The 57,054-nt window shown below is 42.3% G+C and carries 60 protein-coding genes (2 of these 60 only partly in view); 20 read left to right on the top strand and 40 right to left on the bottom strand.

What is annotated here, in order from left to right:
- Positions 1-294, bottom strand: partial view of a tRNA (adenosine(37)-N6)-threonylcarbamoyltransferase complex ATPase subunit type 1 TsaE gene (gene tsaE / locus J4N22_RS02755; RefSeq protein WP_207492184.1) — the 5' portion only. It extends 123 nt beyond the left edge of the window; 294 of the gene's 417 nt are visible here — the first part of the coding sequence; it begins with the start codon at positions 292-294; its stop codon lies beyond the left edge, outside the window.
- 125 nt (positions 295-419) lie between these two features.
- On the opposite strand from tsaE, the gene J4N22_RS02750 reads away from it, so the two are divergent.
- From J4N22_RS02750 to J4N22_RS02735, 4 genes are read left to right on the top strand one after another with little or no spacing between them, the layout of a single operon-like run.
- Entirely contained in the window at positions 420-2,540 is a 2,121-nt protein-coding gene (locus tag J4N22_RS02750; protein ID WP_207492183.1) for a heavy metal translocating P-type ATPase, read from the top strand.
- Between the two features lie 49 nt (positions 2,541-2,589).
- A complete protein-coding gene (locus J4N22_RS02745; protein ID WP_207492182.1) occupies positions 2,590-2,757 on the top strand; it encodes a hypothetical protein in 168 nt (55 codons plus the stop codon).
- The gene (locus tag J4N22_RS02740) at positions 2,748-3,119 is read left to right on the top strand and encodes a type II toxin-antitoxin system VapC family toxin (protein WP_207492181.1); all 372 of its coding nucleotides are present in this window, start codon (positions 2,748-2,750) and stop codon (positions 3,117-3,119) included. The genes J4N22_RS02745 and J4N22_RS02740 overlap by 10 nt, the downstream gene beginning before the upstream one ends.
- Entirely contained in the window at positions 3,120-5,024 is a 1,905-nt protein-coding gene (locus J4N22_RS02735; RefSeq protein WP_207492180.1) for a RecQ family ATP-dependent DNA helicase, read from the top strand. It begins immediately after the preceding gene.
- 28 nt (positions 5,025-5,052) lie between these two features.
- Here the strand turns inward: J4N22_RS02735 and J4N22_RS02730 are convergent, their stop codons facing one another.
- Positions 5,053-6,615: a helicase HerA-like domain-containing protein gene (locus J4N22_RS02730; protein WP_207492179.1), complete on the bottom strand. Its 1,563-nt coding sequence runs from the start codon at positions 6,613-6,615 to the stop codon at positions 5,053-5,055.
- Between the two features lie 125 nt (positions 6,616-6,740).
- On the opposite strand from J4N22_RS02730, the gene J4N22_RS02725 reads away from it, so the two are divergent.
- The gene (locus J4N22_RS02725; RefSeq protein ID WP_207492178.1) at positions 6,741-7,145 is read left to right on the top strand and encodes a DUF3592 domain-containing protein; all 405 of its coding nucleotides are present in this window, start codon (positions 6,741-6,743) and stop codon (positions 7,143-7,145) included.
- Between the two features lie 223 nt (positions 7,146-7,368).
- On the opposite strand, the gene J4N22_RS02720 is transcribed toward J4N22_RS02725, so the two are convergent.
- Positions 7,369-7,740 carry a co-chaperone GroES gene (locus J4N22_RS02720; RefSeq protein ID WP_207492177.1) on the bottom strand — a complete coding sequence of 124 codons (372 nt, stop codon included), beginning with the start codon at positions 7,738-7,740 and terminating at the stop codon, positions 7,369-7,371.
- Positions 7,741-7,946: 206 nt separating this feature from the next.
- Between J4N22_RS02720 and J4N22_RS02715 the strand changes: the two genes are divergently transcribed.
- Together J4N22_RS02715 and J4N22_RS02710 are read left to right on the top strand one after the other, a co-directional pair.
- A complete protein-coding gene (locus J4N22_RS02715; RefSeq protein ID WP_207492176.1) occupies positions 7,947-8,642 on the top strand; it encodes a response regulator transcription factor in 696 nt (231 codons plus the stop codon).
- 96 nt (positions 8,643-8,738) lie between these two features.
- On the top strand, positions 8,739-9,002 hold the full coding sequence (locus tag J4N22_RS02710) for a hypothetical protein (RefSeq protein ID WP_207492175.1): 264 nt from the start codon (positions 8,739-8,741) through the stop codon (positions 9,000-9,002).
- Positions 9,003-9,004: 2 nt separating this feature from the next.
- On the opposite strand, the gene ruvB is transcribed toward J4N22_RS02710, so the two are convergent.
- The 4 genes from ruvB to J4N22_RS20140 all read right to left on the bottom strand — a co-directional run bounded on the left by ruvB (position 9,005) and on the right by J4N22_RS20140 (position 16,477).
- Positions 9,005-10,030: a Holliday junction branch migration DNA helicase RuvB gene (gene ruvB, locus J4N22_RS02705; protein ID WP_207492174.1), complete on the bottom strand. Its 1,026-nt coding sequence runs from the start codon at positions 10,028-10,030 to the stop codon at positions 9,005-9,007.
- Between the two features lie 59 nt (positions 10,031-10,089).
- Positions 10,090-10,785 carry a peptidoglycan DD-metalloendopeptidase family protein gene (locus tag J4N22_RS02700; RefSeq protein WP_207492173.1) on the bottom strand — a complete coding sequence of 232 codons (696 nt, stop codon included), beginning with the start codon at positions 10,783-10,785 and terminating at the stop codon, positions 10,090-10,092.
- A gap of 11 nt (positions 10,786-10,796) precedes the next feature.
- The gene (locus tag J4N22_RS02695) at positions 10,797-12,983 is read right to left on the bottom strand and encodes a S9 family peptidase (RefSeq protein ID WP_207492172.1); all 2,187 of its coding nucleotides are present in this window, start codon (positions 12,981-12,983) and stop codon (positions 10,797-10,799) included.
- A gap of 119 nt (positions 12,984-13,102) precedes the next feature.
- Complete coding sequence (locus J4N22_RS20140) at positions 13,103-16,477, bottom strand: leucine--tRNA ligase (protein WP_207492171.1); 3,375 nt, start codon at positions 16,475-16,477, stop codon at positions 13,103-13,105.
- 338 nt (positions 16,478-16,815) lie between these two features.
- On the opposite strand from J4N22_RS20140, the gene J4N22_RS02685 reads away from it, so the two are divergent.
- The 6 genes from J4N22_RS02685 to J4N22_RS02660 all read left to right on the top strand — a co-directional run bounded on the left by J4N22_RS02685 (position 16,816) and on the right by J4N22_RS02660 (position 21,816).
- A complete protein-coding gene (locus J4N22_RS02685; protein WP_207492170.1) occupies positions 16,816-17,694 on the top strand; it encodes a cell division protein FtsX in 879 nt (292 codons plus the stop codon).
- A 139-nt stretch (positions 17,695-17,833) separates the two neighbouring features.
- A complete protein-coding gene (locus tag J4N22_RS02680; protein ID WP_207492169.1) occupies positions 17,834-18,127 on the top strand; it encodes a DUF3098 domain-containing protein in 294 nt (97 codons plus the stop codon).
- A 69-nt stretch (positions 18,128-18,196) separates the two neighbouring features.
- A complete protein-coding gene (locus tag J4N22_RS02675) occupies positions 18,197-18,997 on the top strand; it encodes an undecaprenyl-diphosphate phosphatase (RefSeq protein ID WP_207492168.1) in 801 nt (266 codons plus the stop codon).
- Between the two features lie 98 nt (positions 18,998-19,095).
- A complete protein-coding gene (locus J4N22_RS02670; protein ID WP_207492167.1) occupies positions 19,096-19,554 on the top strand; it encodes a hypothetical protein in 459 nt (152 codons plus the stop codon).
- A gap of 94 nt (positions 19,555-19,648) precedes the next feature.
- A complete protein-coding gene (locus J4N22_RS02665; RefSeq protein WP_207492166.1) occupies positions 19,649-20,977 on the top strand; it encodes an MFS transporter in 1,329 nt (442 codons plus the stop codon).
- On the top strand, positions 20,974-21,816 hold the full coding sequence (locus J4N22_RS02660; RefSeq protein ID WP_207492165.1) for an MBL fold metallo-hydrolase: 843 nt from the start codon (positions 20,974-20,976) through the stop codon (positions 21,814-21,816). The genes J4N22_RS02665 and J4N22_RS02660 overlap by 4 nt, the downstream gene beginning before the upstream one ends.
- A gap of 31 nt (positions 21,817-21,847) precedes the next feature.
- Here J4N22_RS02660 and J4N22_RS02655 read toward each other — a convergent pair whose 3' ends face one another.
- Together J4N22_RS02655 and J4N22_RS02650 are read right to left on the bottom strand one after the other, a co-directional pair.
- Positions 21,848-22,639 carry a DUF3108 domain-containing protein gene (locus J4N22_RS02655; RefSeq protein ID WP_207492164.1) on the bottom strand — a complete coding sequence of 264 codons (792 nt, stop codon included), beginning with the start codon at positions 22,637-22,639 and terminating at the stop codon, positions 21,848-21,850.
- A gap of 1 nt (position 22,640) precedes the next feature.
- Positions 22,641-23,549: a lysylphosphatidylglycerol synthase domain-containing protein gene (locus tag J4N22_RS02650; RefSeq protein WP_207492163.1), complete on the bottom strand. Its 909-nt coding sequence runs from the start codon at positions 23,547-23,549 to the stop codon at positions 22,641-22,643.
- Between the two features lie 282 nt (positions 23,550-23,831).
- Here J4N22_RS02650 and ruvC point away from each other — a divergent pair, with 282 nt between their 5' ends.
- Positions 23,832-24,398: a crossover junction endodeoxyribonuclease RuvC gene (ruvC, locus tag J4N22_RS02645; RefSeq protein WP_207492162.1), complete on the top strand. Its 567-nt coding sequence runs from the start codon at positions 23,832-23,834 to the stop codon at positions 24,396-24,398.
- Between the two features lie 125 nt (positions 24,399-24,523).
- On the opposite strand, the gene J4N22_RS02640 is transcribed toward ruvC, so the two are convergent.
- The 3 genes from J4N22_RS02640 to greA form a co-directional block, all read right to left on the bottom strand.
- Entirely contained in the window at positions 24,524-24,757 is a 234-nt protein-coding gene (locus tag J4N22_RS02640) for a hypothetical protein (protein WP_207492161.1), read from the bottom strand.
- A 77-nt stretch (positions 24,758-24,834) separates the two neighbouring features.
- Positions 24,835-25,230 carry an HIT family protein gene (locus tag J4N22_RS02635; RefSeq protein ID WP_207492160.1) on the bottom strand — a complete coding sequence of 132 codons (396 nt, stop codon included), beginning with the start codon at positions 25,228-25,230 and terminating at the stop codon, positions 24,835-24,837.
- Between the two features lie 93 nt (positions 25,231-25,323).
- Positions 25,324-25,797: a transcription elongation factor GreA gene (gene greA, locus J4N22_RS02630; protein ID WP_207492159.1), complete on the bottom strand. Its 474-nt coding sequence runs from the start codon at positions 25,795-25,797 to the stop codon at positions 25,324-25,326.
- A 265-nt stretch (positions 25,798-26,062) separates the two neighbouring features.
- On the opposite strand from greA, the gene J4N22_RS02625 reads away from it, so the two are divergent.
- Entirely contained in the window at positions 26,063-26,581 is a 519-nt protein-coding gene (locus tag J4N22_RS02625; RefSeq protein ID WP_207492158.1) for a hypothetical protein, read from the top strand.
- Here J4N22_RS02625 and J4N22_RS02620 read toward each other — a convergent pair whose 3' ends face one another.
- Entirely contained in the window at positions 26,582-27,508 is a 927-nt protein-coding gene (locus J4N22_RS02620) for an NAD(P)-dependent oxidoreductase (protein ID WP_207492157.1), read from the bottom strand.
- 3 nt (positions 27,509-27,511) lie between these two features.
- Positions 27,512-28,270 (bottom strand): 16S rRNA (adenine(1518)-N(6)/adenine(1519)-N(6))-dimethyltransferase RsmA, encoded by a 759-nt coding sequence (rsmA, locus tag J4N22_RS02615; RefSeq protein WP_207492156.1) that lies wholly within the window; start codon positions 28,268-28,270, stop codon positions 27,512-27,514.
- Positions 28,271-28,475: 205 nt separating this feature from the next.
- Here rsmA and pdxA point away from each other — a divergent pair, with 205 nt between their 5' ends.
- Positions 28,476-29,564, top strand: a complete 1,089-nt coding sequence (gene pdxA / locus J4N22_RS02610; RefSeq protein ID WP_207492155.1) for a 4-hydroxythreonine-4-phosphate dehydrogenase PdxA — start codon at positions 28,476-28,478, stop codon at positions 29,562-29,564.
- Between the two features lie 106 nt (positions 29,565-29,670).
- Complete coding sequence (locus tag J4N22_RS02605; RefSeq protein WP_207492154.1) at positions 29,671-30,537, top strand: aldose 1-epimerase family protein; 867 nt, start codon at positions 29,671-29,673, stop codon at positions 30,535-30,537.
- 19 nt (positions 30,538-30,556) lie between these two features.
- Here J4N22_RS02605 and J4N22_RS02600 read toward each other — a convergent pair whose 3' ends face one another.
- The 23 genes from J4N22_RS02600 to J4N22_RS02490 all read right to left on the bottom strand — a co-directional run bounded on the left by J4N22_RS02600 (position 30,557) and on the right by J4N22_RS02490 (position 51,619).
- Positions 30,557-31,243 (bottom strand): LolA family protein, encoded by a 687-nt coding sequence (locus tag J4N22_RS02600; protein WP_207492153.1) that lies wholly within the window; start codon positions 31,241-31,243, stop codon positions 30,557-30,559.
- 83 nt (positions 31,244-31,326) lie between these two features.
- A complete protein-coding gene (locus J4N22_RS02595) occupies positions 31,327-32,202 on the bottom strand; it encodes an ABC transporter permease (protein ID WP_207492152.1) in 876 nt (291 codons plus the stop codon).
- A complete protein-coding gene (locus J4N22_RS02590; protein ID WP_207492151.1) occupies positions 32,180-33,115 on the bottom strand; it encodes an ABC transporter ATP-binding protein in 936 nt (311 codons plus the stop codon). The genes J4N22_RS02595 and J4N22_RS02590 overlap by 23 nt, the downstream gene beginning before the upstream one ends.
- Positions 33,116-33,227: 112 nt before the next feature.
- A complete protein-coding gene (locus tag J4N22_RS02585; RefSeq protein ID WP_207492150.1) occupies positions 33,228-33,554 on the bottom strand; it encodes a helix-turn-helix domain-containing protein in 327 nt (108 codons plus the stop codon).
- A gap of 5 nt (positions 33,555-33,559) precedes the next feature.
- Complete coding sequence (locus tag J4N22_RS02580) at positions 33,560-33,901, bottom strand: type II toxin-antitoxin system RelE/ParE family toxin (protein WP_207492149.1); 342 nt, start codon at positions 33,899-33,901, stop codon at positions 33,560-33,562.
- 251 nt (positions 33,902-34,152) lie between these two features.
- Positions 34,153-34,443 (bottom strand): transcriptional regulator, encoded by a 291-nt coding sequence (locus J4N22_RS02575; RefSeq protein ID WP_207492148.1) that lies wholly within the window; start codon positions 34,441-34,443, stop codon positions 34,153-34,155.
- Positions 34,436-35,107 carry a hypothetical protein gene (locus J4N22_RS02570; protein ID WP_207492147.1) on the bottom strand — a complete coding sequence of 224 codons (672 nt, stop codon included), beginning with the start codon at positions 35,105-35,107 and terminating at the stop codon, positions 34,436-34,438. The genes J4N22_RS02575 and J4N22_RS02570 overlap by 8 nt, the downstream gene beginning before the upstream one ends.
- Positions 35,104-35,706 carry a hypothetical protein gene (locus tag J4N22_RS02565; protein ID WP_207492146.1) on the bottom strand — a complete coding sequence of 201 codons (603 nt, stop codon included), beginning with the start codon at positions 35,704-35,706 and terminating at the stop codon, positions 35,104-35,106. Before J4N22_RS02565 ends, J4N22_RS02570 begins: the two co-directional genes overlap by 4 nt.
- Positions 35,707-35,769: 63 nt before the next feature.
- Positions 35,770-36,402 carry a hypothetical protein gene (locus tag J4N22_RS02560; RefSeq protein ID WP_207492145.1) on the bottom strand — a complete coding sequence of 211 codons (633 nt, stop codon included), beginning with the start codon at positions 36,400-36,402 and terminating at the stop codon, positions 35,770-35,772.
- Between the two features lie 92 nt (positions 36,403-36,494).
- On the bottom strand, positions 36,495-36,806 hold the full coding sequence (locus J4N22_RS02555) for a 2TM domain-containing protein (protein WP_207492144.1): 312 nt from the start codon (positions 36,804-36,806) through the stop codon (positions 36,495-36,497).
- Between the two features lie 302 nt (positions 36,807-37,108).
- A complete protein-coding gene (locus J4N22_RS02550) occupies positions 37,109-39,331 on the bottom strand; it encodes a TonB-dependent receptor (protein WP_207492143.1) in 2,223 nt (740 codons plus the stop codon).
- A gap of 165 nt (positions 39,332-39,496) precedes the next feature.
- On the bottom strand, positions 39,497-40,348 hold the full coding sequence (locus tag J4N22_RS02545) for an endonuclease/exonuclease/phosphatase family protein (protein WP_207492142.1): 852 nt from the start codon (positions 40,346-40,348) through the stop codon (positions 39,497-39,499).
- Positions 40,349-40,473: 125 nt separating this feature from the next.
- Positions 40,474-40,914 (bottom strand): DUF2059 domain-containing protein, encoded by a 441-nt coding sequence (locus tag J4N22_RS02540; RefSeq protein ID WP_207492141.1) that lies wholly within the window; start codon positions 40,912-40,914, stop codon positions 40,474-40,476.
- 115 nt (positions 40,915-41,029) lie between these two features.
- Positions 41,030-41,260 (bottom strand): helix-turn-helix domain-containing protein, encoded by a 231-nt coding sequence (locus J4N22_RS02535; protein WP_207492140.1) that lies wholly within the window; start codon positions 41,258-41,260, stop codon positions 41,030-41,032.
- A 3-nt stretch (positions 41,261-41,263) separates the two neighbouring features.
- The gene (locus J4N22_RS02530; protein WP_207492139.1) at positions 41,264-41,914 is read right to left on the bottom strand and encodes a hypothetical protein; all 651 of its coding nucleotides are present in this window, start codon (positions 41,912-41,914) and stop codon (positions 41,264-41,266) included.
- 16 nt (positions 41,915-41,930) lie between these two features.
- Positions 41,931-42,521, bottom strand: coding sequence for a DUF2975 domain-containing protein (locus J4N22_RS02525; protein WP_207492138.1), 591 nt, complete (start codon positions 42,519-42,521; stop codon positions 41,931-41,933).
- 260 nt (positions 42,522-42,781) lie between these two features.
- Complete coding sequence (atpA, locus tag J4N22_RS02520; protein WP_207492137.1) at positions 42,782-44,359, bottom strand: F0F1 ATP synthase subunit alpha; 1,578 nt, start codon at positions 44,357-44,359, stop codon at positions 42,782-42,784.
- Between the two features lie 145 nt (positions 44,360-44,504).
- Positions 44,505-45,068 (bottom strand): ATP synthase F1 subunit delta, encoded by a 564-nt coding sequence (gene atpH, locus J4N22_RS02515; RefSeq protein WP_207492136.1) that lies wholly within the window; start codon positions 45,066-45,068, stop codon positions 44,505-44,507.
- A 135-nt stretch (positions 45,069-45,203) separates the two neighbouring features.
- Positions 45,204-45,698 carry a F0F1 ATP synthase subunit B gene (gene atpF, locus J4N22_RS02510; RefSeq protein WP_207492135.1) on the bottom strand — a complete coding sequence of 165 codons (495 nt, stop codon included), beginning with the start codon at positions 45,696-45,698 and terminating at the stop codon, positions 45,204-45,206.
- A 147-nt stretch (positions 45,699-45,845) separates the two neighbouring features.
- Positions 45,846-46,091 (bottom strand): ATP synthase F0 subunit C, encoded by a 246-nt coding sequence (gene atpE, locus J4N22_RS02505; protein ID WP_242692025.1) that lies wholly within the window; start codon positions 46,089-46,091, stop codon positions 45,846-45,848.
- A 38-nt stretch (positions 46,092-46,129) separates the two neighbouring features.
- Positions 46,130-47,203 carry a F0F1 ATP synthase subunit A gene (gene atpB, locus J4N22_RS02500; RefSeq protein ID WP_242692024.1) on the bottom strand — a complete coding sequence of 358 codons (1,074 nt, stop codon included), beginning with the start codon at positions 47,201-47,203 and terminating at the stop codon, positions 46,130-46,132.
- Between the two features lie 379 nt (positions 47,204-47,582).
- On the bottom strand, positions 47,583-49,430 hold the full coding sequence (locus tag J4N22_RS02495) for an ABC transporter ATP-binding protein (protein WP_242692023.1): 1,848 nt from the start codon (positions 49,428-49,430) through the stop codon (positions 47,583-47,585).
- Between the two features lie 92 nt (positions 49,431-49,522).
- The gene (locus J4N22_RS02490; RefSeq protein ID WP_207492132.1) at positions 49,523-51,619 is read right to left on the bottom strand and encodes a hypothetical protein; all 2,097 of its coding nucleotides are present in this window, start codon (positions 51,617-51,619) and stop codon (positions 49,523-49,525) included.
- A gap of 257 nt (positions 51,620-51,876) precedes the next feature.
- Here J4N22_RS02490 and J4N22_RS02485 point away from each other — a divergent pair, with 257 nt between their 5' ends.
- From J4N22_RS02485 to J4N22_RS02475, 3 genes are all read left to right on the top strand, one after another.
- Positions 51,877-52,548: a response regulator transcription factor gene (locus J4N22_RS02485; protein WP_207492131.1), complete on the top strand. Its 672-nt coding sequence runs from the start codon at positions 51,877-51,879 to the stop codon at positions 52,546-52,548.
- Positions 52,549-52,593: 45 nt separating this feature from the next.
- On the top strand, positions 52,594-53,637 hold the full coding sequence (locus J4N22_RS02480; RefSeq protein ID WP_207492130.1) for a sensor histidine kinase: 1,044 nt from the start codon (positions 52,594-52,596) through the stop codon (positions 53,635-53,637).
- A gap of 209 nt (positions 53,638-53,846) precedes the next feature.
- Positions 53,847-54,545, top strand: a complete 699-nt coding sequence (locus tag J4N22_RS02475; RefSeq protein WP_207492129.1) for a DUF3667 domain-containing protein — start codon at positions 53,847-53,849, stop codon at positions 54,543-54,545.
- Positions 54,546-54,612: 67 nt separating this feature from the next.
- Here J4N22_RS02475 and J4N22_RS02470 read toward each other — a convergent pair whose 3' ends face one another.
- From J4N22_RS02470 to J4N22_RS02460, 3 genes are all read right to left on the bottom strand, one after another.
- Positions 54,613-54,867: a hypothetical protein gene (locus J4N22_RS02470; RefSeq protein WP_207492128.1), complete on the bottom strand. Its 255-nt coding sequence runs from the start codon at positions 54,865-54,867 to the stop codon at positions 54,613-54,615.
- A gap of 77 nt (positions 54,868-54,944) precedes the next feature.
- Complete coding sequence (locus J4N22_RS02465; protein ID WP_207492127.1) at positions 54,945-55,973, bottom strand: PorP/SprF family type IX secretion system membrane protein; 1,029 nt, start codon at positions 55,971-55,973, stop codon at positions 54,945-54,947.
- On the bottom strand, positions 55,974-57,054 hold the final stretch of the coding sequence (locus tag J4N22_RS02460; RefSeq protein ID WP_207492126.1) for a PKD domain-containing protein. The gene runs 8,411 nt beyond the window's last position; the window shows 1,081 of its 9,492 coding nt (coding positions 8,412-9,492); the start codon falls outside the window, past its right edge; the stop codon is at positions 55,974-55,976.

Below are 57,054 nucleotides of genomic sequence, written 5' to 3'. Positions count from 1 at the left end.
GCTGTAGATAGCATCTTCTATGCCAGCTTGCATTGCCTCTTCTTCGTCGCGCAGCCTGTAAAGATCCATATGATAAATAGTTCCGGCTTTGCTGCTTGCATATTCATTGATGATAGAATAAGTAGGACTTCCAATAGCAGTGGTTACACCCAGCACTTCGCAAAGCGCATGCACAAAAGTAGTTTTACCTGCACCCATCTCCCCATGAAGCGCCCACACTTTTTGGTGCTGGTGCACCTGCCACACATTTGCTGCTGTAGCTTTTATATCATCTAATGTGAATGTGAATTCCATAATGTCAACAACTTGTAAAAAATGGGCGTATGCCGCTGAAATGCAACTGTGTAGTAAAGATATCATTGAATGTAAAGCAGTAGCCGAAGTAGTACAGCATAATTTTGCAAAAGAAGATTTTACCTATGGAAAAGATAAGTTGGAAAGTGGAAGGTATGACCTGTAGCAACTGCGCACTTAGCGTAAGTAAGGTGCTGGAAAAACAAGGGATGAAGCAAATAGCTGTAAACCCACTGAACGGTGAAGTAGCATTTGAAAATGCAACAGCAAATGGTGGCGTAGACAAGGCCAGGAAAAATATTGAACTGCTAGGATATACAATTGTTTCGGGTGAAGAAAAAACAGGTGCTACAGCACCAAAAAGCAAATGGCTTAGAACAACTAAACAAAAATTTTTTTTCTGCCTGCCCTTTACGCTGCTGCTAATGGCAGGTCACCTGGGGATGACGTTTGGATGGCACTTCCTGCATAACCCTGTACTCGAGTTATTCCTTTGTTTACCGGTATTTATAGTAGGCATGAGCTTCTTTGGTAAGAGCGCCATCAACAGCCTGCGCACAGGTGTTCCTAATATGAATGTGCTGATAACGCTTGGTGCTGTATCAGCTTTCGTGTACAGCGTCATTGGCCTATTGACAGCCAATCCCGGTATGATGTTCTTTGAAACAGCAGCTTCTATTATCACCATTGTTTTCTTTGGCAACTGGTTAGAAGATGTATCCATTCAGAAGACACAAAAGACGGTGCGTGAGCTAACGAAGGAACAGAAGGTGATGGCCAATATGATTGCTTATGACGATCAACACAATGAAAATATTTTTCCTGTAGAAAACACCGCATTACAAGTTGGTGATTTGATATTGATAAAGTCTGGCGAGCAGGTGCCAACAGATTGTAAAATACTCAGCGGTGATGCTGAAATAAATGAGGCCATTGTGAGTGGTGAAAGTTTACCTGTTTATAAAAAACAAGGAGACACTATAATTGGTGGCAGCGTTGTTTCTAATGGTACGTTGAAATGCTATGTAACAGCAACAGGTAAAGACACTGTCCGCAGCAGCATTGTTCAAATGATGAAACAGGCACAGGGGCATAAACCGCCGGTGCAGAAGCTGGCTGATAAAATCAGCGCCATATTTGTTCCTATCGTTATCACCATTGCTTTGGTTACACTTGCTATCAATTATTTTTTTGTTGATGGTGTTACTTTTCAGCAGAGCCTGATGCGTTCTATAGCCGTGTTGGTAATAGCTTGTCCTTGTGCTATGGGATTAGCGACACCTGCTGCTATTGCCGTAGGCTTAGGCAGGGCAGCCCGTGAAGGCATCTTGTATACCGACAGCAAAAGCATGGAGCTGTTTCGCAACATTCAACAGATCGTATTTGATAAAACAGGAACGCTTACCAATGGCAATTTTGTAGTTACCGAATTTGAATCTTCTCTACCTGCAGATGACTTCAAGTCGCTGGTGTTTTCACTTGAGAAATTTTCAAATCATCCCATTGCCAAAAGCATTGCTCAACAATGGAAGACGAGCAAGGTGATGAAATGGAAAAAGGTAGAAGAGATAAAAGGAATAGGAATGAAAGCGGAGGACAAGGATGGGAATATTTATCTCATAGGTTCACCACGAATAGACGACAGTGTACAAGGAGCACATCATCTTTATGTAAAGAAGAATGATGAGATAGTAGGCTGGATAGACATTGCAGATGAATTACGACCCGAAGCTAAAGAGGTAATAGACTATTGCCGCAGGGCAAACATTCACACCATTATGCTTAGTGGTGATAGCTATGCAAAATGTAAAGCCATAGCAGAAACACTAGGTATTGATGAAGTAATTGCCGAACAGACACCGCAGCAAAAGCTAGAAAAGATAACACAGCTTGCAAATGAGAAGCCAACCATCATGGTTGGTGATGGCATAAACGATGCACCTGCATTGGCAAAGGCTACAATAAGTATATCCCTGAGCCAGGCATCACAACTGGCCATACAAAGCGCTTCTGTTGTTTTGATGAACAGCGGCCTTACAAAGCTTCCACTGGCAGTTCAGCTAGGCAAAAAGACCTATGGCACCATCAAGAGCAATATGTTCTGGGCGTTCATCTATAACATAGTAGCCATACCAATAGCTGCTGTAGGTTTGCTTACGCCTACAGCCGGTGCGCTGATCATGGGCTTCAGCGATGTAGTACTTGCAGCAAACTCACTTTGGCTGAACTATAAGAAGGTGGAGTAAAATTTGTACCTTTTAAACAACAAAATTTAAATCTCACAAGCCATCAGTTATGAATGAAGAAAAGGAAATTGAGAAGAAAAAATTGAAGTTGCAGGAACTTGAGGAACAAAATAAAAAGGCACCGCAAAAAGGTGATATTTCTTCTTTTTTTGGAGCCAATCCCGATGAAGTAGATGGAGAAGAGTTTCAACAGCAGGTAAGAAAAGAATGGCAATGATATTGTCAGACACGAGTGTCATTTTATACTTCCTAAAGGGAATGGAGTTTATGTTGCCTTATAAGGAAGAATTATTTTCTATATCAGTGATAACTGAAATAGAACTATTAGGTGTAAAAAATATTGAAACAGAAGATCTTCAAATAAGAAAAGCTTTAATAGAACAATCTATAACCTACCCCTTTACTGGGGAAATAAAACATCTTGCTATTAAACTAAAACAAGAGAAGAGCATCAGGATTCCAGATGCTATTATCGCAGCCACCGCTATTCAGTATAATCTAACTTTGTTAACTACCGATAAAGATTTTGCAAGCATCCCAAATTTATCTCTGATCCTTCTCAAGCCCTCTAAAAATTAATTGCCTTCACCACACGAAATACTACAACAGTACTGGGGCTACAGTTCCTTCCGTCCATTACAGAAGGAAATCATCCAATCTGTTTTGGATGGTAAAGATGTGCTTGCACTGCTACCAACCGGTGGAGGAAAATCCATTTGTTTCCAGGTGCCGGCAATGGTGAACGAAGGCATTTGCCTCGTGATCAGTCCGCTGATAGCACTAATGAAAGACCAGGTGCATAACCTGAAAAAGAAAAACATTCCTGCGCTTTCCATCTACAGCGGCATGAGCCACTATGAAGTAAAAGAAACACTTCAGAATGCATGCTATGGCCACTACAAGTTCCTTTATGTTTCACCGGAGCGGTTGGAAACGCAACTATTTAAAGAATATCTACCTGCTCTTAAACTCAATCTAATTGCAGTAGATGAAGCGCATTGTATATCGCAATGGGGGTATGATTTCAGGCCGCCTTACCTGCGCATTGCCAAATTACGCAGCGAATTTCCAAACGTGCCTATACTTGCTCTTACCGCCTCTGCAACACCCGTTGTACAAAAGGACATATGCGACAAACTTCATTTTGCCAACCCAGGAATCTTTCGGCAATCCTTTGCACGAGACAATCTTTCCATGAGTGCTTTCAATGCAGAAAGCAAGATCAACAAGCTGGTAGATATTTTACAAAAAGTACCAGGCTCAGCTATTGTTTACTGCCGCAACAGGAAAAAAACAAAAGAGATCGCACACCTCCTACATCTGAACCATATTTCTGCAGATTATTACCATGCAGGTTTGCTGCAGGCTGATAGAAGCCATAAACAGGAACGATGGATAAAGAATGAAATTACAGTGATTGTTTGCACCAATGCATTTGGGATGGGTATTGACAAACCTGATGTGCGGGTGGTGGTGCACGTAGATATTCCTGATAACTTGGAGAACTACTACCAGGAAGCAGGCCGTGCTGGCAGAGATGGCAAACGATCTTTTGCAGTACTACTGTATACGCAGCAGGAGCTTGCTGAACTAAAAGAACTGCCAGCAAAAAAATATCCTTCCGTAAAAGATATCCGCGACATCTACCAGGCTGTTGCTAATTTTTTACAATTACCTGTAGGTAGTGGCGAAGGACAATACTTTGATTTTAATCTCAATGATTTTGTAAGGAAGTTTAAGCTTGAAACCATTCCTGTTGTCAATGCTTTAAAAGCACTCGAACAGGAAGGACACCTTGCTTTTAATGAGCAGGTTTTTATTTCTACTAAAATATCTTTTAGCTGTTCTAAAGAAACGCTTCATGCATTTGAAGCATCGCATCCTGCTTATGATAATGTGGTAAAATACCTGCTGCGCACCTATGAAGGCATCTTTGATAATCTTGTTTCGGTAAATGAGAACCTGCTGGCGAGGTTAACGAAGCTAAGCACCGAAGAACTTCAGCAACAACTAAAGGCACTACAGGCGTTTGGCATTATCGAGTATCATCCGCAGAAAGAAACACCACAATTATTCTTTCTTCAAGACCGTGCGCCGGCTGAGTATCTTGTTTTTAACCAGCACGATTACCTGAAACGAAAGGAGGAATACAAACTGCGCGTGCAGGCAATGGAGCAGTATGTAATGCTGCAGGATAAATGTCGCAGCCAGTACATTGGCCATTACTTTGGGGATACTGAATTGCAAACTTGCAGCAGTTGCGACAATTGTTTGGAAAAGAAAAACAGCCAGCTGACAGATGAAGAATTCAAGATCATCAGCCAGCGCATATTGCACCACATCAGCAGCGCAGAAGCAGATATAAAGCTACTGCTGGACCACATGAAAGGCCTGAAAAAAGAAAAGGTGTGGCAGGTACTCGACTACCTGCAGGCAGAAGGAAAATTATCTGTTGATGCAAAAGGATTGATCAGGAAAGCCTAGTCTCCATCGCTGCTACAACCTTGAAATTTTAAAACCAGCTCTTCGTTTTCTTTCTGCTTCTACCGCCTAAACCCAATGCGCCTAACAGGCTTCGGGTGATCATAGTAGCAGCTGTACGCCCGGCACTTTTAACCATTGGATTATCAAAAAAGCTTTCTTCCTTGGCTGCTTTAGTTTGACGAGGTGCGGCTTTACCAGCAGCTTTTTCTTCTTTGGCAGCTGCGGTCTTTTCGGCGGCTTCTTCCAGTTTTGCTGTTAGTATTTCATGTGCACTTTCGCTGTTGATCTCCTTGTTATACTTAGCGGCTAATTTACTCTTGCCTACAATGCTATCTATCTCGACATCCGTAAGTACATCCATACGGCTGGTAGGTGGCGCAAGCATAACATGAGCAAGCGGAGTAGGAACACCTTTTTCATTTAGCATAGTTACCAATGCTTCGCCTATACCCATTTGAGTTATCAATTCATCTGTTTTGTAAAACTGCGTGATCGGGTAGTTTTCTGCCGTTTGCTTTATGACCTTTCTATCAACCGCTGTAAATGCACGCAGCGCATGTTGCACCTTCATACCCAGCTGGCCCAGAACACTGGCAGGTACATCCATCGGGTTTTGTGTAACGAAAAATATACCTATCCCCTTGGAGCGGATCAACTTGATAACTGTTTCTATCTGCTGTAGCAGTGCCTGGCTCGCCTCCTGGAAAATAAGATGCGCCTCATCTATGAATAGCACCAGTTTCGGTTTCTCAAGATCGCCTTCTTCAGGACTAACAGCATATAACTCGGCCAGCAGCTGAAGCATGAATGATGAAAAAAGTTTTGGTTTATCCTGCAGGTCTGTTACACGCAGCACGTTTATCATACCGCGACCATCATCGCTTATACGCATCAGGTCTTCTACTTCAAAGCTGGGTTCTCCAAAAAACACATCAGCACCTTGCTGTTGCAGCTCTATTACTTTCCGAAGAATGGTGCCTGCGCTGGTGGTTGATATTTTACCATAATCCTTTTCCATTTCAGCCTTGCCCTCGCTGCTCAGGTATTGCAGTACTTTAATGAAATCCTTCAGATCAAGCAGGGGTAGCTTCTGGTCGTCGCAATATTTAAAGATCATGGCTACCAGCCCGCCTTGCGTATCGTTGAGACCTAAAATTTTTGAAAGCAATACGGGACCAAATTCAGAAACGGTGGCACGAAGTCGCACCCCTTTTTGCTTACTCAGTGTAAGCAGCTCCACAGGGAATTGTGTAGGCTGGTAATCTATACCGATCAGCTGTGTCCTTTCTTTTATCTTATCATTCAAAGTACCCGGCATGGCTATACCACTCAGGTCACCTTTTATATCCATCAGCAGTACAGGTACGCTGGCATTGCTTAGCGCCTCGCTTATCATTTGAAGCGTCTTTGTTTTACCCGTACCGGTAGCGCCTGCTATCAGCCCGTGCCTGTTCATACTTCGCAATGGCAGGTTTATGTCTGCACCATCTACCACTTCACCATTCACCATTCCCGCACCTATCTTCACACTCTCTCCTTTAAATGTATATCCCGCTTTTATTGTTTCTACAAACTTTGCCTTGTCTGCCATTTGTATTTTTTTAGAAAGTTAATATTTAGCTGGATACAACATAGCCAAAAATTGTTTGTTGCAGCTGCTTACATGCTGTCTTTGCAAAAAACATTCACCTATCTTTTCGGGTTCAAATACTAGAGATGACCTGGTTCTTATTTACGATCATTGTTGGCTTAGGCCTGTACAGGTTGGTAGTGTATGCCCGCAGGGTAAAGAATTATTATAAAGTAACAGGCACCATTGTGGGCAACGAAGTAAAAACAGTGGATGATGCTTTGATGGGTAAGAAATACTTTTATTCACCCATTGTTTCGTTTACTGATATGCACGGTCATCCGCAGCAACTAATATGTGGCGCCGACAATGCAGACAGGCCATTATACAAGCCGGGAGCTTCCATTAAGCTACTTGTTCATCCCGATGACAGCACACGTTTCATCATGTACGATTTTGTAGAAGGCATCCTTATACCCATCATCTGGATCATAATTGGAACAGCTATTCCAATCATACCTATGCTGTTCCCGGAAACTTTTAAAGACTAGAAGAACAAGTAGGAAGTACGAAATACTAGATACAAATGGAAAGTATGAGGTTTGAAATACGGAGTACGATTTACAATAACAGGTTCTAGATACAACTCCGAGGTACTCATGCATTAGCGACCTCACAATGAACTAGAAACAATAAACCAGGAACAATAAAACAGGAACCAGAAACCCGTTCTCTCACGCCTCACGCCTCACGTCTCCCACCTAATGGCCTCCCCTACAGCTCATCCTCTCTTTCCAGCATCAATATAGCGCTCTGTGGCACTATATAGTAACGCTCACCCTGGTACATGATCTCGGTGGCGCCGCTCAACAAGAAAATTGCCAGGTCACCTTCACGTGCCTGCAGTGGTACATATTTCACATGCTCTTCTTCATTCTGCCATGGTTCATTTTCCACGGGCATGGGTATCACATAACCCGGACCTGTCTTTATTACCTGCCCCTGCTGCACCTTTTCCCTTTCGTGCACACCCGGCGGAAGATAAAGTCCTGTTTGTGTTCTTTCATCTGCTTTAGATGGTCTTATCAAGACCCTATCGCCAATTACAATCAGCTTCTTCAGTTTATTATCGGGTGTTAAAAGCATAACTAAAAAATGAGCGGCAAAATTATAGAGGCAAACGGAGTTGCCAAAGAGAGAGGAGCTAATGGCACAATTTTTTCATAAAACGATACAACAAACAGGTTGTGATTTCATTGGCTTATTTTTCAATAACAAAATAATTACCAGCAACTTGTATAGCTTCGGCTGATAGTTTTATCTTTAAAATCATAATCAAAAATTGACCAATCATGGACGGAAAAAAATACAAAATACTATTGTGCGAAGACGATACTAATTTGGGAATGGTGCTGAAAAATTACCTGGAATTAAATGATTATGATGTAATACTGGAAAGAGACGGCAGGTTGGGCCTGGCTGCTTTTCAGCGCGAAAAATTTGATATATGCCTGCTGGACGTGATGATGCCTAACATGGATGGATTTACGCTGGCAGAAGAAATACGTGATGTGGATCCTGATATTCCTCTGTTCTTCCTGAGTGCGAAGACAATGAAAGAAGACATCATAGCTGGTTACAAATTGGGTGCGGATGATTATATCACCAAACCATTTGACAGCGAGGTACTGTTGCTAAAGATCAAAGCCATACTTAAGCGCAATGAAGAAGAGAACCGCATCAATGAGAATATCGAGTTCGACCTGGGCAGGTTTCACTTCAATCCAAAATTGCGTGAACTAAGCCACGATGGCATCATGCAAACACTTTCTCCTAAGGAGAACGATCTGCTAAAAATGCTGGCTGAACATAAGAACGACCTGCTTCCACGCGAACAGGCGCTGAAAAAAATCTGGGGTAGCGATACTTACTTCAATGGCCGTAGTATGGACGTATACATTGCTAAGCTGCGTAAATACCTGAAAGATGATCCAAACATCGAGATCGTAAATATTCATGGTAATGGTTTCAGGCTGGTAGCTCCATAACCTGGCTCTAAACTTCGTGAAAAGCTCGTGCACTACTGCATGAGCTTTTTCTTTTACTGCCCGTAGTTGTGGTAAGGAAATTGTGTTAGCAACACTATGTTTATAATCAGGAGAATTATTACAATAGCTACAACAATAGCCGGCGGCATATTAGGCGTCATCATACTGGCTATCATTAATGGATTAGGTAACATGGGCTATACCTTTACCCAAGTATTTACCTATGGTTTTATAGGCGGCCTGATTGTCGGGTTTATCTGCAGTTTTTTCGTGATGTACTTCTTGCTTAAGAAGGCAAAGCAGTTTCTTTTTAAACGTTTCTCTGGTTTCTTTTCGCAGAAAGTTACCAGGAGGAGGTAATGCTAAAACAACATCCCGCCCCTTCCTTGCACACGTTTGCCTAAATGTTCATAGGCTTTTGGTGTCACCTCTCTACCTCTTGGCGTTCGCTGCATGAAACCTTCCTGTATCAAAAATGGCTCATACACTTCTTCCAGCGTACCCGGCTCTTCGCCTACTGCGGTAGCAATGGTGGTTAATCCTACAGGACCGCCCTTGAATTTTTCGATAATTGCAAGCAGGATGCGGTTGTCCATTTCATCCAGGCCATGCTCATCTACATTAAGTGCCTTTAGCGCGTGCTGCGCAATGGCCAATTCAATTTTTCCATCACTTAGTACTTGCGCAAAGTCGCGAACACGACGTAAAAGTCCATTTGCAATACGAGGCGTTCCGCGGCTGCGGCGGGCAATTTCATAAGCTGCCTCACCTGTAATAGGAGTAGTTAAAATATTGGCGCTGCGTTCTACTATCTTCTTTAGCACATCAGCATTGTAATATTCTAAACGTGATTTTATACCAAAACGAGATAACAGTGGTGCAGTAAGCAACCCACTCCTGGTGGTAGCACCTACCAGCGTAAAAGGATTAAGGGTAAGCTGGATGCTGCGTGCATTAGGACCGCTGTCAATCATTATGTCGATGCGGAAATCTTCCATAGCAGCGTACAGGTATTCTTCTACTACTGTGCTCAGTCGGTGTATCTCATCAATGAACAATACATCGTTTGGTTCCAGGTTAGTAAGCAAGCCAGCAAGATCTCCCGGCTTTTCAATAACAGGTCCAGAGGTTTCTTTGATGTTTACACCAAGTTCATTGGCAACAATGCGGCTGAGGGTGGTTTTACCCAAACCCGGAGGGCCATGAAATAAAATATGATCCAGTGCTTCGCCTCGCAGCTTGGCAGCTTTTATAAAAATGGAAAGGTTTTCGATCAGTTGGGGCTGGCCTGCAAAATCATCAATTTCTTTAGGCCGGATGTTGTTTTCAAATTCAACATCCGCTGGTCCCATCCCCTGCTTTTCCGTATTCAGATTTTGATTGGCCATGTGGTAAAATTAGGTAAATGTGCAGCCCTCTACTGAAGCTTCTGCAGGTAAATGGGTAACTATTCTTGTATTGCGTTTTGAACCATACCCAGTATGATGTCAGGATCCGGGCCATTGGCGAGGTAAGTTTCTCGTTCAGAAAATTTACAAACGCCGGGATAATCTCCCCTCCATTCACCCATATTCTCTATAAGCTGAAAGTGCAGGTGCGGCGGCCAGTAACCGTTTTCAACCGGCTCACCAAAATGACAAAATTCCTCTCCTTGTTTTATCTCCTTCCCTTCATGTAAACCCTCCAGGTCGCGCTGCGCCAGGTGACCATACAAAGAGTAAAAGGTGGCGCCATCAAGCGTGTGCTCCAGGATAATGGTAGCACCATAATCGCCATAATGATCATTGAAAGCAAAGCTGTGTACTCTACCATCGAGCGGGGCAAAAACCGGCACACCGGCAGGACCCCAAATATCTACTCCAAGATGCAGCCGCCGTGGTTCATCGGTAGTATCAAACACAGTGCTTCTGCTGTATACAGTGCGGTGCTCGTTGTAGCCGCCAACGCCATACCGGTACTCCACGCCCAGTTGTTCATTTACATACTGCGAAAACTTTTCCGTGTCGTTTAACACTTCATCAGTAAGAGCAGTATTGCTGGCGGTAAAGTTTAGCAGCAGTAGCTTATCGGCAGCGCGATCATACGGAACCACTGCTGCAAACTTCCCGGCGTGTTGCGCCAATATATCTTGTAGGCGGGGCATATAATTATCTATTAACGTAATACAGTTGCAGGTATAGGCTTGCGCAGCAGGTGATCGTAAATAAACCTGTTCTTCAGGTTGGTATAATGATCATTTTTAGCCGGCATATTTGCCCATCCATGTCTTCCTCCCGGGTACAACATAAACTCGAAATGCTTCTTCTTATCCTGCAGTGCACTTATCAATTGCATACTGTTCTGAAGGTGCACATTGTCATCGCTGGTGCCATGCACTATTTGCAACATGCCTTTGTACCTGTCAATATAATTTAGCACCGAGCTGCTCTTGTAACCTTCCGGGTTGTTCTGAGGAGTGCCCATAAATCTTTCGGTATAGTGGCTGTCGTACAGGCTCCAGTCGGTAACGCTGCCACCAGCCATGCCGTGTGTAAATACATCGGCACCATAAGTAAGCGCATATGCTGATAGATATCCACCATAGCTAAAGCCAGTGATAGCTATACGTGCAGGGTCTGCACTGCCATTGTTGATGAACCATTTTGCCATCGTTTTATAATCTTCCATTTCCCAGTAACCCAGGTTGCGATGCATGTAATTCACACCTTCTTTACCAAAGTGCCCGCTTGCCCTGTGATCGAAAGCAACCTGTATCAGACCTTCTTTTGCAAACCACTGGCTTGTGCCGTTCCACGTCCAGTTGTCCCACACACGTCCTGCATCAGGGCCACCGTAGATGCTGATGAGCATCGGGTATTTTTTGTTCGGGTCCATGTTTAGCGGCCAGGTAACCATTGCAGGCAGTTCATATAAACCATCTGCACTTTTTATTCTTATCAGTTCTGTTTTAGCTACTTCATAATTATCCATTGCTGAGCCCTTCATGCTGCCCAACTGGTGAAGTATCTTGCCTTTGTTATCAACCAGCGCCATATGGCGAGGTGTGGTTACATTGCTATAGCTAGTGATGAAGTATTTACCAGTAGGTGAAACTTCTACTTGCGAATGGTTGAATTCGCCAAAGGTCAGCCGCTTCAGGTCGCGGCCATTGAACTTAACGCGGTACAGGTCTGTACGTGCTGTATTCTCTAATCCACGCGCAGTAAAGTACACCAGCTGGTTCTTTTGATCTATCAGCTTTACATCCAGTACAGTGAACTTACCTTCAGTAATTGCATTTTTTAGGCTGCCATCATTGTTGTGCAGGTAAAGATGGTTCCACCCGGTTTTGTCACTCTTTAATATGAAGGAGTTGTTCGCGAGGAAAGTGATCCTTTCGCCTGCGTTGTCTTCCAGTGTGATCCATGTCTTTTGCTGTTCTTCATAAACAGGACGCTTGCTGCCGTTAGCAGTGTTTATCTCGTAAATCTTCAACTGGTTTTGGTCCCTGTTCATCCAGCTAACCCATAATTGGTTAGTGGCAGGGTTCCAGGTAGGCCAGCCAAAATACTGGTCATCTTTTTCATTGAAATCGGCCCATGTGGTAGCGCCACCTGCTGGATTTACAATACCTACACGCACCTCAGGATTTTTGTCGCCTGCTTTAGGATAACGCGTTTCTTCTATATGCCCGTGCTGCCCTTCATTTACATAAATAGGAAACATTGGGATCATGCTTTCATCAAAACGCATGTAGGCTAACTGCTTGCTGTCGGGGCTCCACCAAAAGGCGCGGAAGCGTGTAGCACGACCGAATATTTCTTCCCAATAAACCCAGCTGGCATAACCATTCAGTATCACATCGGTACCGTCAGTGGTTAGCTGGGTTTCTTTGTTTGTAGCCAGGTTGTAGGTAAACAAGTTGTTTTTTCTCGTATACGCCACGTATGTACTATCGGGCGAGAAAGTCGGGTTCTTTTCTTCTTCTGCAGGAGAGTTAGTTAGTCGTTTCGCTTCAACACCATTTTCAACCAGGTAAAGATCATTGCTCTTGCTAAGTATGATTTTGCCAAAAGCTGGTGTTGCTGTTCTTCTTACAGGTGAAGATGCGCCTGCAATTTCTGTCATGCTGCCGTTCTTTACATTCATCCTGTAAATGGTAGCGGCAGAGTCAGGATGCTTTCTTTTTGTAAGAACAACTTGTTCATCACCTTCCCAACGAAGGATGGTAGGAAGTGGATTGTAGAAGTTAGCAGGCAGCTTGTTCTTGAGGAGATCGTTGTAGTTGAATTCCTGCTTTTGTGCAATAGCCTGTGCCGAAGTAACCAGGAGCATTACCGGCAAAATCAATCGTTGTAGCATTGTAGCCTTTGTTTGTTTTTGTTAATGAAGCAACTGCTGTTGATGTTCAATATATGCATCAAAGCAGCACGATGGCTGCTTTGATGCGGTTTTATCTTTTTATTGTTATACCAGCGGTATCATATTACCACGTTGATCATCTTTCCTTTTACAAAAATGATCTTCTTAGGCTGTTTGCCTTCCAGCCATTTTTGCACTATCTCATTTTGCAATACGGCCTCTTCTACTGCTTTCTGCTCCAGGACGAGTGAAAGCGACATGCTGGTTCGCATTTTACCATTGATAGAAACAGGATATTCTTTTTCGCTTTCTACCAGGTGCTTTGGTTCAAATACCGGGAAAGCAGCATCTAGAACTGAGGTAGTGTTTCCCAGTACATGCCATAGCTCTTCAGCTATATGAGGCGCGTAAGGTGTAAGTAAAATAACCAGTGGCTCAAGGATTTCCCGCTTGTGACACTTCAGGTCGTTCAGCTCGTTTACACAAACCATGAATGCACTTACTGCAGTGTTGAAGCTGAAACGTTCAGTATCCTCTTCAATCTTCTTGATGGTCTTATGCAACACCTTTAGTTCAGCAGGAGTAGCTGGTTCATTCTTAACGATGATACCTTTTTCTTCATCAGCAAATAAGCGCCAGAACTTGCGCAGGAAACGGTGAACACCTTCTATGCCTTTGGTATCCCACGGCTTGCTTTGCTCTACCGGACCAAGGAACATCTCGTACATGCGGAAAGTATCAGCACCAAAACGCTCAACAATGTCGTCCGGATTAACAACATTGTATTTTGACTTCGACATCTTTTCAACCTCGGCATCACACAAGTATGTCCCGTCCTCTTCGAGAACATAAACTACATCGTCATTCATTTTTCTTGAGAAAGCTTGTTGATTTAGTTCATAACCTTCAACGAAATCAACATGTACATGCGTACGCACAATCTTACAGTCTGCGTTTTCCTTGATGTTCAACTTGCCTAGATACTTTTCAAGATAATCAACAACAAACGAAACGTCACTTTCTTTCGGTTTAAGATTTACGTAATGAGATTTTGAGATAAATATTCTCCCTCGAAAATTCATAACAACACCGTGCAGATTGACTTCAAATACAAACCTGCTGCTGCCCTGTATCATTCCCTGGTTTACCAGCTTCTTATACGGCTCGTCGTGGTTGATGTAGCCAAGATCGAACAACACTTTTGTCCAAAGGCGGCTGTACAGCAGGTGACCTACAGCGTGCTCCGTTCCACCAATGTAAAGGTCTACCTGTCCCCAATAATCTGCTACTTTTTTATCTACAAAAGTCTCATTATTGTTCGGGTCCATGTAGCGCAGGAAGTACCATGATGAACCGGCATAACCAGGCATGGTGTTGGTTTCGCGCTTGCTGCCATCAGGCAGGTTTACCCAGTCAGTTATGTTTGCCAGCGGCCCCTCACCTTCAGGACCGGGACCATATTTCTCTACAAAAGGCAACTCAAGCGGAAGCTCGCTTTCAGGCAGCGGAGTGGCAATGCCATCTTTATGCTTTATAGGGAATGGCTCGCCCCAGTAACGCTGGCGGCTAAAGCCTGCATCGCGCATACGGTAGTTCACCTTGCGTTTGCCTATGCCCATTTCCTCCAGCTTATCAATCACCACGTTTATAGCATCACGCATCACCATCCCATCAAGAAAATCGCTGTTGGTAAGAACGGCATCTTTGGTAGGATTTGCTTCTTCGCCTGTGAAAGCATCGCCTAGTATATTGGTGATAGGAATATTAAAATGTTTCGCAAAATTGAAGTCACGCTGGTCGCCACTTGGTACTGCCATGATAGCGCCCGTACCATAACCTGCCAATACATATTCACTGATCCAGATAGGTATAGCCCGACCATTGAAAGGATTAATAACATGCGCACCGGTGAAAGCACCTGTAACCTGTTTCACCTCCGACATGCGCTCTCTTTCGCTGCGGCTCTTTACATATTCAAGGTATTTATCAATATCTGCACGCTGTTCTTCTGTTGTTATTTGCTGAACCAATTCATGCTCTGGCGCAATCACCATGAAGTCAACACCAAAGATGGTATCGGGGCGGGTGGTATATACCCTCACCCCCGCCTCTCCCTGCGAGGGAGAGGAGCCGCCAGCAGCAGATCTTTTGGCTTCTGCTGTACTCTTGATATCATCACACGTAGTTCTAATCTTGCTTAAAACATTCTCAAGATCGTGCAGTACGGATTCATTACTGAAGCGAAGTATTTCAAAACCTATTTTCCTTAGCTGTTCATCACGATCAGCATCTGCACGCTGTTGAGATTCCTCCAAGTGATAACCTTTATCTACCTCTACTATGACCCATGTATCCAGGCAGACAAAGTCAGCGATGTAATTTTCTATAGGATGTTGCCTTCTAAACTTATAACCAATATTCTTTCCTCTTAATGCTTGCCACAAGATTTCCTCAGCCTCTGTAGGCTGCTTTCTCATCTCGCTTGCATTCTCATAACTCTTCCCTTCTGAGGCTTTATATACCGGATAACCTATGCCTGGCTCATTAAGAGATCTACTGTGCTCCCGTTTCTCGTCGGGTGATGCACCTGGCTCCTCTCCCCTGCGGGGAGAGGCGGGGGCGAGGGGAAATTCTATTTCAGCTCCCTGGCTCTTTCCTATCCAGTTGCGCTGCATCTCTTTCATGCTATCGCTAAAGTCAACCGTCTCCAGGCCTTGCAACAAGCGATCTGCATATTCTGTTATCCGCAAGTACCACTGGCGCATTTTCTTTTTTACCACAGGGTGGCCACCACGCTCACTTACACCGTTCACTACTTCATCGTTGGCCAGCACAGTACCCAGTGCCTCGCACCAGTTTACTTCGCCGTATGCGCTAAAGGCAAGACGATACTGCATCAGGATATCCTGCTGTTGCTTCTCATTATAGGCTTGCCATTCTTCTGCGGTGAAGCGTATGTTTTCATCTCCAGGACATGTATGCGCTGCATTGCCCTCTGCTTCAAATATTTTTACCAGTTCAGCAATACGCTGTGCTTTGTTGGCTTGGCGGCTGAACCAGCTATCAAACAATTGCAGGAAGATATATTGTGTCCACTTATAATATCCAGGCTCGCTTGTCCGCACTTCACGACTCCAGTCGTAGCAAAAACCAATATTATCTAGTTGTTCGCGATAGCGTGCAATATTCTTTTCGGTAGTAACGGCAGGGTGTTGTCCTGTTTCAATTGCATATTGTTCGGCAGGCAATCCAAAACTATCGAAGCCCATTGGGTGCAACACATTATAGCCTTTCAGCCTTTTGAAGCGCGCATAGATATCGCTGGCTATATAACCGAGCGGATGACCTACATGAAGTCCGGCACCGCTTGGATAAGGAAACATATCCAGCACATAAAACTTAGGTTTGCTGCTATCGTTTGAAACTTTATAAGCATTTGTTTCCCGCCAATGCTGTTGCCACTTCTTCTCTAGTTGCCTGAAGTTGTATTCCATTTATAAAATGTTAGTTGTATTGCCTGCCACCTTTCATGGCAACAGGAGATTGCGTCATAGTTGAATGGCAGCTTTCGACACAAAATAAAAAGGAAAGAACTGGACATACGCCAGGTTTGCTAACCAATGTTACAGTAGTATACAGTAAAGCCACTAATACAGCTATGGCAAGGGTGCAAAAGTATGGAAACAGAACAACTAAAAGCGGCTGTATGACTGGTAGCATAAAGCAATAGCTGCATACGAATTGATATACGCAACTAAAATGTTACAACATACTTAAAGTGAATTATCGTATGCTTAAATAGTTATTTTTGGCGCTCTATAAATCAACCACAATGGCGCAATTCGGAAAAGCATCAATGAAACGGAGCAAACCAAGTTATATTTATAGTATAGTAGGTGTCGCACTTGTTTTACTAATTATGGGAATACTTGGTTGGATATTCCTAAACTTCAGTGCTGTAGGCAATACTTTCAAAGAAGACATCCGCATAAGTGCATATCTCCGCACCATCAATAAAGATTCAGTTCAGCAGGTACAACAATACATAAGTGCACAGCCTTATGCAAAGAATGTTCAGTATGTAAATAAAGATGAAGCAAAAAACATCTGGAGCAGGGAAGGCAGCAGCGAAGACTGGGCTAAGATCCTTGATCATAACCCGCTTCCTGAGAGTATCGACTTTTACGCTAAGTCTGATTATGTAAACAATGATAGTCTCAATAAGATCCAGGCGGACCTGATGGCGCGCTTTGGCAACCACATAGATGAACTGCAGTACCCGCGCATGCTGGTGAACAACCTGAACGAACGTGCTTCTAAGCTCGGGATCATATTTGTGGTGGTGGCAGTTATTCTTTGTGCAATTGTGATTGTAAGTATTGATAATACGATCAGGCTAGCCATGTTCAGCAATCGTTTCCTTATAAAGACAATGCAGATGGTAGGCGCAACACGTGGTTTCATTGCACGTCCTATGGACCTACGCGCTATTCTTAATGGCCTGATCAGTTCGGGCATTGCCATCTTCCTGTTGTTTGTGTTGATCAAATGGGCAGAAGGCCAGTTTCCACAACTGGCAGCTATCAGGGATACAAAACTTACGCTCATCCTGTTTGGCGGGATGATCATCATTGGCGTTGGTATATCTCTCTTCAGTACCCATCGAAGTGTGATCAAGTACCTGAAGATGAGCCTGGATGACCTTTATTAGTTGATGGTTGGCAGTTGCCAGGTATGGCCTCAGTCAATCTATGTCGGCTGCTCGATGAAAAGCATTCATAACCAACAACTGGCACTCCACAACGATCAACAACGTTTTTCCCTATCTTGCACCACCTAAAAAATAGATAATGGCTGAAAGAAAAGTGGTTACACCAGCCACTGCAAAAGATAAAAAAGCTGCTGTTAAAGCTCCGGGCTTACCTCTTTTTTATAAAGACAACTATATGTGGATGGGTATTGGAGCAGCTGTAGTTGCATTAGGTATGATACTTATGGCTGGTGGCAAAAATGAAGATCCAAATTCGTTTGATTATAATTCAGTTTACAGTACTACCCGCATTACAATAGCACCTATCCTGATCTTGATCGGCTTGTTGATAGAGATCTACGCGATCTTCAAAAAGCCAAAAGTTCAACAATAAAATACTGGAAAAAAAGTTCTACAGGCGGTGAGCGTTCATCGCCTTTTTCATTATTATTAAGTGTAGCGTATGACATATTTAGAAGCAATCATCATTGCTATAGTAGAAGGTCTGACTGAATTTTTGCCTGTTTCGTCTACAGGGCATATGATCATTGCAGAACGGTTATTACAACTTCCGGCAGACGATGTTTTCCTGAAATTATTCACCGTAGCAATTCAGCTTGGCGCTATTCTAAGCGTTGTGGTACTATACTGGAAAAAGTTTTTTGACTTTGGCCGCCTGCAATTTTACCTCAAGCTAATGGTGGCAGTTGTGCCGGCCCTGGGTATCGGTTTTATTTTTAATGATAAAATAGATGAGCTTTTAGAAAGTGCCACTACAGTGGCTGTATCACTTTTGTTGGGTGGTTTTATACTGCTATATATCGATAGAATGTTCAATCGTCCACGCATAGAGGAGGAAAAAGATATCAGCTACAGAAGAGCGTTCATCATTGGGTTTTGGCAATGCGTAGCCATGATACCAGGTGTTAGCCGTAGTGCTGCTTCTATCATTGGTGGTATGCATCAAAAGCTTACACGCAAGCTGGCAGCAGAGTTCTCATTCTTTTTAGCGGTACCAACTATGGCCGCAGCTACAGGTTATAAGCTTTTGAAAACTTACAAAGAAAATCCTGAGGTACTTACCGATCAGCATAACCTTATGCTGCTGGCTATAGGTAACGTGGTAGCTTTCATAGTAGCATTGCTAGCCATTAAATTCTTCATTACTTACCTGCAGAAATATGGTTTTAAACTGTTTGGCTGGTATAGAATTGTGGTAGGTACAGCACTGCTCATACTCATCATGATGGGCTACATCAGGTAATTTTTTCGTGGCAACCATTTGCAATGAAACGTTTTCTTCCAACAGAACGTCTTATTTTACATGGCTCTTATTCCTAATCATTGAAATCAAATAAAATCATGAGAAAAATTGTTGTAGCGGCTTTGGCTTTGCTCGTTTCTGTTACCATCATCAGTTGCCAGCAGTATGGCAAAAAAGTAAAAATAAACGAACACCTGGAAGTATATGTAAAGAACCAGGCTACTGAAGAGGAAGGAAAAAAACTAGGCGAATACATTGCTACACTTGACTCCAGCAATACAAATCAAAAGTCTGTTCAGCTATCTAAAGATTCATCTATTTACACCGTTCGACTGGTGATACCTGAAGAGCATTTAAAAAATAACGAGTTGGATGAATCTTTCCAGGCATTGCAATACCTGATAAGGGAGAATGTATTTCCTGGTCAGACTGTAAGGCTGGTACTAACTGATGATAAATTCAATGACAAGCGTACTGTAGAGGAACTGCAGGATTTTTCTGATGAAGAAGAAACAGAAGATGCCGGCGCAAATGCAGACAGCACCGTAGTTCAATAAGCTTAAGTATATCCAATTCAAATGCACCTTTCTTTACCGGGAGGTGCATTTTGTTTTGTAGCAGCAACTATCTTTAGTTTTCCAAAACCAATTGATGCAAACTGCCAATAAAAAGGTTATCAACGGCTGGGCCATGTACGACTGGGCCAACAGTGTATACAACCTGGTGATCACTACTACCTTTTTCCCCATCTACTTTTTAGGAGTAACAAAGGCAGCCTATGGTGAGAACAGTGTCCCCTTATTTGGAAGAACATTTAAAAACTCTGCCCTCTACGATTATACACTTGCCATTGCCTACCTGGCTATAGCTTGCCTTCTTCCTATCCTTTCTTCCATTGCTGATAGCAGGGGCAATAAGAAAAGCTTTATGCAGTTCTTCTGCTACTTAGGCGGTACGGCTTGTATCTGCTTGTATTTTTTTAAAGGACCAGAGCCTGTTGTTGCTTTAGGTGTCACGCTCTTTGCACTGGCTGCTATCGGGTATGTGGGTAGTCTTGTTTTTTACAATTCATATTTACCCGAAATAGCAGCACCTGAAGACAGGGATCGAATTAGTGCCAAAGGGTTTTCTATGGGTTATATCGGGAGTGTAATCCTTCAATTGATCGGCTTTGGGTTGGTGCTTTATTTTTCTGCAAATGGCGATGATACGAGTGGCCCTCGTTATACTTTCCTGCTAGTGGGGCTATGGTGGATAGGTTTTGCACAGATCACTTTTGCAAGGCTTCCGAAAGTAGCACCTGCGGTAAAAGAACACCATGCAAATTTCTTTACAGAAGGTTTTAAAGAACTACGTAAAGTAGCAGCACACGTGGCTACCATGCCTGTGATGAAGCGCTACCTGTGGGCATTTTTCTTTTATAGCATGGGCGTGCAAACGGTGATGCTGGCAGCTACTGTATTCGGTAAACAATTACTAAACCTTGACGACACCAAGCTGATCATTACCATTGTTGTGATACAAATAGTAGCTGTAGCTGGCGCTTATCTTATGGCTAAACTTTCTGCTACATATGGCAATTTTAAAGTGCTGATAGGTGTCATTTTCATGTGGATAGTGATTTGCATTAGCGCGTACTTTATAGCAGAAGCTGCAGAGGCAGGCGCCAATGCCGAACTGGGTTTTTATGGACTTGCAGCAGCTGTGGGGCTAGTGATGGGAGGCATACAATCACTTAGCAGATCTACCTATAGCAAACTGATGCCTGACACCCGTGATACAGCGTCGTACTTTAGCTTTTACGATGTAACTGAAAAAGTGGCTATCGTCATCGGGCTTTTCAGCTTTGGATATATAGATGAACTTGCCGGTATGAAGCACAGCGTGCTGGCCCTTATTGTTTTCTTTGTCATCGGAATTTATTTTCTTTTTGCAGCGCTTAAAAAAGAAGGTCCTGCAACAAAACCAATTGAAGCATGAAGTTATATACCATAAATACCGGGAATTTTAAGCTTGACGGGGGCGCTATGTTTGGCGTAGTTCCAAAGAGCATTTGGAGTAAACAGGTTCCAGCCGATGAAAACAATATGTGCGCATGGGCGCTACGTTGCTTACTGATAGAAGTAGATGATAAGCTGGTTCTGGTAGATAATGGTATGGGTGATAAACAGGATGCAAAGTTTTTTGGCCACTACTATATGCATGGCGATGATACATTGGACGGTTCATTAGCAAAACAAGGTTTCACAAAAGATGACATCACTGATGTTATCTTATCTCATCTTCACTTTGATCATTGTGGTGGAAGTATAGTGCGCAATGGTGAAGCTCTTGTTCCGGCTTTTAAAAATGCAAACTTCTGGAGCAATGAACGGCATTGGCAATGGGCTACTCAACCTAATGAAAGAGAGAAAGCTTCCTTCTTAAAAGAAAACATACTACCCATACAAGAGAGTGGCAAACTACATTTTGCTGAAGTGCAAGATGGTGCTTCTATCATTCACCCGGCCATAACTGTTCGCTATGCCTATGGACATACAGATGCTATGATGCTGCCGCAAATGGAATACAAAGGAAGGACGGCTGTTTTTATGGCAGACCTGTTGCCTTCTGTTGCGCATATTCCTCTTCCTTACGTAATGGGATACGATATGTTTCCTTTGACTACACTTAAAGAGAAGAAAGCATTTTTAGAAGAAGCAGCAGAAAAAGAATACGTGTTATTCCTGGAGCACGATGCCAACAATGAATGTTGTACAGTGCAAAAAACAGACAAAGGAATAAGATTGAAAGAGACCTTTAAATTGGAAGATCTATAACAGTAAAATGTGAAGCAGGAAGCGAACTCTTTTACCTGAAGCTTATCAGCGAGGTCATTGGATAACGGAGGTTCTGGTAACCCATCAGGTCTACTTTTACTGAGCCAACTACAATAGGACTTTCTATACGAACAGGTACTTTGTTCTGATCTTCAGTTACCCATACAGTCATCTTTTCACCACCTTCAAAGATGGTTCCTTTTACTAGCAGCGGCTTAAACTTATAGGTCTTAAACTTGCCGTAGCGGGTCTTTACTGTTTCTTTACCAAGGTAGCGAATGTGCATATTGTACACCTCGTTGTCGAGGAACATGGTAAAAGGTATCTTATCTCCTGCCTTATATTTTTCAAAGTTGATATTGCGCGCATAGTAGATAGAGCTCAAAACATCCTGCACGCAATCAGGTACTTTAAATACACCATCGTTTGTTATAGCTGTATTTGTATTGTGGTTGAAAGTTACGTTCTCGTACTTTTTGTATCCACCTTCTTCTATGTTGCGAATGAATTTATAAGGACGTAAAGTAGCAGTATCTATGAAGGTTTCGTAGCGGTCTCTTACTTTAAAAATCCAGTCGTACTTGCTATTGGTAACACCTGTACCTACTACATGATAAGCAGGCTTATTATTTACTTTGGTGAGGCTGGTAGTAAAATTGGCAGTACCTGCATTTACAAAAACACCCAGCGCATTGTAGAACACAACGTAGCTAATGTTTTCATTAACTGAAAAACTATGATTTCTTATACCACAAAAATCATCGCCCGCTGATAAGCGCGCATTGATGGTGATACATAGGATTATGGCTAGTAATTTTTTCACGTTATCGGTTCCTGAATAGTTTAATGCCCAAAATAAACAAACTCCCTGCCACTGCCGGCACAACTAAGTTAATTAACCAAATAGTTGAAGCCGTAAGTACGATACCCAAAGTATTGCTGCTAAACAACCCAAATATGTAAATGCTCAACTTTCCCCGAATACCAAGTTCTGCCAATGCTATTGTTGGAACTATGGCAAGTGCAAGGAACATGGCAGTTATCAACCAGATGGATGTAGCCAGCGAAATCTCTACCTTGAATAGCTGTAGCAATAATAGATATTGTACTACAAAGATGACATAACGTGCAAGTGATAATAACAATACTTTTAATAATTCTGCAGCGCCAAATTCCTCAAGTTTTTGAATGAAAAACGAATACTTTTTGATGATAGGTATTCTTTCGAGCAGCTTAATCAGCCAACTGATTTTGAAGTAAAGAACAGACAATGCAACGGTAGCTGAAAGCACCAGGTACATGATAGCATCAAGCCAAATGATGGAGAAAGGCAAAGAAGTAGCAGCAACCTCATCAAAGTAACTATTCAATATAAAGAGCCCGATGGTACCCATTAGCAGGGTAATGATCAACTGGCTAATGCTGCCTACAAAAGTGATGGCAATGGTTCGTATTCTATTACCTTCTTTTACATACAATACACGACCTACATATTCACCGGCACCGTTAGGTGTATTAAGTGCCAGCGATACACTAAGGCCGGATAGTATTGCTTTGAATGAAGTGAAAAATGAAATTGGCTGAATATGTTTCACCAGCACACGCCATTTAATTGCTTCAAAACTCCAGTTGAAAACCATGAGCAAAATGACCAGGATGGGCTTCCATGCTTCCTGCCCGGTAAAGGATTCTTTTATCTGCAACCACGACACTTTCCAATCTGGCTGGTTCATGATATTGCGATAGATAGAAATTGCCAGCCAAAGAAAAAGTATAGGACCTACACAGTAATTGAAGAATATTTTCAGTCGTTTGGTCAGATGTAAAAATTTGGTGGCAAACGTAACGATTTGTTTTCGTGTTTGATGAGGTTGAAGCTTATGGCCAAAGTCATGACTGATGTTGAATGACAGGATGATCTAATGTTATCAACATTGAAGGAAGTGGAAGAAAGAATGAACGAGTAATCACCAAAGCCTTTGCTGGATTGGATTTCTACCTAATTTCACCGCCAGATGAACACCAGCAGCAACATCATTTTAGGCATTGACCCCGGAACATTATTTATGGGTTATGCATTGATGAAAGTAAACGGCAACAAGCCGCAACTGCTCATGATGGATGTGCTAAAACTCTCCAGCAAGAAAGACGCATACGAACGCCTGCAAAAAATACACTCCACTGTTTCTGAATTGATAGTTACTTACAAACCTGATTGCTTTGCAATTGAAGCTCCGTTCTTTGGTAAGAATGTACAGAGTATGCTAAAGCTGGGAAGGGCGCAGGGTGTGGCTATAGCAGCAGCTATGAATGCTGGATTAAAAGTAACCGAATACTCTCCAAAGAAGGTTAAACAATCCATTACCGGGAATGGTAATGCGGATAAAGAACAGGTTTGGAAAATGCTGCAGCGCATTCTTACTCTTGAAGACAAACCTGATTCATGGGATGCTACCGATGCACTGGCTGTTGCACTTTGCCACCATTATCAATCTACATCTGTACTAGCTAATCTTGACAAAGGCCTGAAAGGCTGGGAAGATTTTATTGCCAAAAACCCGGGAAGGGTGAAGTTGAAATAGAAGCAGTTTGAAATTCTCACATTACCTTTTTTCAAAAAAAGAACCAGGCAAATTAGTTGGAATCAAAAAGCTGATCTTTTTAATTGAAGAATGAATGATCAACCTTAAAAGATCAGCTTGTATTCTTAAGCCATACTAAACAAACGTTCAGCTATCTCTACTTCCAGGCGGCTTGGTATATCTACGCCTTCGTCGCCAAGAGCCATGTACCTGCCAACTGAAGTATCAAAAACAAAAACATATTCTTCGCTGCCATTAAAAGTTACGGTGAAGCGCTTTTCCTGGTTAAAATCAAATGGAGTTGCTTTTACCAAATATGGCACTCCATCTACTACCAACTCAAAGTTTTGTGTATTCATTTTTCCTTTTTTAGGTATACAAATAATAGCTAGTTGAGCAGCAAGATTTATGCCCTCCACATTGTTTACATGCTGTGCTACTTTGGCAACAAATCCACAATAGCTTCTTGTATCTCCTTGAACTCTTCCGGCGAAAACTTCTTCTTCGGGTTTTGAATATTGATATCGGCAGTAACATTGGTGGGAATAAGATGCACGTGAGCATGTGGCACTTCAAAGCCAACAGTAAGGAAATTGACCCTATTACACCCGGTGTATTTTTCTATTGCTTTAGCTACAGGTTTGGCAAACGTTAGCAGCTCCGCCAGGTAATCATCAGGCACATCAAATATTTTATCTACTTCTATTTTGGGTATCACCAGTGTATGCCCTTTCTTCACAGGAAAGATGTCGAGAAACGCAAGGAACTTATCACTTTCAGCTATTTTATAAGCTGGTATCTCACCATTAATGATCTTAGTAAATATGCTCATACAGTTGGATTATGATTGAATGCAGTGGTTGCAAATTTCTGTAAAACAAAAGAGGCTACCAATGGCAGCCTCTAAAAATATCCAGTACTTATTTTAAATGGAGATGTTTTCTACTTTGAATTTTAGGATACCGGTTGGCGCCTGCACTTCTGCTATCTCACCTACGTGCTTTCCTATCAATCCCTTTCCTATAGGCGATGAAGCTGATATTTTGTTCTGCTTCAGATCTGCTTCTTTTTCACCTACTATCTGGTAAGTAACGGTTTTCTTAGTAGCAATATTGGTAATGGTCACTTTGGTAAGTATAGCCACTTTACTAGTATCGATGGTAGTCGGATCTACAATCTTTGCCGTGGCCAGTACACCTTCCAGTTGTTTTATTTTGGCTTCCAGCATTCCTTGTGCTTCTTTAGCTGCATCATATTCTGCATTCTCTTTCAAGTCGCCTTTTTCCCTTGCCTCAGCAATTGCATGGCTGGCTGCAGGCCTGTCTACAGTTTTAAGTGTATGCAGTTCCTGTTTCATCTGCTCAAAGGTCTCCTGTGTCACGTAGTTAATTTCACTCATACTCATAGCTGTTTTAAATGAGGGTAAAAAAAATACAACGCCACAAGGAGTTGCAGCGTTGCATTCTGACAAAAATAGCATTTCTGGCAAACGAAACAAGTTTTGCAGCAGCTAATTGAAGTCATACTACCGGGTGTCCTGCAAGGCTTATACATATAAAACCAGCCTAATTCTAATGATGCTAGCTTGTAAGGCAGCCAAAAGATTTAACAAACAACTTGAACCTCTGGCGCATTAGTTGAAAGTGGTTCTGCAAATTTCTCCTATGCAAACATATTCCAACCTCTATGCAAAAAATCCAGGTGTTGTTTCATTCGGCTCTACTGAAATCGGGCCTTACTATTGGGTAGGACATTGTAAAAACGGGATAGACTATTACGCCGGGCAAACCTTTAAAGCACCTGCTGATGGCATGCTTACACGTATCAAATTATTTCCTTCGGTAGTATATGGCAGTACGGAAGCAACATTATCGTTGTACGAATTTGACATGCAAAACCATACATGGATAAGAAAGTGCACCGAAATAGAAAAGCCTGTAAGGAAGGTGATGGAAGGCCAATGGATAAGCTTCGACATTAGTGGTATGATAGTGAACAAGAACAGCAGCTATGGCTTTAAAATAAGCTGTAACGGAGATGGTATGTTGGCTATAGCGGAGTGTCCATGGAATATCAGCAATCCTTATCCTGATGGTGAAGAATGGATTGGTTCATCGCAAAAGATGGAAGGTAATTTTCATAAAGATTTCGACCTGGCTTTTGAAGGTAGCATTGAACCCTGATCAAAGGTTTAGCTTCTTCAAAACTACTTCGGCCATCTTAAGGTAAGCTTCATTTGAATAACCAGCTATATGCGGTGTGATGATAACATTTGGACGCGCCATCAGGTTATCCAGTTGATGCTGCTCATCGGTAGTATAACTTGATAGATTCTCATTTTCTAAAACATCCAGCGCAGCACCTGCTATTTTACCTTCATCCAAAGCCTTGATCAAGGCTGCAGTATCAGTTATTTTACCGCGACATGTACTTAAAAAGTAAGGCGCCTTTTTAAGTTGGTTAAAAAACACTTCATTAGCCAAATGGTATGTATCGGCAGTAAGCGGAAGATGAAGACTTACTACATCAGCATAAGCGCAAACCTGCTCCAGGTTAGCCTCTTTCACATGATCTTTTGCGAAACCATATTTCATCTTATCGTAAGCCAACACGGTAACATCAAATGGCTGAAGCAGCTTAGCAAAAGCACTTCCTGTATTGCCATAACCTATCAAACCAACTGTTTTACCAGACAGCTCTACACCACGATTTTCATTGCGTAGATACTTACCCTGTTGCACCTGCTGGTGGCTTCTTACAATGTTGTTCATCAGGCTAAGCAGCAATCCCAAAGCATGCTCTGCTACTGCATTTCTGTTACCCTCCGGGCTGCTAACACACCTGATATTCTTTGTCTCGGCATATGCCACATCTATTTTTTCCATTCCGCTGCCCAGGCGCCCGATCCATTGAAGTTGCTGTGCAGCATCCAGCATTTGCTTGTCCACTTTTATGCGCGTGGTTACTATAAGACCAGTAGCTGATCCTATGCTTGTCATCAAATCATCGTAGGTTATAGTTGGAGAATATTCTACCACAAAACCTTTGCGCTGCAGTTCCTCCAGCATGAATGGATGACAAGGTGCTGTTATGATTACAATAGGTGCCAATTTTTAAAAATTCATTCTATACGTTAAAGCAGCAAAGTCTGCTACTGATAAAGCTTCCGCTCGTTTATTAAAAATTTCATCCTGCAATTCATCAGCGTTGAATAGACCACGCACTGCATTACGCAATGTTTTTCTACGCTGGTTGAAAGCAGTTTTAACCAGGTTTTGAAAATGTTTATCACTCTTCATATCCACCACATCAGTGCGGCGCACCAGGCGTATCACACCACTTACTACTTTAGGTGGCGGATTAAAAGCTTCAGGAGCTACATCGAATAAATACTCCACATCATAATATGCCTGTACCAGTACACTTAGTACACCATATACTTTACTGCCTTCTTTAGATGCAGCACGCTCAGCCACTTCTTTTTGAAACATTCCCACACACACAGGTACGAGATGTTTCCAATCAAGGATCTTAAATAATATCTGCGTAGAAATATTGTAAGGAAAATTACCAACTACAGTAAAGGGCTCTTCAAAAGGTGGATCTATATCAAGAAAGCTTTTAGATATGACCTTTTCGTTTAGCACAGGAAATTTACGGTGCAGGTATTCTACCTTTTCTTCGTCCAGTTCTACGGCTTTAAAATCAATATTCTCCAATTGAAGCAGGTGTTTAGTAAGAGCACCACCACCCGGCCCTACTTCCAGCAAGCGGGAAAAAGGATTTTGTTTCAAAGCATCTACAATACGCTCACTTACAGACTCATCTTTTAAAAAGTGCTGCCCCAAAGATTTCTTCAACTGGTAATCCATGGGTGCAAATTAGGCTGATTGATCTAATTGTTGAATGGTAGTAGTGGTTTGATTGTTGATGAAGATTGTGCAACCACTTTTCTAATAGCAGGAAATTGGCAGATGCAATGTATAATGATTGAACGAAACAAGCTGGTTGGGCAACAATAAAACAATACAAGGCATCCAACAATCATCCATATTTTTGCCACTTCAAAATATTAGTATGAGCAACGAACTACCTGTACCTGTAATTGGATTTTCATGCGGCGATTTGAATGGCATTGGCCTTGAGCTGATCATTAAATCTCTTTCTGATTCACGCATACTAGATCATTGTACACCAGTAGTTTTTGCCAGCAATAAGAGTGTGAACTTTTACCGTAAAATAGCTGCAGAACAAAACTTCAATTATGCCTCTACTAAAGAATTGAACCGCATCAACCCGAAGCAGGTTAATGTATTCAACTGTTGGGAAGAAGAAGTTGCCATTACACCAGGACAGCTTAATGAAATTGGTGGAACATATGCACTTAAGTCTTTAGAAGCTGCAGTAGATGCTCTTAGAAATCAGCATATTCAAGGATTGGTAACAGCGCCTATACATAAGAAGAACATCCAGTCAGAAAGCTTCAATTTTAGCGGGCACACACCTTACCTGAAGCATGTATTTGGCGTGCAGGATGTACTGATGCTGCTTGTTTCTACCAACTTGCGTGTGGGTCTTGTTACCGAGCATGTGCCTGTTGCTGAACTGGGAAATCACATTACATCTGCAGCTATAACAAGTAAGCTAAAGATCATGCACCAAAGCCTGATAAAAGATTTTGGTATAGATAGGCCTAAAATTGCTGTGCTGGGGCTGAACCCGCATGCCGGCGACGAAGGATTGATAGGCCAAGAAGAGAATGATATTATTAAACCAGTGATAGCAGATGCGCGCAACCACAAAGTTTTAGCCTTTGGACCTTATAGTGCCGATGCCTTCTTTGCACGTGGTCAATACCAGCAGTTTGATGGTGTGCTGGCTATGTACCACGACCAGGGATTGATTCCATTTAAGAGCCTGAGCATTGGCGAAGGCGTAAATTATACTGCAGGACTGCCTGCTGTACGTACGAGCCCTGATCATGGAACTGCATTTGACATAGCAGGCAAAGGAGTGGCTGATGAATCATCTTTCCGTGCTTCGCTGTTCGAGTGTATTGATATTATTAACCGCCGTCAAAATCATGCTGATAACAACCGCAACCCGCTTCGCCGGATTAGTGCACGTGTTTTTGCAAACGTAGTAGATGAGCGACTGGAAGATTAGGGTAAAAGCAGTTGTTCTTAGTTCAACATCGTTGTGTCACTCACTTGTACGGGCAGTAAATAAAGGAGCAGGAAAATCAGCTGATCTAAACCAATACAATTGAAACATGCATACTATAAGCAATGAGATCATAAGAATACAGGTGGCCAATAAAGGAGCAGAACTACAAAGCATTTACAACAAGCAAACCAGCCTTGAGTACTTGTGGAGCGCCGGCCCTGAGTGGCCAAAGAAGAGCCCGGTGTTGTTTCCCATCATTGGCGAACTTAAGAATAAGCAATACACTTACAACGGCAATATCTACTCGCTGTCCCGTCATGGTTTTGCAAGGGAAAAGGAATTTGTTTTAGAAGCGCAAACACAGAATTCATTAACCTTTAGTCTTACTTCTTCAGAAGAAACAAAATCCGTATATCCTTTCGATTTCATTTTCCGGGTAATATACAGGCTGGAAGAAAACCGGCTTATCATTTCATATGAAGTAGAGAACAAAGGTGAAGAGGAAATGTACTTTTCTGTAGGTGCGCATCCTGCTTTCGCACTGCCATTGCAGCCACACCTGCAGTTTACTGATTACTACCTGCAGTTTGACAAAAAGGAAACAACACAACGTTGGCCGCTTACAGATGACGGACTCATAAAAACAACACCCACTGATTTTCTTGTGGATACTGATAAGTTACCTTTACATAAAGACCTGTTTAGCAAGGACGCGATTGTCTTCAAAGATCTCACTTCCTCTACCATCTCTATAGTTTCAGATGCCTCACCACATGGAGTGAATGTATCCTTTGAAGGCTTTCCATTCATGGGTATCTGGAACACCAAAGGCGGAGACTTTGTTTGCATAGAACCATGGTGTGGCATAGCAGACAGCGAAAATTCATCAGGCAATTTAGAAGAGAAAGAAGGTATTATGCAACTGGATGCAGACAGCAAATGGAGCAACACCTTCTCCATTGAAGTATTCTAGTATTCTTTACCGCCGCTTCTTATTTAAACTCTGAATCAGGCACACCTTTGTTAATGGTGTAATTGGTATAGGTTATTTCTACCCTCCCCTTTTTATTTTTAAGCTTATCATCTTTGGGTGCATCAGTCGTTTCAAAATCAAGGGTTACTCCTTTTGGAATTTTGTAGTCTTTGGTATTGAAGGCAAATACTACTTTATCTGGCAAACCATAAGCAGCATAAGGGCCATAGTTCATTTCCATATCATAGGTTCCGTTTTCGCGGGTAGTGGTGCTAGCCTTCCTGATCAGCAGGTTAGGCTCATCAATGTACAAGGTCGTCAATACTACATCACTCTTTTCATTTGTAGGTAGCAGTTTTACCACCTTCACTTTTGTGTTACCTACTACTGCATCACCAGATGGTATGGCTACAAAAGCATCATCTGAAAGAACAGAACTCATATTGACTGACACGCCACCTTTAGGTAAAATAGAAATACCGCCATCACGCTTCAGTTTGAACTTATTCGGCTTTTTGTACAGCACCTTTACCCTACCTGTCGGTGCTTTTATGAAGGCGACATCTGTTTTCATTCTACCTTCAGCTACATAATCATTTACCTTATCAAGCTTTGCCTTTACCTGTTTTACCAGTGTGCCTGCATCCTGTGCAGTAGCAGCAAAATGGATAAAAAGAAGCGAAAAAAATATTGCTAGTATTCTCATGTTTTAAATTGGAAGTGCAAGCTACACAGCACGTGCTGTTCACCTGTATAATGAATAGGTAAAGTTGTTACAGCTTGCATGTTTTAACTCAATACATCTTTCTTTTTGAAGACAAACAGCGAGGCCAGCAGCAACCCTACAATATGCAAAGCAAGTATAGCCGCAGCTTCCAGCACACTGCCTAAGTTTTGCACAGAACCAATAATAGCCTCGTTATCTTCTGTTACCTGCACATCAAAGAAGCCTTTCCAGCCAATCATATGCGTTGTAAAAAGGAAAGGTTTGATGGCATTGAAGATTGGAATATCAAGCGTACTAAGAATGGTGAAAACAATGATGACACTCATGGTGGCCACTATAGGACCGATGCTGTTTTCGGCAAACATGCTACAAAAGAAACCCAGGGCAGCAACAGTAAGCATAGCCAGTGCAGCGAAGCCAAAGGCACATAGATAACGCCAAAAAATATCATAGCTTTTTAGCTGAACGATGTAGCCGCTTTTCAGGTTGAGCATATCATCGGTGCCGAACAAAAACATTGAAACAAACAATCCAAGTATGGCCATCCAAACCAGTAGCAGCAAAGTATATACAGCTGCTGCGCCAAACTTAGCCATCACCACTTCTGTTCTGCTGATTGGCTTTGTAAGCAGCAATCGCAAGGTGCCCATGTTCGCTTCGCCAGATATAAGATCGCCGGCGATGAGCGAAATGAGCAAAGGCACATGAACCAACAGCAGTTGCAGAATAATGAAGCATACGAGGTAACCGTTCAATACATTTCCTTCTACATCGAACGACACTGAAAGATCGCGTAGCATAAATCCTATATAAGCTTCGCCATCCAGTAACAAACCTGTTTGTATGATACCAACAAGTGCAGTGATTGCAATAAATGCTATATAAGTTCGCGGTCGTTTAAAGATCTTGAACAGCTCAATTTGTAAAAGCTTCCACATGTTGATTGCCTGATGTTACTTGTAAAAAATAGTCCTCTAAAGAATGTCTTGGCTGAAGAGAAAGCACCTGTACATTTTGCGCAACCAGCCACTGGTTTAAAACAGGAATAAGCTGCCTGTCAAGCTGCACCATGATCTTATTGTTGCGCGCCGGCTGAAGCCTGTCTTGCCATTCGCTTTGTTGTAAAAGAAGTAGCGCATCACCATTGTTGGTAGTATCTATTTCTACCAAAGTTTGGGAAGGATCAAAAAGGGCTGACGCTGTGCCCTCCACCATCTTTTTACCTTTGTTGATGATGAGTACCCTATTGGCTATAAGTTCTATCTCGCTGAGCAGGTGACTGGAAACAACAACCGTCTTATTCATCTCCTTGCTTAGGCGCAAAATAAGATTACGTATATCAGCTATCCCCTGCGGATCAAGACCATTAGTAGGCTCATCTAGTATCACCAGCTGCGGATCGTGCACCAGTGCTATAGCGATGCCTAATCTTTGTTTCATACCCTGGCTAAATGTCTTCACTTTATCATTGGCTCTGTCTTCCAGTCCAACCATTGCAAGCTGATCCATCAGGTGCTGGTGGTTTGTTTTACCACCACTGAGCTTCATAAACATCCGCAGGTTTTCGTAAGCCGAAAGGTATTTGTAAACATCAGGCTTTTCTATTACTGCACCTACATTACGAAGTATCTCTTTACGATGTTTATGCAGGTCCAGGCCAAAAATTTCTATTGATCCATCGGTAGGTTCTATAAGCGTAAGCAGCATCCGGATTGTGGTAGACTTACCAGCACCATTTTGCCCTAAGAAGCCATATACATCACCTGCTTCTACGGTGAAGGATAGATTATTGACAGCAGTAAGATCTTTGAACTTTTTGGTGAGTTGGTGAACCTTGATGACAGGATGCATAGAGGTATAACAATTACATCAAAGGTAGGTTCAAATTCAATGGATAAAGTGGTTCACTCTTGAAGAGTGAGCCACTTTATGGAGCGCCTCTTGCATCTGCTCCTAAAATTTTTTAAGAGAGTTGTAAGTGTTTGTTTTCTATAGTTACATTAAAATGAATGTCTGCTTTAAGTGCTTTGAATACTTTTAAAATGGTATCAATAGTTGCACTGTTCGCACTGCTCTCTAACTTAGAAATCTGCGCTTTCTGAACACCCACCAATTCACCCAATTGCTCCTGCGTCAGATTGCGCTCCTGCCTCGCTTTTTTGATCATGTGACCCAGTACATCCATGCGCAGTTTATAATCGTACTTTTCTCTCTCCTTTGTTCCCTCTTTGCCTATGTATTTGTCCTTCATCTCGGCAAGGGAATAGGTTTTTATTTTTGACTTTGCCATTATGCTTAATCTTTAATTTTCTCTTCAAAGTATTTTTTTCGAAGCTTTTCTGCCCTTTCAATTTCTTTAGCAGGCACTTTGTCTACCTTCTTAATAAAACCATGTGTCGCTATAACAAGCGTTTCTTTGTTATCAATCTTGTCCCAAAAAGCAAGCAGCCGTATCTGTTTGCCGGCATACCTGGTTCTGAACTCCCAGATCTCTTCCTGCAACTTTTTAAACAGTCTCGGATCGTTTGTCTGCTCAGCCAGATCTATATTGTAAATGACTTTTGCAGCCGACTTCCTGTCAAGGGTGGCTAAAAACTTGTTCGCCTCTTCTAGAAATCTTGTTTCAAAATAGCGCACAGTTAACTTTTGCCAAAGGTAAATAATGTTTCCAAATTAGGAAACCGGAAGTTGACTTCTTTAGAATGATATACTTCAAGCCATCACGCTAGTTCTTTCTGAAGGTCCTGTTTCTTTGTGATGCGCAGAGGTTCTGAATTGGTTTGGAGGAAGAGAAGGCTTTATTAAAACCCATGAAGTGCAGAGTAAATATTATTATGAGCAATAGCTAGAGTGGCTCACTCTTAAAGAGTGAGCCACTCTAATTTTCATTACTTACCTATATTCAAATATCCCTGCAACGCCTTTACATATGCTTCAAAGGCTGCCACTCCTTTCTGGGTGATCTTACAAGTGGTTTGCGGGTAATTGTCTTTAAACTGTTTGGTCACATCTATATAACCAGCTTCTTTAAGCTTCTGCACCTGCACACTTAAGTTACCAGCAGTAGCATTGGTTTTCTCTTTAATAAAAGTGAATTCTGCTTCTTTCACACTGATCAGCAAACTCATCACTGCCAGGCGTAACTGGGAATGTAATATGGGATCTAATTCATTAAACACCTGTATGCTCCTTTCTTGAATTCCTGGCTGCTACTTTCTTGAATTCCATATTAGCTATGTGTCCTGGAATGATATAACCAAATAATACACCTGCTCCATGCAAAATCATTACCCACGAAAAATGCGTAACACCTTCGTCATGCGTACCTGTAATTATTCTAGGAATGAATAGTGCAACAAAAGCCAGCGCCCACATTGCAAAAGCTCCAACCATAGAAGGTTTGAAGTTCAGCAAGGCTCCGTATATCAGTATCCAAAAGCCATAAAGGTTCATCAGCAGCGGGAAGCCTTTGCTTGGGCTAATGCCAATATTCATACTGATGATGATAAACATTAAGCAGACAAAAAAGCCAATGTTCAATTTCTTGAAAATGTCTTTGGTATACGTTCTTACTTTTACTTTTTGCTTCAGTACAAAATTCTTGAAAGTTTCATAGATGGCGAGCAGGATGACGATGAAGCCAAATGCATTCCAAAAAAAGAAAGTTGACAACCACTGGTATTGGAGGTTGATGACAGTACCAATAGATGAAATAAACAACAGCCAACCCCAGATGATCCATCCCATTCCATCATCTTTTTGTTCGCGCTTGGCGGTGTCTATCATCTGCTGAATGATGAGCAAACTATCCTGCCCGCTTAATGGTTCTACATCATTTTTCATGAATGCTGTCTTTTGAATTTTGATTGAAGTGCATAACCAGGAATGATCCATGCTGTTATCATTGCTATTCCAAACATGAGTACCTGGTATTCATGTGGTATATAATTAGAAATAATTGATAACAACCAACAACAAATCCCTCCAATGATCAATGGACGAAACTTGAGGATAATGCCAGAGAGGAATGTAGGTATACCATAAAGAACAAGAATTACAGGAGCGATCAACCTGTAGTATTGCGAACCCAGTTCATGCACCAACGCAAATCCTGCAATGAACATACTTGCGATGAAAGCGATCCATACATAGCCTATAATATCGTCAGTGTATGTTCTTACTACTTCCTTCCTTTTGTTGCGCTTCAGGTAAATGGCCTGGTAAATTGCCATTACCCACGTAAGCAGCCATACAACCGGGGCATTGCGAAACCCAAAAAATTTCCATAAAACAAAATGGCTGACACTGCACAAAAGCACTACCCAACCCCAGATAAGATAAAGATGCCCATTATCGCTAAAGTTGTTCTTAGCTCTATTGATCATGCTTTCGATCAGTTGCAGGCTATCAGCAGGATGCATGGCATTTTCATTCTTTTGCATAGGCGCGGTTGATTTGTAAAAATAGCTGAGGCTGTAAAGCCAGAGCCTGGTTTTTTATACACATTAGTTGCATTGCTCCAGCAGTTTTTCAGCATTCTTCTTACCCCATGATGGATGCAGTTCAGAAGCAGGTTTGAAAGTTTCGTACAACTGAACTGATTTCTGAAACACAGGTTTGGCTTTGTCCTTACCACCACCGAACTGCGCAGGAGTGCCCATTAAAGATTGTCCTTCCAAGTAATAAATGCGCGGATTTTCAGGATCTAGTTTCTTAGCTGTTACCAATGCTTTATTTGCTTCCATACCATAAGTCTGGAACCGTGTCATAGGATCTACCAACATCTGAATGGTTGCTATCATGTTTTTTACAATAGCTGTTTCAGCATTTGTTTCCAGAGCTTCTGCTTTAGTCAATAATGATGACGCTTTAGCCGCTACTTCATCTTTGTTGGCTGACTGGTCTCTGAAGCCGCGCCATACATGCGCCAGCGATGCATAATAATAAGGCAGCCATTGGTTCTTTTCTGCATCGGCTATGCGTTCAAAAGCTGCAGCTACTGCTTTGTATTCCTCGGGTGTTTGCGCAGCATATAGTTTATCAATATTCGCTTTCATGGCGCCTACATATTTTTCACTTTGGGCAATAGAAAAGAGAGAGCTGAAAGTAACAAGCGTTACAAAAAGTAATTGTTTCATGAGTTATTATTTTTAATTATGAGCTATGATTTATGAATTATAAATGTGAATTGGGACTGGGCGAGTAGCATCAACTTTTAATTTTCAATTTTTCATTTTTCATTTGACCTCTTCATCTTCTCATATTCCTTTTCAGCAGAGAAAACATTGTCACCATGATACGCACCGAAATATTGGAAGGCAAGGCCGATACCCCACCCAAGCATAGGCCAGACAGGCCAGAAATAAGAATGGCTTCCACTGGTAAAATACCAGGTTGCGATTAGGAACAGGTTCACAAAGATGTAGGCCAGCAGGCTGTACTTAAAACCAGCTCTACGTTTAGCCATCTGCCATAGCACATCATCCCTTCGCAGATCATCAGCATGATTAGCCGAGGTTGTTTGTTTCGTTGTTGTTTCCATATGGTGAAAGTTTTGTTTGTGGTTTGTGGTTTCTAGTTTTTGGTTCCTGGTTTCTGGTTTCTGGTTTCTAGTTTCTGGTTCCTTGTTGCTGATGTGTTTCTCAATCTCAAAATCCCTCAATTTCAAATCAGAAATCCGACATCATCACATCCGATATCAGACATCCTGCTTCTCCTAAATCTCAAAATCCCTCAATCTCTAAATCAGAAATCCGACATCACCAGATCCGACATCAGACATCCTGCTTCTCCTAAATCTCAAAATCCCTCAATTTCAAAATCAGAAATCCGACATCAGACATCCTACAGATTTCCATTAATAGCATCCTGTGTTCTATCCACTCCCCAGCTTAGGAATAAGCCGACAAAGAAGAACTGTTTAGCAGGGGGAGTGATGGCTTCTTTCCGCATACCATTGTACGAATAATTGTAGCCGAATACCTGGTCCTGGTTCAGTACATTGGTTACACTTGCTACCAGTACCATGAAAGTTTTAGCATCCTTCTTACCAAGGTTCGGCAGGTAGTTCAGGCTAAAGCCGAGGTTGTGATAATCTTTAGTTTCGCCCCTATCTGCTATTGCATATTTACCTTCTGCCCTGTTTAGTTGAAAGTTGTAATAAGGCCTGCCTGTAGCATAAGTATAAGTAAAGTTGAAGCCGGTCTTCCACTGCGTAACAAAGCGCTTGGTAACAAGATTAGCAGTATGCGGTGTAGCAAAAGTTGGCTGAAGTTGTGTAGGATAATTCAGGAAGTCGCGCTTGGTGTCCAGGTAGGAATAGCTGATCCAGTAGTCCAGGTTTTTCACCGTCTTCTTATCTCTCCAGAATAATTCAATACCCTTAGCAAAACCTTTCCCATTGTTGTTATAGGTTGGTGCCGTCTTTACAAGGTCCTGGTAATCCTTGTAAAAAGCTTCAACCCTGAATGTTTGCGTATTGGTAGACTTAATATAGTTCGCCAAATAATGAACCGCCTTCGTGTAACCAAGATCTGTAGTAGTCATTAGTTGCATATTCTCTGGCTTTTGGTAAAAAGTTCCATACGCAAAACTCATCTGGGCATCTTTACCTGTCTTATAAGCCAGTGAAAGACGCGGTGCAAAATTTGACCTGCTGATGATCGAAGAATATTCATATCGTACACCAGCTTTGGCTGCCAGGTTATTCGTAAAATGAATATCCGTTTCTGCAAATGCAGCTGTAAAATGATCTTGCAACATGGTATTGTAACCATTGTATTTGCTCTTTTGAAAGCCATACCAATACTCGCCACCAAAGCGAATGGTGCTTATTCCTATCAGCCGTTTTTCCAGCACAGCACGCGCTTGTGCCAGGTCATTTCTATTTTGTAATTCAAAGGTTTTTGCATCAATAAATCCAATTCCTGTTGATAATGGTTTATTCATTTGATCCTGCACTTGCTGATCTAGTTTGTCAACATTTGTACTGTAGCTAAAGCCACTATTCAGCTTCCAGCCATTTCCCAGGTTTTCTCTCCAGCTCAGGTTGTTGTACCAGTTCAAATTTTCTAAAGCGAAAGCATCTTTCAATATGGTGCTGTCAATGTTTGGTCGGCGTAAGCCCAATTTATTGGTAGAAAAAGTGGTGTAGTATTTTATGATGCCGCCTTTGGTCTTAATGCGAAAGTTGGCATCGCCGCTATGGAACTCGGGAACGGCGAAATAATCCGGCTTTTGTTTTACCACTTCGAAGTAAGGCTGCAGGTTGGTATAGCCATAGTTTACGCCCCATGAAGATTTTTTGTTCTTTGCCAGTTGTTGAAAACCTGCACCCAGGAATACTGTAGATAAAGAAGCACTTGCCTGCGACTGCTCCGGCATATCAATGCTTTCTAAGATCAACACCGACGATAGCGCCTGGCCATACAAAGCAGAATAACCGCCTGTGCTAAATACATTTCCTTTGAATAGAAAAGGTGAAAAGCGACCACGTGAAGCAATGTCAGGCACGCTAGTAAAAAACGGATTGTTCACAACAGTACCATCAATGATCTGCTTGGTCTCGTAGCCGGCACCACCACGCACAAACAGCCCTTCCTGTTCGCCCACCTGCTGTGCGCCCGGAAGTGTTTTTACTGCAGCAGTTATATCAGCATTTGCTCCACCTACAGTAGCTACATCAATGGAGTTAAGAACAGTTGCAGCTCTTTTACGATCACCTGCTTCAAAGCTGCCTGCGGTCACCATCACAGCCTTTAGTTCATCCAGTTTCTCCTTTAGTGTTGTTTCCAGCGCCAGGTTATCTGTACCAATCTCTAGCTGTTGCTCCAGCTCTTTATAACCTATACAGGTAATCACAAGCTGCACCGCTCCTTTTTCTGAGGTGGTAAAGCGATAGTTACCGGTAGAGTCAGAAGTAGCGCCGTCGTAACTGTCTTTTATGGAAATGCTGGCTCCGGCAATTCCCTTTCCTTTTGCATCTTTCACCCATCCTGAAATTTCTACCTGCGCATTTACGCCTGCACTTAACAGAATAAACCAAAAGAGAATTAAAAGCCTTTTCATCGCTGTAGTTTTGTAGAACAAACATAGACTAGTTTATTTTATAAACCAAACTATGAAATAAAATATTTTCTATGTAAACAGGAGCCTGCTCTTAAACGATGATTGGATCCGGATGAAGTGATGGCTGGTACAGACCCATGAAAGTCTGTGAAGGATAAGAAAAACCTACTTGATAGCTACCCGTGCAAACACAGCAAAATGATCAGAAGCAAACCGGCTGTCCCAGGTTTGGGATAGGTAGGCATGTTTTAGTACAGAAACATTGTTACGTACAAAAATGTAATCAAGGAGATTGCCAGAAGTAGGTGCTTTTCTAAAGCCGTTAAAGGTCCACGTAGGGCCGTAGTGAGGTGTTTGAGAAATGTGACGCGCATCGGTAAAGCGATCGGGATGTGCCATATCAGTAAGTAATTGTATAGGCTCATCAACTGGTGTGGCGTTAAAATCACCGGTAATGATAACAGGAGAATTTCCTGCTATTTCCGATACTTTAGATCTTAATAAGCGGGCACTTTCGCGCCTGGCCACTTTACCTATGTGGTCGAAATGTGTATTAAAAAAGTAAAAGGTCTTCCTTGTTTTTTTGTCACGCAGTTTTACCCATGTTACAACCCTAGGCAATGCTGCATCCCAACCTTTCACACCTATTACTGTAGGATTTTCACTTAACCAAAAGGTAGCGGAATCTAAAACCTTCAGCCTTGTAGTATCTACGAAAATGGCGGATAGTTCGCCCTTACTATATCCACCTTCCCTGGATTCTCCCACAGGTTTGTATGTCTTCAATCCTTGTTGCAGGTCCGTCATTTGCCCCGGCAATGCTTCCTGCACACCCAATATATGCGCATCATGAAATAGAATTTGGCTGGTCACTTTATCCTTACGGTAGGGCCAGTTGTTCAGGCTGTCTTGTGGCAACGTAAGGCGGATGTTAAAGGACATCACATTTAGATGATCCTGGCTAAAACCGGAAATAGCAATAACAAAAAAGATGGCAGGCAAGAACAAACGGCGCATAAAAACGAGTTTAGATGTAAAGGTAAGAAGGGCGCTTGCACTATCCCCCTCGCCGCTATTACTTGATTGTAAATAAAAAGCGGCCCCGATTGGAGCCGCTTTCATTGATACAAATATTGTAAAAGTTATTGTAGAACCTGCATCAGTTCAGCCATATTTTCCTGCACCTTTCTTTGTCCGAGGTGACTGCCCTTCATGGTAAGTGCATTATGACTAGCTGCCAGTTTCTTTCCAAGGTCTGTTTTATAAAAAACCGCAAGAGCCTTCAGATCAGCTTCAGAAAATTCCTGCATATAGATCTTGGTCATTTCATCTCCGATGGCTTGCCAGCTCACATGCTTCATCATAAAAGCAGTGAAAGCATCTTTTTTACTGGCCATCATTGGATTGCCTTGTATCTGCAGCTCGACCATTTGCGGAATGGTAGCATCTACATTCTGCGGCATATTCATAGCCATCATCAGGTCTTCGGCTGCCTTATAGTGACTTGTTTTTTCCTGTTGTGCCTGGGCATAAGTAAAGCTGATAGAAAATGCTAAAACTGCGAGTAAAAAGATCTTTCTCATAACGTACGTTTTTTAGATGTTGAATATATTCAATAATATATCATCAGTAGAATCTTAGAAGAAGTATAAATCATATACGCAGAACACTAACGGCACAAGTTACACGGTTATAACACTATCTCATCAATTTCTTGTAGGCCATATCATCCATATATTCTAACAGATCAGCAGGCTGGCACTCCAGCACTTTGCATATATCTTCCAGTGTAGAGAATCGGATGGCCTTTGCTTTGCCAGTTTTTAAAATACTAAGGTTGGCCATAGTGATACCTACCCGTTCGCTCAGTTCAGTCAGACTCATTTTGCGGCGAGCCAGCATTACATCAAGGTTTACTACTATGGGCATAGGTTATATGGTAAGATCATTATCCTGCTGCAAATCTTCTCCCTTGTTCATGAAATAAACAAACGAGAGAAAGATGCCCCCAAATACTGGATACAAGAAAAACAAAGGAATGCTATGATCACGAAGAAGATAGAATTCATCGCCCATTCTATATTCAAAATGTTTTCTGAAAATGATAGATGAATAAAGCATGTGCATTAACCACACGAAAAAGCAGCCTTTTCCTACATCTCTATAGGCTTTACTGATCCTTATCCTGAAGATATTATCCTCCTCTACTTTTCTTAAAGCTTTGAATAGGATAATCCCAACATATAGAATGAAGAGAAAGTCAATGATGTTGAAAGGTCCAATAGAATTGAAGATCAGCCTATCCAAAAAGGACTTCGTCTTATATAGAAGAACAGGTTGCTCGCTGTATCCAAAGTTTCCAACCGAAGTTTCAATAGAAACAGGCTTTGGAAGTTCAATGTTATTAGCCTGTACTTTATCAAATGGAATTACATCTCCTCCGGTTATAAACGTTTCAAGAAGGAACCAACTAAAACAACAAATACCTACAAAAAGAAAAGCTATTCCTTGTGTTCTGATAGCACCTGCTGTGGGTGGTTCTGATTTTACAAAATCACCCAAAATGGTTTTTAAAATAGACATACAATAATTTTTTGGGTTAAACAGTCAGGTCTTGTTCGGCTTGTAATTGTGTAGCTTTTTTATAGGAGCGGGAAAACCAAATAGCAAGCAGCCCAATCCACAGCTTTAATTGATTATCAAAACCAAAATCATGAAGAAGACGAAAACGTTTTTCAGTAAGAGCCAACACTTCTTGATTTAGATAAGCATTTCTCACAGGCTCTAGAATAAAGAAGAGGATCATTATAAAACCAGTCATTCTTAAATACCTGGCTGCATTGTCTCTAAAGGCTGAATTTTTATCAATAGTGTTAACTAACAGCAGTAGTGGAATAGAGAGAAAAAGCCAGAATAGAATCCTGAACACATCGAAGATCGATAAGAAGTTAGGAAATACTATACGTTGCAAAAGAGAGGGCTGATGGATCTCTAATTTACCTAAGGCATAAACCGTGGCTGTAGAATATGCTGCTAAAGTTGTTGCGTTCTCTGCATTATAAGGTGGGCGAACAGGAATACTTATAGATGAACTATCAATAAGCGCCATCACAATAAAGATGGGACAGCAGATGATAGCTCCCCATAACGAGAGTTTAAAGATAAAATAGTAGGATTTGAAGAACTTCATAAGCAAGTTTTGGCAAACATAACTTATTTATCGATAAACAATAATTTTTTATTAATTTCTTTAGTACATTTTTTTCAATCCTCATTGGTCTTTCAAAAAAAATCCTCAAGCAACTACTACCGCTGCAGTGTGCGACGCAACAACTGCTTAATAGAAGTACTACGGCTGGTAACAAAAAATATGTGCAAAACAAAAGCGGCTCCGATATCTCGAAGCCGCTTGTATGCTTTATCAACTGGTCAACTGACCAACCGATCAACTTACTTATAAGTACTCATCAATCCTCTTGCTAGTTCAACCATCTTGTTCAATCCCTGCTCTGGAAGATTTCCTTTCTTGAAATCTGCAAGGATCTCAGGATGCCTGTTCTCCATTTCGGTTAGGAAATGCTCTTCAAATTCTTTCACTCTCTTTACAGGAACATCGCGCAATAAACCTTGTGTACCAAGATAGATGATAGCAACCTGCTTTTCTACCGGCATTGGAGAGTATTGCAGCTGCTTCAGAATTTCCACGTTACGAGCACCTTTGTCCAATACAAGCTTAGTTGCAGGGTCAAGGTCACCACCAAACTTAGAGAAGGCTTCCATCTCGCGGTAAAGCGCCTGGTCAAGTTTCAATGTACCAGCCACCTTCTTCATTGATTTGATCTGTGCGTTACCACCCACACGGCTTACAGAAATACCTACGTTGATCGCCGGGCGGATACCTGCGTTGAACAGGTTACCTTCGAGGAAGATCTGACCATCGGTGATCGAGATCACGTTGGTTGGAATATATGCAGATACGTCACCAGCTTGTGTTTCAATGATTGGAAGTGCAGTTAAGCTACCACCACCTTTTACCAGGTGACGGATACTTTCTGGCAAATCGTTCATCTTCTGGGCGATCTCATCTTTAGCTATCACTTTTGCGGCGCGCTCAAGCAAGCGGCTGTGAAGATAGAATACGTCACCAGGATAAGCCTCACGGCCTGGCGGACGACGAAGCAACAATGACACCTCGCGGTAAGCTACAGCTTGCTTAGAAAGATCATCATAAACAATCAAAGCAGGGCGACCTGTATCGCGGAAGAATTCACCGATAGCAGCACCCGCAAATGGAGCGTAGAACTGCTGAGGAGCTGGATCAGAAGCAGAAGCTGCAACAATGGTAGTATAAGCCATTGCACCGTTCTCTTCCAATACCTTCATTACACCCGCAATGGTTGAAGCTTTCTGACCAATTGCTACATATATACAGTAAACAGGTTTGCCTGCTTCGTAGAATTCTTTTTGGTTGATGATGGTATCAACGCAGATGGCAGATTTACCAGTCTGGCGGTCACCGATCACAAGCTCACGCTGTCCACGACCAACCGGGATCATTGCATCAATTGCTTTGATACCTGTTTGAAGTGGTTCTTTAACCGGCTCACGGAAGATTACACCTGGCGCCTTACGCTCCAGTGGCATCTCGTATAGTTCGCCTTGAATAGGGCCTTTACCGTCTATTGGTTCACCCAGCATATTGATAACGCGACCTACCACACCGTCACCTACTTTTATAGATGCGATCTTACCGGTACGACGTACAGTAGCACCTTCTTTTACCAAACCTTGTTCACCCAGGAATACCACACCCACATTATCTTCTTCAAGGTTCAATGCAATCGCCTTCACCCCGCTTTCAAACTCTACCAGTTCACCGCTTCTTACATTGTTCAATCCATATATACGGGCAATACCATCACCCACCTGCAATACAGTACCAACCTCTTCCAGGTCAGCAGAGGCATTAAAATTACTCAGCTGTTGCCTCAGTATCGCTGATATTTCATCTGGCTTAATGTCAACCATGATTATGAATTTTTAATTATTGTTTGTTGTTTCTAGTTTCTTGTTCCTGGTTATTCACCGTTTCCAAGTCTTGTTCAAATTCTTTATTGATGTCTTGCTTTTGGCATCTGTACGTTTAACCAGAAACCAGTAACAAGAAACCTTTTTACCTGATCTGCTGCACAAATGCATTCTGTTCAAACTGCTTCTTTACATCACGCAGGTCGCGAACGATACTGGCATCTACCAGGTTGTTATTGAACTCAAGTACAAAACCACCAATCAGCTCTTCTTTTACAGAAGTTTCTAATTCTATATCCTGCAAGTTGGTGTCGCGTTTTATCTTGCTAATGATCGATTTTTTTACATCCTCGCTCACAGGCACAGCTGTAGTCAGCTTCACCCTGTGAATTCCTTTCAAAGCATTGTATTGATCAACCGCAGCTTCAACTATATCTACCAGGTAGTATTCCCTGTTCTTACTTACCAACAGGTTGATGAAAGCAGTACTAAGGTCAGACAGTTTTCCTTTGGTAACCGCACCTATTGCTTTGGTTTTAGTATCTACCGGCACTACAGGGCTTCTTAGCAAGGCAGCAAACTCCTTGCTACCTTTTATAAGAGCACGCATATACTGCATATCAGTATGCACCTGCTCCAGTTGATTTCTTTCAACCGCCAGGTCTATCAAACTCTTTGCATACCTGCCGGCTAAACGTGGGTTAAGCATGATTTAATTTGAAAATTTGAAAATGAGCTAATTTGAAACAAAACCAGTTAAGCTCAATTGTTATAAATCTTCTCACCGCTTTGAAACATGGAACTTGAAAGCATTTTCAAATTTTCAAATTCCTGCATTTTCAAATTAGTTGAGTTTCACCGTCTCTGCCAATCCTTTTATATAATTCTCCTGCTCTGCTTTGTTAGCAAGTTCACGACGAAGAACCTTCTCGCTCACTTCTATCACCAGCTTACCTACCTGGTTTTTCACCTCGGTAAGTGCAGCATTTTTTTGTTGTTGTATAGCAATCTGTGCATCGGCAACAATACGATCGTATTCAGCTTTTGCTTTTTCTTTTGCCTCAGCAATCATTTTGTCGCTGGCTTCCTTTGCTTCTTTCACCATGCGCGCTCTTTCTTCGCGAGCCTGTGCCATCATAGCCTCATTCTCGCTTTTCATCAGGGCCATTTCAGCCTTTACTCTTTCTGCAGTAGCCAAAGACTCAGCTATACCAGTCTCTCTTTCTTTTAATGAGCTAAGGATCGGCTTCCATGCAAACTTGCGAAGGATAACGAACACAATGATGAAAGCAACCAGTGTCCAGAAAATTAAACCTAATCCAGGTAATAACAGTTCCATAGTTAATTCAAAATTTATAATTCAAAAGTCAAAAACAAGAACGTCCCAATTTTGACTTTTTACTTTTGACTTTTACTTTTTTAAGAATTACTGCATCCTCCGCCCTGTGCTTTGGATGCAGTAATAAGTTGGTGCAAAGCACTAAGATTACTTAAGTACAGCAAGGATACCTGCGATAACTGCGAAAAGGGCAACACCCTCGATGAACGCAGCAGTCAGGATCATGTTTGCACGAATGTCGTTAGCTGCTTCTGGCTGACGAGCGATGCTTTCAACTGCACCACGACCAATTTGACCGATACCCATACCAGCTCCGATTGCTGCTAAACCAGCACCTAATGCTCCACCCAGGTGAGAAAGAGATGTAGGTCCGATTTCCAACATAATGTTCATTAATGACATACTGTTTGTTTTTGTTTATGATGAAAAATTTATAATGCGAATTCTTTTTCTTTTCCTTCTGCTGTAGGATGTGGATCGCCATGTGCTACCGCGTTACCATGTCCTTCTTCGTGTCCATGACCAGTTTCAAATGCCTGGCCAATAAATACCGCAGTAAGATTGGTGAAGATGAAGGCCTGGATAAATGCAACCAGGATCTCAATTACGTAAATAAATACGGTGAATGCCATTGATACGGGTGAAAAACCGATGCCGGCAACTGTATTCATTGCACCAAAGATGAAGATCAACGAAATGAAACAGATGATTACAATGTGACCTGCTACCATGTTGGCAAAAAGACGTATCATCAATGCCGCTGGCTTAATGAAAATACCCAGGAATTCTACCGGTATCAGGATCAGCTTAACCAGGAAAGGCACGCCTGGAGGCCAGAAGATGTGGCCCCAGAAATGACTGTTGGTGCTAAATAAGATGACAATAAGAGAGATAACAGCCAGTACCAATGTAAAAGAGATGTTACCTGTTACGTTGGCAAATCCTGGTATCAGTCCAAATAAGTTATTGATCAGGATAAAGAAGAAAATGGTCAACAGGTAAGGCATGTACTTCTCGTACTTGTGGCCAAGGTTTGGCTTACCTACTTCGTCACGTACAAAAGTGATAACAGGCTCAACCGCATTTTGAAAACCACTTGGCGCAACATTAGCACCATTGCGGCGGTATTTCTTAGCCACATTCACCATTAGTATTACCAATAAGAATAAGGCTATAAACATCTGAACTACGTTACGTGTAAGCGAAAGGTCGTAAACCTTTACGGTTTCGTCCACAGCTCCACTTTCAGTTATTGGAATGATGTGGTCGTGCTCCATTTTATAACCCTTGTAGTTCGCATGTCCATGCTCAAATTTTGAAGACATGAAAACATCCAAACCACGCTGAGGAGAATAAAGAATAACAGGAAGTGGGATTGAAATAGCATGACCATTTACATCAGCGAAATGAAACTCATGATTATCCATGATGTGTTCCATGATAACTTCAGCGGCATCAAAGTTTTTAGGATCGGCAGCATGCGCTTCGCTGTCTTCGTTTCCCATTTCAAACTGGGTTTCTTCAGTTCGTGGTTCATGGCTTTGGGCCAATAAACCGTTGGAAGACAACAAGATAAAAAAGCTAAAAACCGCTACCAATAAAGATTTGACGCTTCTGACAGGCATACCTCTTCTGAATTTTTGCGCGAAGATACGTGCAGAAACTGTGAAACCTGAAATCAAAAATTAAATTCAGCTAAATGTGCAGCATCTTCTTCAGAAAGTGGCGGAGTTTTAGCGGCGATTTTGGTTGCTAAGGCCTTGCCTTGTTCTGGTTCCTGGTTGCTGGTTTCTGGTTCCTGGTTTTGAAAACCACTCACAACCTCAAACTCCGAACATCCAACCTCCAACTTCCAACTCCCAACCTCCCACTCCAACCTCCAAATTACACAATCACTCCCTTTAGCTTTTCAAACTGCATTTCTACCAGCTTGCTGTAATGACCGCCGTTTGCCAGCAGCTCTTCGTGGTTTCCTATCTCCTTGATCTCGCCTTTATCCAGCACTATGATCTTATTTGCCTTGCGGATGGTGGACAAGCGGTGCGCTATAACTATTGATGTACGGCCGGAGATAAGTTTATCTATTGCATGTTGTATCAGCAGCTCACTCTCGGTATCTATAGATGAAGTGGCCTCATCTAATATAAGTATGGACGGATTGTACAGCAGCGCCCGTATAAAGCTGAGCAACTGTCGCTGTCCTAAGCTCAGGGTATTACCGCGCTCCATCACGTTGTAATCATATCCGCCTGGAAGACTGAGAATGAAATCATGCACATCTATCAGCTTCGCGGCCTGTTCCACCTGTTCGCGGGTGATAGCAGGATTACGGAGTGTAATATTATCCAGCACACTACCGGAAAACAGGAAGACATCCTGCAGCACCACCCCGATACTGCTGCGCAATGCATCCAGTTTATACTCCTCTATTTTAACATCATCTATTCTTATCTCCCCTTTCTGGATGTGGTATAACCGGTTCAGCAGGCTGATAATAGAGGTTTTACCGCTTCCGGTATGTCCTACCAAAGCCACGGTTTCGCCTGGTTGTACAGAAAATGAAATATCTTTTAAAACATACTGATCTTCCAGGTAAGCAAACGAAACACGGTCAAATTCTACTTTTCCTTTGATGGAGGCAGGAGCATGCTGCCCTTCATACTTAATTACATCATCGTTATCCATCACCTTAAAAACCCGCTCACTGGCTATCATACCCATTTGTATCACATTGAATTTGTCTGCAATAACTCTCAATGGCCTGAAAATCTGGTTCAGGTAAAGAATAAAAGCAATCAATAAACCTGCATCCAGCTGGTTGCCTGCAATCCACCATACAAGCAAACCCATGCTCACAGCCAGCACCACTTCTACTACCGGGAAAAATATGGAGTAGGCAAAAATGGCGTTGATGTTTGCATTGCGGTGCTCCTTGTTGATCTGGGTGAATTTTTTCAACTCTTTTTCTTCTGCAGCAAAGGCCTGTACAATATGCATCCCTGTTATATGCTCCTGTACAAATGCGTTTAGTGCAGAGACAGCATTCCGAACTCGGTTGAAAGAGCGGTTGACACTATTTTTAAAATAATAGGTAGCTACAATAAGTATGGGGAAAGGAATAAGACTAATTAGCGTCAATTGCCAATCCATATAGAACATCACGCCCAGCGTAAACAGAATAGACAGAAGGTCAGAAATAATAGGTATCAGGCCATCGGCAAAAATATCATTGATGCTTTCAATGTCATTTATGGTGCGGGTGGTAAGGGTGCCAATGGGTGTCTTATCGAACTGTGACAGGTTGAGCTTCATTATCTTCTTGTACACCGTAACGCGCAGGTCCTTTACTACACTCTGCCCCAGTGATGCGGTAATGAAGGAAAAGACAAACCGCATGGCCACTTCAATAAAAATAAAAACCAGCTGAAATATAGTAACTGAAACAATGAAGCGGTAAGCATCGGCAACATTAGTACTACCAATAAATGTGGTGAGCCACGCCGGAGGAGTGAATGCTTTACCAGTAGCAGCATCTACAGTAAGATTAATTAGATATGGACGAACCGGCGCAAAAACAGCCAAGATAATGGACAAGACAATACTCAGGTAGAAGAAACGGCCATATGGCTTTACATACTGGAAAACGCGCTTGAATAATGAATAATCAAATCCTTTCTTAACTACTGCATCGGCCATGGTTGCAAAAGTAGCGGAAAGTTCTGCTTTGTTCATATTACGGCAGTCTCAAAGACTACCGTAATATAAATGCTACAAAAAACGGTAGCCTGTAAGACTACCGTTTTCTCAATTCTATATTATCAGTATTATTTCACGGCAAGCTCTTCCCGCTCTTCCATCACTTTGTTGTAGGTCATGATAAACAGCGCGCCGAGGTTTTTGTGCGGTGGCACATAATCATCAAACAGTGGATTTTTTACAAAACGCTTTTCAAAGCCGCGCCATAAAGTTGGCCAGTTCAGGTCTTTGCCCTGGCGTAATTGCTCTGTAATCTCAATGATCATTGGCTGGTTTACCGTACCGCTACCAACCTGCTTGCTGGCAATTATATGAGCATAGGGGCAAGTCTCTAGCACCGAATGCAGGTTATGATAACCACCACAACTTCCCAATAATACCACCTTTGCTGATGGCGCCAGTTGTTCAATAGTAGATTTTACATAATAACTATGTCCGCGGTGTATAACAACGGTAGGATCCAGTTTATTTGCCACCAGGTATTTTCCAAGACTTTCCTGGGCTTTGCTGTCAAGGTCTTTGGTTTCGTCTAAGGCTCGGTTGGCATAGATGATAACAGGAACTCCTTTAGTAGAACTTACCTCTATCCATTCAGGCTTTTCTACCACTTTCCAGCCAAGGCCGCGGTAGGCATTGCGGAAATTATTGAATACACCCATTCCATCTTTATCGCCATAAAAGAACTGCTGAATAATGATTTTACCGCCGGAATTTTTAAGGCTGGCATTGCTCACGTTGTAAATAGGAGGTATTCCAAACTTCGCAGCTATATCTACGGTAGAGCCAGAGTCCATGCTTGAAAAAATATTGTTCAGCAGGTCGTAAATTATATACCCGCGTTTATCTGCATTCTTCAACTGGGTTAGGTTCTTATTCACCTCCTCCTGTATCAGCTTGCGAAGTTGATTATCAGATATACTGGCATAGCTGTCAGCCACATCCACTGCGTCTTCCAGGTTGCCGGTTTTCTCTAATCCATTTACAAAAGAACGCATCAGGATCTCAGCATTTCCTTTAGGCATGCGCCTCAGGAAATCATCCAGCGTATTGTATCCAGCCGCCACTTTTATGAACTTCTTGAAGTGATCAAAATGAACGCTCATCAGCAAAGAGTCGCTGTTAGGAGTTTTCATTCGCTGCCAAATACGATCGTATGTTTTTAAGTAGCTACTTGTGTAGATTTCCGTCTCGCCCATCACACACAGGAAATAAAGTTCTTGTGCATTTAGCGGCTCCACTTTACGCATACGTATATGATCCGGCTCATCGTGCAATCCATTGATCACGTTGATGAAACTTTCGATCGCCTTTTTGCGAAGCATAGAACTAACGGCATCCATAGCCATTGGCGTATCGCGCCTACGCATACGCTCAGCATAATCAATTTGTGTATTTACCAGCAAACGGTAATACTTGTACTCATCATCCAGGCTTTTACCAATTTCGTCTATGGTCGTTTTACCCTTGTACAGGTTGTCTAAAAAAGGAAAGTATAACCGGCCAGTGTTCATTGTAGCCAGTTTGCTGATGGTTTTTACCAGCGGATCATTAATTCGATGAATTCTGCGACCTAAAGAAGTATTGGTAGATTGTGCGTAGTTATAGATCTCTTCCTGCTGTGTGCGGGCCACTATGACAATTAAACTATCAGCAAAATGAACATCCGGGTTGGCGCGCAATACCGGCATAATGCGGCTTGGGTCACGGATACACTCTTTCAGCACCAGCAGGTCTTTACTTTCAGCAATGCCTGCATTTTTTTGAAAAGGGAAACAGCGCACAATGACCTGGCCAACTTCAAGATCATTTTCCTCTATAAGGGGTAAAATGGATTTACCATTCAGTTCCAGCTGCATCGCTTCAACGTATGCATCTATTACCGAAGGCAGCTGGTCGTGCTTAATAGCTTTATTACGGAAATTCACTTCGAACGAAGCAAGCGCCTCAGAAACGCCTCTCAGGAATTTGATCTTATTGTTTGCATCCAGTGTGCTATCCAGTTCAATCCGGTCTTGCAGATCATCCACTTTATTGAATAAAGCATATGAAACCTGGAGGTTCACTTCCTCGTTATTGCCAACATTCAAAGCTTTATCGTCCTTCTTATCAAGCCTGTCAACAGACCGCTGTGCTTTATCAATATTCTCATGGAATATCTTACGCATTAGCGGGATAGTAGGTTTAGACTGGCTCCAGGAAGTAAGGGAAGACAACACTAAAACAACAGCACAAATAAAGGATTTAAGCATAACGGTCATAAGAGCAAAAATACTACCAATCGTGATGCAATATTTAGCCGCAGAGCCTTTTAGCTATTTGTTGCACTTAAATTTGCAGCGTATTCCTTAACAATTTTATAATGGCCTAACCACGGGTAAGGATACAACCACTAATACTTTTGTGTAAATAAATTGTTAATGGAATGAAAGGTAAGAAGGTACTCATAGCTGATGACGAACAGGATATTTTAGAAATAATTGGATATAATCTTACCAAAGAAGGTTACGAAGTAAGAACGGCACAAAATGGGAAAGAAGCATTAGAAGAGGTAGCTTCTTTTAAACCGCACCTGGCAATACTGGATATCATGATGCCTGGAATGACAGGCGTGGAAGTATGCAGGTTGCTGCGGGCTCAGCCGCAGTACAATGAAATGCTCATCATGTTCCTGACAGCACTGAGCGATGAATCCTCTCAAATTCAAGGTCTTGAGACTGGCGCAGACGATTACCTAAACAAGCCAATTAGCCCGAAGGTGCTTACCAGCAGGGTGAATGCTATCTTCAGAAGACTTCAACAAGAAGCTGACACCGCGCTTCACCTGGGCATGATGACCATTGACCCGGTTAAGTTTGTGGTGATTATGCAAGACCAGGAGATCAGCCTGGCAAAGAAAGAATTTGAATTATTATACCTGCTGGCATCCAAGCCGGGCAAGGTTTTCCTGAGAAACGAAATACTGAATAGCGTTTGGGGAACAGAAGTGATTGTTGGCGATCGCACCATAGATGTTCATATTCGTAAGATCAGGCAAAAGCTAGGCATTGATTGTGTAACAACAGTGAAAGGTGTAGGATATAAGTTTGAAGTGTAAATAGGCGCTCCTACCCTGCCGTTTTACAACCACTAGATTTGCACCATGCTAAGCACCAAAAATCTTTCACCCCAACAGCTTTCGCTTTATACGGCTACCATTTTATCTATACCCATTGGTTTGGGTTTCCTGGTGGTGAGTACGGATTGGTGGATAGCACTGGTGGCTTTTTTCATTACGCTCGGCGGAAGCTACTGGCTCATCCAGTTCACCCTGGAAAGGTTCATCTACCGCAAGATCAAACTCATCTACAAGTTTATTTACCAAACCAAAGCTTCCAAGCGCGAAGAGACCTACTACAAATACATTCTGCCGCAAAAAAGTATAGATGAGGTGCGGCTGGATGTAGAAAAATGGGCAGAGCAAAAACGGGAAGAGATTGAGGTGCTGAAAAATAATGAAGCATACCGTAAAGAGTTTTTACAGAACCTGGCGCATGAATTCAAGACTCCCATTTTTGCCATACAAGGATATGTAGATACGCTGCTGGAAGGAGCATTGGATAATCCTGCGGTAAACAAAAGGTTCTTAGAGAATGCAGCCAAAAATGTTGACCGTATGGTGACATTGGTCAGTGACCTGGATGAAATATCTAGATTGGAAAGTGGCGAGCAGCCGTTGCAGAAAAAGAATTTCGTCATTCAAGACCTGGTGCGTGAAGCTTTTGATAGTTTATCTATAAAGACGGCAGAAAAGAATATTAAGTGCTCGTTTAAGAAAGGCTGCGAGACGCCACTGACGGTTTATGCCGATAAAGAAAAGATTCGCCAGGTTATCATCAACCTGGTAAGTAACTCTATTAAGTATGGTAATGTAGATGGATCCATTGTAGCGAGCATTTACAAAACCGACAGCAACCATGCCCTAGTAGAGATAAGCGATGACGGCATAGGAATAGCCGAAGAACATTTACCTCGCATCTTCGAAAGATTTTACCGTACTGACCGTGGCCGCAGCCGCGAAGTAGGTGGCTCTGGTATTGGTCTTGCCATTGCCAAACATATAGTAGAAGCGCATGGGCAAACCATACATGTGCGCAGTAAACTAGATATTGGAACTACGGTTGGCTTTACGCTCGAAAGAAGATAGAGCAGCATCTTGCCCCTCTTAGCCTGTTCCAGGCCGCAGCCAGCAAAGAAGCAGATCCATACACAAAGCATATATTAGCAGTGCTAATAATATAGCTTGTAATGACCACTACCAATTGTCTTAACTGCGGAAACTCCTTCTCCGGCCATGAAATATATTGCAGCGCCTGCGGCCAGAAAGCGGCTGTACACAGGCTCACGTTATCGCACATGCTGCACGATGCTATACATTTTGTAACGCATGCAGATAAAGGGATTTTTTACCTGGTAAAAATGCTGGCACTAGACCCAGGAAGAGTAGCAAGGGAATATGTGCATGGACGCAGAAAGAAGTTTTTTAGCCCGCTGAATTTCTTCCTGATCAGTGTTGGATTATTTGTGTTTGTAACGGCGACTTTCAAACCCATGGGCACGGGCAATGATCTATCGGCAGTAAAAGCAAATGTGATGAAAGAGCCTGATGTGGTAAAGCGGCAGCGCCAACTGCTAAAGCTGGAGCGGTCAGAAAAGGCAACAGCGTTTGTAGCTAAATACTCCAACATCATCCGGTTTATAGCTACACCACTTTTTGCGCTGCTATACTTTCTTTTTTTACGAAGGTCTGGCTACAACTTTACGGAGTTTTTGGTTGCAGCATTATACTTCTCCGGCTTTACTGCCCTCATCTTTATTTTCATCATTACGCCTTTCCTGTTGGCCTTATCGGGATGGGCAAATTTTGCAGGTGTAATGGCTTATATGGTTATAGAAACGATCTACTGGTCGTTAGGTATGAACTACTTCTTAATAGACCGCAGGAAACCTAAATATGGCTGGATCTTGCTTCTGTCAATTGGTATCACCACTTTCTGGTTTATTACCAGTGGCTTTCTTATGATGACCTACATCAATACCGGGTTTGGCTTGTAAAAAAACAAAGGGCAACCCGCAACAGCCTAAGATGCTGCGAGTTGCCCTTATCTTCTATAAGAATGATTTAAGAAGTATAACTGCTTCCTTCACCAAACTTTGACTCTGCGCCCATAGTTGCAGAACGTTGTTGTCCTTTCAGCATATCCTTTACATTCTCAGGCACATATTCATCATATAGTTTCTGGCCTTTGTCCTTTAGATTGCTCACCATACTATCCTTCTCCTGCTGGCTCATTTTAGAATACTTATAATAAGCATAGGCAGCCAGGCCAGCCAATACCAAACCACCTGTTCCAAACTTTGATCTATTGTACATCATAGTATTTCGTTTATGGTATAAATGAAAAAACCATACCGTATCAGCAGTAGATAGACAGGAAGTGTAGGAAAAGAAGCCTAGAAACGGACACATCGCACCTTATCGAGGGTGCTGCTGCGGGTGTTTAGGAAACCGCGGAATGAACCAGTAAGCTCGAAGCCGCCACGCCAGTGCGAAGCAACATGCAGTTTTGAAATATTTACATCATAGCTGAGTGCTATAGAAAGTTGTTTCATTTCTAATTTCATCATAGGCATCACGGCATCGCCCCAGCGAACAAAACCTCCAAAATAAAGGGTGGTAGGCTCGTCATCATCATAATATTTAGCCAGTTCTGCACCATACATAAAACCGCCCAATAGCTGGCGATGGCCGCCCTGCATCATATAATCTGCAAAGGCCACAATTTTTCCATAATCTGAAACGCGCATGTTCAATCCTCCATTGATCATCCAGCGCTCATCCAGGAAAACATTATCATTATTAGCGTTGAAGGCCACCTTAGGTTTATTAAAATGATATAGTGCACCACCCAGGTAAAAACGTCCTTCCTCGCCAAAACTATTGCTATAGCTAATGCCTGTGGCTGCATCCCAATACGTAAAGCCCGTTCTATCTATCCGTTGCATGGTAGCGTTGGTGGGATTGAATTCGCCATTGCGCCACTGGTCCGCCAGCTTCATTTTGGTAGGATCGAATTGGTTACCTGCAAAACCACCCATAAAGGCTACAGATATATATTCATCCCTTTCGCCGCTTAATGATTTGTGATAATTGATGGTAGGCAGGAACTGCGTACGCTTCAGGCGGATATCACCTGCTACATCAGCAGACATTTGTAAACCGCCGGTAAAGAAATCGTTGCTGCTGCCTATTGGAAACTTGTATTCTACACTTACGGCAGTGGTTTTGAATGGAACCGTAACACTACCCCATTGGCTCCTATGTGCAGCAGCAACTCTTATATCGCCATTGAAAACACCGGCAAGCGCCGGGTTTCGTAGCAGTGGCTTTTCGTAAAATTGAGAGAAAGTAAAATCCTGTGTAAAACCTTTAAAAGGAATTATTGCAAATACGCCAATAAGTAGTTTAAAGATTTTTTTCATCTAGTTCAGAATTCCAACATTTCCTTTATAAGTGTATGGTGTGTTGTTCTCACAAATCACCTCGCACATGTATACATAAACATCCGGTGCTGCTTTCACTCCTCTCACTGTACCATCCCATCCATAAGCAGGATCATTTACATTGAAGTTTACTTTTTCGAATACCAGCTGTCCCCAACGATTGAATATCCTGAACGACTTCACCAACTTGATGTTCTGACCCATTACCACCAGTTTATCATTTACACCATCACCATCTGGCGAGAAGGCATTCGGTATAAACACCTGGGCGCTCTTGCAGAATGTAGTGATGCAGATGGTATCTGTAGCCACACATCCGTAGATGTTGGTAACGGTACAGCTGATGCACTGGTCTGTCTTCACAACCGCTATCGGTGTGGGGCAGTTAACGCATGACAGGTCATTCAATCCTCTCCAGGTATAATTGATGGCAGGCCCGTTGCCTACTACAGCATTCAATTGAACAGCAGAACCAGAAAGTACTGTGGTATCTGCACCAATGAATACCTGTGGCTTGTCGCCTACTACTACAGTTATCCTGCTGGTATCGCTAAAGCAACCATAACGATCTGTACCTATAACGTTATAAGTGGTTGTAGATTGTGGAGATGCTACAGGATTTGCAACATCTGTTCTATTTAATCCTGTAGAAGGGAACCATGAATATGAGTAAGCACCTGAAGCACGAAGCTGTGTTGTTTCACCAATACATATTGTATCGCTTCTTGGAACCAGTACACGGGTAGGAGCAATCACCGTTACATCTACAGTATCGTTTGCTGTACATCCAAACGCACTGGTACCGGTAACGATGTACTGTGTATTGTACATAGGTGTAACAGTAACCTGAGGGCAGTCTGTACAAATGGTTTGTCCCTGGCTGCTCCAGCTATAATTAGAAGCTCCATAAGCTTGCAACACTGCTGGCTGCCCCATACACACCTGCTGGTTGCCAGATGTAGTAACTACAGGAAGTGGGTTCACCTGTACATTAACTGTAGCAGTATCATAACAACCGTATTCTGTACCTACTACCAGGCTTACAGGGAATGTACCGCTG

Source organism: Aridibaculum aurantiacum (genome assembly GCF_017355875.1).
In the GTDB taxonomy this organism is placed as follows: Bacteria; Bacteroidota; Bacteroidia; order Chitinophagales; family Chitinophagaceae; genus Segetibacter; species Segetibacter aurantiacus.
Note: the sequence above shows the minus strand (reverse complement) of the source record. Positions and strands in the feature narration are given on the sequence as shown.

What these genes read in the sequence shown, in the direction of transcription:
- J4N22_RS02750 (WP_207492183.1), top strand. Translation starts at nt 420, where the DNA reads ATGGAAAAGATAAGTTGGAAAGTGGAAGGTATGACCTGTAGCAACTGC.
- J4N22_RS02745 (WP_207492182.1), top strand. Translation starts at nt 2,590, where the DNA reads ATGAATGAAGAAAAGGAAATTGAGAAGAAAAAATTGAAGTTGCAGGAA.
- J4N22_RS02740 (WP_207492181.1), top strand. Translation starts at nt 2,748, where the DNA reads ATGGCAATGATATTGTCAGACACGAGTGTCATTTTATACTTCCTAAAG.
- J4N22_RS02730 (WP_207492179.1), bottom strand. Translation starts at nt 6,615, where the DNA reads ATGGCAGACAAGGCAAAGTTTGTAGAAACAATAAAAGCGGGATATACA.
- J4N22_RS02725 (WP_207492178.1), top strand. Translation starts at nt 6,741, where the DNA reads ATGACCTGGTTCTTATTTACGATCATTGTTGGCTTAGGCCTGTACAGG.
- J4N22_RS02720 (WP_207492177.1), bottom strand. Translation starts at nt 7,740, where the DNA reads ATGCTTTTAACACCCGATAATAAACTGAAGAAGCTGATTGTAATTGGC.
- J4N22_RS02715 (WP_207492176.1), top strand. Translation starts at nt 7,947, where the DNA reads ATGGACGGAAAAAAATACAAAATACTATTGTGCGAAGACGATACTAAT.
- J4N22_RS02710 (WP_207492175.1), top strand. Translation starts at nt 8,739, where the DNA reads ATGTTTATAATCAGGAGAATTATTACAATAGCTACAACAATAGCCGGC.
- ruvB (WP_207492174.1), bottom strand. Translation starts at nt 10,030, where the DNA reads ATGGCCAATCAAAATCTGAATACGGAAAAGCAGGGGATGGGACCAGCG.
- J4N22_RS02700 (WP_207492173.1), bottom strand. Translation starts at nt 10,785, where the DNA reads ATGCCCCGCCTACAAGATATATTGGCGCAACACGCCGGGAAGTTTGCA.
- J4N22_RS02695 (WP_207492172.1), bottom strand. Translation starts at nt 12,983, where the DNA reads ATGCTACAACGATTGATTTTGCCGGTAATGCTCCTGGTTACTTCGGCA.
- J4N22_RS20140 (WP_207492171.1), bottom strand. Translation starts at nt 16,477, where the DNA reads ATGGAATACAACTTCAGGCAACTAGAGAAGAAGTGGCAACAGCATTGG.
- J4N22_RS02685 (WP_207492170.1), top strand. Translation starts at nt 16,816, where the DNA reads ATGGCGCAATTCGGAAAAGCATCAATGAAACGGAGCAAACCAAGTTAT.
- J4N22_RS02680 (WP_207492169.1), top strand. Translation starts at nt 17,834, where the DNA reads ATGGCTGAAAGAAAAGTGGTTACACCAGCCACTGCAAAAGATAAAAAA.
- J4N22_RS02675 (WP_207492168.1), top strand. Translation starts at nt 18,197, where the DNA reads ATGACATATTTAGAAGCAATCATCATTGCTATAGTAGAAGGTCTGACT.
- J4N22_RS02670 (WP_207492167.1), top strand. Translation starts at nt 19,096, where the DNA reads ATGAGAAAAATTGTTGTAGCGGCTTTGGCTTTGCTCGTTTCTGTTACC.
- J4N22_RS02665 (WP_207492166.1), top strand. Translation starts at nt 19,649, where the DNA reads ATGCAAACTGCCAATAAAAAGGTTATCAACGGCTGGGCCATGTACGAC.
- J4N22_RS02660 (WP_207492165.1), top strand. Translation starts at nt 20,974, where the DNA reads ATGAAGTTATATACCATAAATACCGGGAATTTTAAGCTTGACGGGGGC.
- J4N22_RS02650 (WP_207492163.1), bottom strand. Translation starts at nt 23,549, where the DNA reads ATGAACCAGCCAGATTGGAAAGTGTCGTGGTTGCAGATAAAAGAATCC.
- ruvC (WP_207492162.1), top strand. Translation starts at nt 23,832, where the DNA reads ATGAACACCAGCAGCAACATCATTTTAGGCATTGACCCCGGAACATTA.
- J4N22_RS02640 (WP_207492161.1), bottom strand. Translation starts at nt 24,757, where the DNA reads ATGAATACACAAAACTTTGAGTTGGTAGTAGATGGAGTGCCATATTTG.
- J4N22_RS02635 (WP_207492160.1), bottom strand. Translation starts at nt 25,230, where the DNA reads ATGAGCATATTTACTAAGATCATTAATGGTGAGATACCAGCTTATAAA.
- greA (WP_207492159.1), bottom strand. Translation starts at nt 25,797, where the DNA reads ATGAGTGAAATTAACTACGTGACACAGGAGACCTTTGAGCAGATGAAA.
- J4N22_RS02625 (WP_207492158.1), top strand. Translation starts at nt 26,063, where the DNA reads ATGCAAACATATTCCAACCTCTATGCAAAAAATCCAGGTGTTGTTTCA.
- rsmA (WP_207492156.1), bottom strand. Translation starts at nt 28,270, where the DNA reads ATGGATTACCAGTTGAAGAAATCTTTGGGGCAGCACTTTTTAAAAGAT.
- pdxA (WP_207492155.1), top strand. Translation starts at nt 28,476, where the DNA reads ATGAGCAACGAACTACCTGTACCTGTAATTGGATTTTCATGCGGCGAT.
- J4N22_RS02605 (WP_207492154.1), top strand. Translation starts at nt 29,671, where the DNA reads ATGCATACTATAAGCAATGAGATCATAAGAATACAGGTGGCCAATAAA.
- J4N22_RS02600 (WP_207492153.1), bottom strand. Translation starts at nt 31,243, where the DNA reads ATGAGAATACTAGCAATATTTTTTTCGCTTCTTTTTATCCATTTTGCT.
- J4N22_RS02595 (WP_207492152.1), bottom strand. Translation starts at nt 32,202, where the DNA reads ATGTGGAAGCTTTTACAAATTGAGCTGTTCAAGATCTTTAAACGACCG.
- J4N22_RS02590 (WP_207492151.1), bottom strand. Translation starts at nt 33,115, where the DNA reads ATGCATCCTGTCATCAAGGTTCACCAACTCACCAAAAAGTTCAAAGAT.
- J4N22_RS02585 (WP_207492150.1), bottom strand. Translation starts at nt 33,554, where the DNA reads ATGGCAAAGTCAAAAATAAAAACCTATTCCCTTGCCGAGATGAAGGAC.
- J4N22_RS02570 (WP_207492147.1), bottom strand. Translation starts at nt 35,107, where the DNA reads ATGAAAAATGATGTAGAACCATTAAGCGGGCAGGATAGTTTGCTCATC.
- J4N22_RS02565 (WP_207492146.1), bottom strand. Translation starts at nt 35,706, where the DNA reads ATGCAAAAGAATGAAAATGCCATGCATCCTGCTGATAGCCTGCAACTG.
- J4N22_RS02560 (WP_207492145.1), bottom strand. Translation starts at nt 36,402, where the DNA reads ATGAAACAATTACTTTTTGTAACGCTTGTTACTTTCAGCTCTCTCTTT.
- J4N22_RS02555 (WP_207492144.1), bottom strand. Translation starts at nt 36,806, where the DNA reads ATGGAAACAACAACGAAACAAACAACCTCGGCTAATCATGCTGATGAT.
- J4N22_RS02550 (WP_207492143.1), bottom strand. Translation starts at nt 39,331, where the DNA reads ATGAAAAGGCTTTTAATTCTCTTTTGGTTTATTCTGTTAAGTGCAGGC.
- J4N22_RS02545 (WP_207492142.1), bottom strand. Translation starts at nt 40,348, where the DNA reads ATGCGCCGTTTGTTCTTGCCTGCCATCTTTTTTGTTATTGCTATTTCC.
- J4N22_RS02540 (WP_207492141.1), bottom strand. Translation starts at nt 40,914, where the DNA reads ATGAGAAAGATCTTTTTACTCGCAGTTTTAGCATTTTCTATCAGCTTT.
- J4N22_RS02535 (WP_207492140.1), bottom strand. Translation starts at nt 41,260, where the DNA reads ATGCCCATAGTAGTAAACCTTGATGTAATGCTGGCTCGCCGCAAAATG.
- J4N22_RS02530 (WP_207492139.1), bottom strand. Translation starts at nt 41,914, where the DNA reads ATGTCTATTTTAAAAACCATTTTGGGTGATTTTGTAAAATCAGAACCA.
- J4N22_RS02525 (WP_207492138.1), bottom strand. Translation starts at nt 42,521, where the DNA reads ATGAAGTTCTTCAAATCCTACTATTTTATCTTTAAACTCTCGTTATGG.
- atpA (WP_207492137.1), bottom strand. Translation starts at nt 44,359, where the DNA reads ATGGTTGACATTAAGCCAGATGAAATATCAGCGATACTGAGGCAACAG.
- atpH (WP_207492136.1), bottom strand. Translation starts at nt 45,068, where the DNA reads ATGCTTAACCCACGTTTAGCCGGCAGGTATGCAAAGAGTTTGATAGAC.
- atpF (WP_207492135.1), bottom strand. Translation starts at nt 45,698, where the DNA reads ATGGAACTGTTATTACCTGGATTAGGTTTAATTTTCTGGACACTGGTT.
- atpE (WP_242692025.1), bottom strand. Translation starts at nt 46,091, where the DNA reads ATGAACATTATGTTGGAAATCGGACCTACATCTCTTTCTCACCTGGGT.
- atpB (WP_242692024.1), bottom strand. Translation starts at nt 47,203, where the DNA reads ATGGGAAACGAAGACAGCGAAGCGCATGCTGCCGATCCTAAAAACTTT.
- J4N22_RS02495 (WP_242692023.1), bottom strand. Translation starts at nt 49,430, where the DNA reads ATGAACAAAGCAGAACTTTCCGCTACTTTTGCAACCATGGCCGATGCA.
- J4N22_RS02490 (WP_207492132.1), bottom strand. Translation starts at nt 51,619, where the DNA reads ATGCGTAAGATATTCCATGAGAATATTGATAAAGCACAGCGGTCTGTT.
- J4N22_RS02485 (WP_207492131.1), top strand. Translation starts at nt 51,877, where the DNA reads ATGAAAGGTAAGAAGGTACTCATAGCTGATGACGAACAGGATATTTTA.
- J4N22_RS02480 (WP_207492130.1), top strand. Translation starts at nt 52,594, where the DNA reads ATGCTAAGCACCAAAAATCTTTCACCCCAACAGCTTTCGCTTTATACG.
- J4N22_RS02475 (WP_207492129.1), top strand. Translation starts at nt 53,847, where the DNA reads ATGCTGCACGATGCTATACATTTTGTAACGCATGCAGATAAAGGGATT.
- J4N22_RS02470 (WP_207492128.1), bottom strand. Translation starts at nt 54,867, where the DNA reads ATGATGTACAATAGATCAAAGTTTGGAACAGGTGGTTTGGTATTGGCT.
- J4N22_RS02465 (WP_207492127.1), bottom strand. Translation starts at nt 55,973, where the DNA reads ATGAAAAAAATCTTTAAACTACTTATTGGCGTATTTGCAATAATTCCT.